Origin of the sequence: Lentzea sp. (assembly GCF_035525475.1) — a bacterium.
Classification (GTDB): domain Bacteria; phylum Actinomycetota; class Actinomycetes; order Mycobacteriales; family Pseudonocardiaceae; genus Lentzea.
In genome coordinates, this window is record NZ_DATLEC010000194.1 from 1 (window position 1) to 57,671 (window position 57,671).

General features: G+C 69.9%; 43 protein-coding genes and 1 pseudogene (1 of these 44 running past the window's edge). 21 read left to right on the forward strand and 23 right to left on the reverse strand.

All coding sequences use genetic code 11. The features are described from left to right. The coding region (locus tag VM306_RS30250; protein ID WP_325521157.1) for a LysR family transcriptional regulator at nt 1–709 on the forward strand (709 nt) is incomplete at its 5' end. Nucleotides 710–716: 7 nt separating this feature from the next. Here the strand turns inward: VM306_RS30250 and lexA are convergent. Continuing rightward, nucleotides 717–1,364, reverse strand: coding sequence for a transcriptional repressor LexA (lexA, locus tag VM306_RS30255; RefSeq protein WP_325521158.1), 648 nt, complete (start codon nt 1,362–1,364; stop codon nt 717–719). A gap of 82 nt (nt 1,365–1,446) precedes the next feature. After that, on the reverse strand, nt 1,447–1,911 hold the full coding sequence (locus VM306_RS30260) for a MarR family winged helix-turn-helix transcriptional regulator (protein WP_325521159.1): 465 nt from the start codon (nt 1,909–1,911) through the stop codon (nt 1,447–1,449). A gap of 94 nt (nt 1,912–2,005) precedes the next feature. On the opposite strand from VM306_RS30260, the gene VM306_RS30265 reads away from it, so the two are divergent. The 3 genes from VM306_RS30265 (at nt 2,006) to VM306_RS30275 (ending at nt 6,896) form a co-directional block, all read left to right on the forward strand. After that, complete coding sequence (locus VM306_RS30265; protein WP_325521160.1) at nt 2,006–2,773, forward strand: DUF4142 domain-containing protein; 768 nt, start codon at nt 2,006–2,008, stop codon at nt 2,771–2,773. Nucleotides 2,774–2,844: 71 nt separating this feature from the next. Beyond that, nucleotides 2,845–5,703 carry a DUF4062 domain-containing protein gene (locus VM306_RS30270; protein ID WP_325521161.1) on the forward strand — a complete coding sequence of 953 codons (2,859 nt, stop codon included), beginning with the start codon at nt 2,845–2,847 and terminating at the stop codon, nt 5,701–5,703. A 53-nt stretch (nt 5,704–5,756) separates the two neighbouring features. Continuing rightward, a complete protein-coding gene (locus VM306_RS30275) occupies nt 5,757–6,896 on the forward strand; it encodes an AI-2E family transporter (protein ID WP_325521162.1) in 1,140 nt (379 codons plus the stop codon). Here the strand turns inward: VM306_RS30275 and VM306_RS30280 are convergent. Further along, nucleotides 6,817–7,512: a transposase gene (locus VM306_RS30280; RefSeq protein ID WP_414672469.1), complete on the reverse strand. Its 696-nt coding sequence runs from the start codon at nt 7,510–7,512 to the stop codon at nt 6,817–6,819. The genes VM306_RS30275 and VM306_RS30280 overlap by 80 nt on opposite strands. Nucleotides 7,513–7,623: 111 nt before the next feature. On the opposite strand from VM306_RS30280, the gene VM306_RS30285 reads away from it, so the two are divergent. Next, on the forward strand, nt 7,624–7,797 hold the full coding sequence (locus VM306_RS30285) for a hypothetical protein (RefSeq protein WP_325521163.1): 174 nt from the start codon (nt 7,624–7,626) through the stop codon (nt 7,795–7,797). A gap of 438 nt (nt 7,798–8,235) precedes the next feature. Here VM306_RS30285 and VM306_RS30290 read toward each other — a convergent pair whose 3' ends face one another. After that, the gene (locus VM306_RS30290) at nt 8,236–9,174 is read right to left on the reverse strand and encodes an Lrp/AsnC family transcriptional regulator (RefSeq protein WP_325521164.1); all 939 of its coding nucleotides are present in this window, start codon (nt 9,172–9,174) and stop codon (nt 8,236–8,238) included. Nucleotides 9,175–9,271: 97 nt separating this feature from the next. On the opposite strand from VM306_RS30290, the gene VM306_RS30295 reads away from it, so the two are divergent. Further along, the gene (locus VM306_RS30295; RefSeq protein WP_325521165.1) at nt 9,272–10,150 is read left to right on the forward strand and encodes a VOC family protein; all 879 of its coding nucleotides are present in this window, start codon (nt 9,272–9,274) and stop codon (nt 10,148–10,150) included. 11 nt (nt 10,151–10,161) lie between these two features. Next, the gene (locus tag VM306_RS30300; RefSeq protein ID WP_325521166.1) at nt 10,162–10,734 is read left to right on the forward strand and encodes a hypothetical protein; all 573 of its coding nucleotides are present in this window, start codon (nt 10,162–10,164) and stop codon (nt 10,732–10,734) included. A gap of 484 nt (nt 10,735–11,218) precedes the next feature. Here VM306_RS30300 and VM306_RS30305 read toward each other — a convergent pair whose 3' ends face one another. Further along, on the reverse strand, nt 11,219–11,716 hold the full coding sequence (locus VM306_RS30305) for an MOSC domain-containing protein (protein WP_325521167.1): 498 nt from the start codon (nt 11,714–11,716) through the stop codon (nt 11,219–11,221). Beyond that, nucleotides 11,695–12,192, reverse strand: a complete 498-nt coding sequence (gene msrA / locus VM306_RS30310; protein WP_325521168.1) for a peptide-methionine (S)-S-oxide reductase MsrA — start codon at nt 12,190–12,192, stop codon at nt 11,695–11,697. The genes VM306_RS30305 and msrA overlap by 22 nt, the downstream gene beginning before the upstream one ends. A gap of 352 nt (nt 12,193–12,544) precedes the next feature. On the opposite strand from msrA, the pseudogene VM306_RS30315 reads away from it, so the two are divergent. Further along, nucleotides 12,545–12,793: pseudogene (locus tag VM306_RS30315) on the forward strand (IS982 family transposase); the annotation flags it as partial. Nucleotides 12,794–12,819: 26 nt separating this feature from the next. On the opposite strand, the gene VM306_RS30320 reads toward VM306_RS30315, so the two are convergent. Then, nucleotides 12,820–13,611 carry a GNAT family N-acetyltransferase gene (locus VM306_RS30320; RefSeq protein WP_325521170.1) on the reverse strand — a complete coding sequence of 264 codons (792 nt, stop codon included), beginning with the start codon at nt 13,609–13,611 and terminating at the stop codon, nt 12,820–12,822. A gap of 963 nt (nt 13,612–14,574) precedes the next feature. On the opposite strand from VM306_RS30320, the gene VM306_RS30325 reads away from it, so the two are divergent. Continuing rightward, on the forward strand, nt 14,575–14,763 hold the full coding sequence (locus tag VM306_RS30325) for a hypothetical protein (protein ID WP_325521171.1): 189 nt from the start codon (nt 14,575–14,577) through the stop codon (nt 14,761–14,763). 245 nt (nt 14,764–15,008) lie between these two features. Here VM306_RS30325 and VM306_RS30330 read toward each other — a convergent pair whose 3' ends face one another. From VM306_RS30330 to VM306_RS30345, 4 genes are all read right to left on the reverse strand, one after another. Further along, on the reverse strand, nt 15,009–15,902 hold the full coding sequence (locus tag VM306_RS30330; protein WP_325521172.1) for a hypothetical protein: 894 nt from the start codon (nt 15,900–15,902) through the stop codon (nt 15,009–15,011). A 473-nt stretch (nt 15,903–16,375) separates the two neighbouring features. After that, on the reverse strand, nt 16,376–19,477 hold the full coding sequence (locus VM306_RS30335; protein WP_325521173.1) for a LamG-like jellyroll fold domain-containing protein: 3,102 nt from the start codon (nt 19,475–19,477) through the stop codon (nt 16,376–16,378). Between the two features lie 162 nt (nt 19,478–19,639). Beyond that, nucleotides 19,640–21,862 (reverse strand): hypothetical protein, encoded by a 2,223-nt coding sequence (locus VM306_RS30340; protein WP_325521174.1) that lies wholly within the window; start codon nt 21,860–21,862, stop codon nt 19,640–19,642. 23 nt (nt 21,863–21,885) lie between these two features. After that, nucleotides 21,886–31,101, reverse strand: a complete 9,216-nt coding sequence (locus tag VM306_RS30345) for an RHS repeat-associated core domain-containing protein (RefSeq protein WP_325521175.1) — start codon at nt 31,099–31,101, stop codon at nt 21,886–21,888. Between the two features lie 1,067 nt (nt 31,102–32,168). On the opposite strand from VM306_RS30345, the gene VM306_RS30350 reads away from it, so the two are divergent. After that, the gene (locus tag VM306_RS30350; RefSeq protein ID WP_325521176.1) at nt 32,169–32,945 is read left to right on the forward strand and encodes an SAM-dependent methyltransferase; all 777 of its coding nucleotides are present in this window, start codon (nt 32,169–32,171) and stop codon (nt 32,943–32,945) included. Nucleotides 32,946–33,144: 199 nt separating this feature from the next. Here the strand turns inward: VM306_RS30350 and VM306_RS30355 are convergent, their stop codons facing one another. Continuing rightward, nucleotides 33,145–33,657, reverse strand: a complete 513-nt coding sequence (locus tag VM306_RS30355; protein WP_325521177.1) for a hypothetical protein — start codon at nt 33,655–33,657, stop codon at nt 33,145–33,147. A gap of 180 nt (nt 33,658–33,837) precedes the next feature. On the opposite strand from VM306_RS30355, the gene VM306_RS30360 reads away from it, so the two are divergent. From VM306_RS30360 to VM306_RS30370, 3 genes are read left to right on the forward strand one after another with little or no spacing between them, the layout of a single operon-like run. After that, nucleotides 33,838–34,353, forward strand: a complete 516-nt coding sequence (locus VM306_RS30360; RefSeq protein WP_325521178.1) for a hypothetical protein — start codon at nt 33,838–33,840, stop codon at nt 34,351–34,353. A gap of 41 nt (nt 34,354–34,394) precedes the next feature. Next, nucleotides 34,395–34,691 carry a hypothetical protein gene (locus tag VM306_RS30365; RefSeq protein ID WP_325521179.1) on the forward strand — a complete coding sequence of 99 codons (297 nt, stop codon included), beginning with the start codon at nt 34,395–34,397 and terminating at the stop codon, nt 34,689–34,691. Beyond that, nucleotides 34,688–35,407 (forward strand): polysaccharide deacetylase family protein, encoded by a 720-nt coding sequence (locus VM306_RS30370; RefSeq protein WP_325521180.1) that lies wholly within the window; start codon nt 34,688–34,690, stop codon nt 35,405–35,407. The genes VM306_RS30365 and VM306_RS30370 overlap by 4 nt, the downstream gene beginning before the upstream one ends. Here the strand turns inward: VM306_RS30370 and VM306_RS30375 are convergent. Further along, nucleotides 35,404–36,276: an SDR family oxidoreductase gene (locus VM306_RS30375; RefSeq protein ID WP_325521181.1), complete on the reverse strand. Its 873-nt coding sequence runs from the start codon at nt 36,274–36,276 to the stop codon at nt 35,404–35,406. The genes VM306_RS30370 and VM306_RS30375 overlap by 4 nt on opposite strands. Then, nucleotides 36,276–37,001 carry an SDR family oxidoreductase gene (locus tag VM306_RS30380; RefSeq protein ID WP_325521182.1) on the reverse strand — a complete coding sequence of 242 codons (726 nt, stop codon included), beginning with the start codon at nt 36,999–37,001 and terminating at the stop codon, nt 36,276–36,278. The genes VM306_RS30375 and VM306_RS30380 overlap by 1 nt, the downstream gene beginning before the upstream one ends. Before the next feature lie 93 nt (nt 37,002–37,094). Between VM306_RS30380 and VM306_RS30385 the strand changes: the two genes are divergently transcribed. After that, the gene (locus VM306_RS30385; RefSeq protein WP_325521183.1) at nt 37,095–37,766 is read left to right on the forward strand and encodes a TetR/AcrR family transcriptional regulator; all 672 of its coding nucleotides are present in this window, start codon (nt 37,095–37,097) and stop codon (nt 37,764–37,766) included. On the opposite strand, the gene VM306_RS30390 is transcribed toward VM306_RS30385, so the two are convergent. Beyond that, nucleotides 37,767–38,516, reverse strand: coding sequence for an NPP1 family protein (locus tag VM306_RS30390; protein WP_325521184.1), 750 nt, complete (start codon nt 38,514–38,516; stop codon nt 37,767–37,769). Between the two features lie 708 nt (nt 38,517–39,224). On the opposite strand from VM306_RS30390, the gene argG reads away from it, so the two are divergent. Next, nucleotides 39,225–40,670 carry an argininosuccinate synthase gene (gene argG, locus VM306_RS30395; RefSeq protein WP_325521185.1) on the forward strand — a complete coding sequence of 482 codons (1,446 nt, stop codon included), beginning with the start codon at nt 39,225–39,227 and terminating at the stop codon, nt 40,668–40,670. Between the two features lie 49 nt (nt 40,671–40,719). On the opposite strand, the gene VM306_RS30400 is transcribed toward argG, so the two are convergent. Continuing rightward, nucleotides 40,720–41,181 carry a hypothetical protein gene (locus tag VM306_RS30400; RefSeq protein WP_325521186.1) on the reverse strand — a complete coding sequence of 154 codons (462 nt, stop codon included), beginning with the start codon at nt 41,179–41,181 and terminating at the stop codon, nt 40,720–40,722. A 69-nt stretch (nt 41,182–41,250) separates the two neighbouring features. Between VM306_RS30400 and VM306_RS30405 the strand changes: the two genes are divergently transcribed. Then, nucleotides 41,251–41,907, forward strand: coding sequence for a hypothetical protein (locus VM306_RS30405; RefSeq protein ID WP_325521187.1), 657 nt, complete (start codon nt 41,251–41,253; stop codon nt 41,905–41,907). Here the strand turns inward: VM306_RS30405 and VM306_RS30410 are convergent. Continuing rightward, the gene (locus tag VM306_RS30410) at nt 41,888–43,102 is read right to left on the reverse strand and encodes an MFS transporter (RefSeq protein ID WP_325521188.1); all 1,215 of its coding nucleotides are present in this window, start codon (nt 43,100–43,102) and stop codon (nt 41,888–41,890) included. The genes VM306_RS30405 and VM306_RS30410 overlap by 20 nt on opposite strands. Before the next feature lie 82 nt (nt 43,103–43,184). Here VM306_RS30410 and VM306_RS30415 point away from each other — a divergent pair, with 82 nt between their 5' ends. Further along, the gene (locus tag VM306_RS30415) at nt 43,185–44,075 is read left to right on the forward strand and encodes a LysR family transcriptional regulator (RefSeq protein ID WP_325521189.1); all 891 of its coding nucleotides are present in this window, start codon (nt 43,185–43,187) and stop codon (nt 44,073–44,075) included. A gap of 2 nt (nt 44,076–44,077) precedes the next feature. Here the strand turns inward: VM306_RS30415 and VM306_RS30420 are convergent, their stop codons facing one another. Both VM306_RS30420 and VM306_RS30425 read right to left on the reverse strand, forming a co-directional pair. Then, on the reverse strand, nt 44,078–45,703 hold the full coding sequence (locus VM306_RS30420; protein ID WP_325521190.1) for a tannase/feruloyl esterase family alpha/beta hydrolase: 1,626 nt from the start codon (nt 45,701–45,703) through the stop codon (nt 44,078–44,080). A gap of 12 nt (nt 45,704–45,715) precedes the next feature. Continuing rightward, nucleotides 45,716–47,098 (reverse strand): MFS transporter, encoded by a 1,383-nt coding sequence (locus tag VM306_RS30425; protein WP_325521191.1) that lies wholly within the window; start codon nt 47,096–47,098, stop codon nt 45,716–45,718. Nucleotides 47,099–47,243: 145 nt separating this feature from the next. On the opposite strand from VM306_RS30425, the gene VM306_RS30430 reads away from it, so the two are divergent. Together VM306_RS30430 and VM306_RS30435 are read left to right on the forward strand one after the other, a co-directional pair. Then, entirely contained in the window at nt 47,244–48,920 is a 1,677-nt protein-coding gene (locus VM306_RS30430) for a helix-turn-helix domain-containing protein (protein ID WP_325521192.1), read from the forward strand. Between the two features lie 61 nt (nt 48,921–48,981). Continuing rightward, on the forward strand, nt 48,982–49,656 hold the full coding sequence (locus tag VM306_RS30435) for a response regulator transcription factor (protein WP_325521193.1): 675 nt from the start codon (nt 48,982–48,984) through the stop codon (nt 49,654–49,656). A 7-nt stretch (nt 49,657–49,663) separates the two neighbouring features. Here VM306_RS30435 and VM306_RS30440 read toward each other — a convergent pair whose 3' ends face one another. The 4 genes from VM306_RS30440 to VM306_RS30455 form a co-directional block, all read right to left on the reverse strand. Beyond that, nucleotides 49,664–50,587 carry a type II CAAX endopeptidase family protein gene (locus VM306_RS30440; protein ID WP_325521194.1) on the reverse strand — a complete coding sequence of 308 codons (924 nt, stop codon included), beginning with the start codon at nt 50,585–50,587 and terminating at the stop codon, nt 49,664–49,666. 134 nt (nt 50,588–50,721) lie between these two features. Then, entirely contained in the window at nt 50,722–51,978 is a 1,257-nt protein-coding gene (locus VM306_RS30445; RefSeq protein WP_325521195.1) for a sensor histidine kinase, read from the reverse strand. 201 nt (nt 51,979–52,179) lie between these two features. After that, nucleotides 52,180–53,793, reverse strand: coding sequence for a long-chain fatty acid--CoA ligase (locus VM306_RS30450; protein ID WP_325521196.1), 1,614 nt, complete (start codon nt 53,791–53,793; stop codon nt 52,180–52,182). Nucleotides 53,794–53,882: 89 nt separating this feature from the next. Then, complete coding sequence (locus VM306_RS30455; RefSeq protein ID WP_325521197.1) at nt 53,883–54,731, reverse strand: LysR family transcriptional regulator; 849 nt, start codon at nt 54,729–54,731, stop codon at nt 53,883–53,885. Between the two features lie 69 nt (nt 54,732–54,800). Here VM306_RS30455 and VM306_RS30460 point away from each other — a divergent pair, with 69 nt between their 5' ends. Beyond that, on the forward strand, nt 54,801–55,661 hold the full coding sequence (locus VM306_RS30460) for an EamA family transporter (RefSeq protein ID WP_325521198.1): 861 nt from the start codon (nt 54,801–54,803) through the stop codon (nt 55,659–55,661). A 25-nt stretch (nt 55,662–55,686) separates the two neighbouring features. Beyond that, nucleotides 55,687–57,671, forward strand: the 5' portion of a protein-coding gene (locus VM306_RS30465) for a neutral/alkaline ceramidase (RefSeq protein WP_325521199.1). The gene runs 16 nt beyond the window's last position; only the first 1,985 of its 2,001 coding nucleotides appear in the window; the start codon lies at nt 55,687–55,689; the stop codon falls past the right edge of the window.

Genomic DNA, 57,671 nt, shown 5'->3' on the forward strand with positions numbered 1-57,671 from the left:
GCCCACGCCCCGCGCCGACGAGCTCGCGCGCCGCGTCGGGTCCCACCTCGACCAGCTGAGGTCGGCGCTCGACGCCGACTCGGTCGGCGGCACGGTGAGGATCGGAGGGCCGGCCGAGTTCATGACCACGCGCGGACTGGCCGCGCTCATGCCGTTGACCCGGCGCGGCCTGCGGTTCGAGATCACCCTCGGCCTGGCGAACGACCTCCTGGCCGCGCTCAGGTCCGGCCGGCTCGACGTCGTGCTGTCGTCGGTCCGTCCCGGCCAGGGGTTCACCGCGACGCCGGTCACGGACGAGGAGTTCCTGCTGGTGGGACCGCCGCTGCTCGCCAGGACCGTGGACAGGGCGCTGCTCGCCGAGAACCCCGCGCGGGCCCTGGAACATCTGCCGCTGGTCGCCTACTCCGACGACCTGCCGATCATCCGCCGCTACTGGCGCAGCGAGTTCGGCGCCCGGCCAAGGAACGCGACGTCCGTCGTCGTCCCGGACCTCCGCGCGGTGCTGGCCGCCGTGGTGGCCGGGGCGGGCGTGTCCGCGTTGCCGCGCTACCTGGCCGAACCCGCGCTCAACGCCGGATCCGTCGAACTGCTGCACCACCCGGAGATCCCGCCGCTCAACACCCTGTACGTGGTGACGCGCGGCGCGAAGCCCCCGGCCGTCGACGCCGTCGTCGAGCACTTGAGGTCACGCGACTGGGGAGTCCTCTAGGCCTGGCCTAAACGCTGCGCAGGACCGACACGACGATCCCGAGGATCACGGCCCTGTCGCCGTCGATCACGGGGTACTCGGCGTTGCGCGGCTCCAGGAACACGTGACCGTTGCGGCGCTGGTAGACCTTCACCGTCGCCTCCTCCTCGATCATCGCGGCGACGATCTGCCCGCTGTACGCCTCGTGCGTCTGCCGCACCACGACCGTGTCGCCGTCGCAGATCGCGGCGTCGATCATCGAGTCACCGCGCACGCGCAGCGCGAAGACGTTGCTGCCGCGCCCCACGATCGAGCGCGGCAGGCTCAGCACGTCGTCCACGTGCTCCACGGCCGAGATCGGCGTGCCGGCGGCGATGTCACCGACGACCGGCACGGAGATCGAGTCCTGTGTGGACCGCGCTGTCTCGCTCAGGAACACCCGCACGTCCATCGGCCGCGTCACAGAGGGGCCGCGCTTGAGGAAACCCTTGTCCTCCAACGCCGACAGGTGCTTCGACACCGACGACGAGGACCTCAGCCCGACCGCCTCGCCGATCTCGCGGGTGCTGGGGGAGTAGCCGTGCTCGACGACCCAGTCGCGGATGGCGACGAGGATCCTCTGCTGGCGTTCCGGCAGCGCCGTGGTGTCGAGTTCAAGATCGTCGTAGGCGGTCACCGGCCCGATAGTAGTTCGGGGGTGGCCCGCCACGAACGGGTGGTGGTGCGACCAGGACCTCTGGATCGGCCGCGTGCCCGAGTCAGTCGACCTCCGCGTGGTCGCGCGCTGACCAGCGGGGCTCACCGCCGGCCTCCGCGAACGCGGTCAGCGCCTCGACCAGGCCGTGCCGCAGGTGCTCCGGCATGCGCGCCACGATCGTGCTGATCTCCGCGCGGCGGCGCGCCATCACCTCGCTCACGACGCGGCGGCCCTGCGCGCTGGCCACCACGACGACCTCGCGCCTGCTCGTGGGGCTCGGCTCGCGGTCGGCCATGCCGGACGTGATCAGGCGGTCGATCATGCGCTTCGCCGTGGACGGGTTGACCTCCAGCAGGTCGGCGAGCGCGGTGAGGCTCATCGGGCCGCGGCTGTCGAGCAGCACGACCATGCGCAGCTGCGGCAGCGTGAGCGTCTCCTCGACGGCGGCGAGCGAGCGCGCCGACACCGCGATCAGCAGGCGGGACGCGGTGAGGACCGCGTCGGTCAGGTCGTCGACGTCGCTCACCCGTCCAGTCTCGCAGGACCGGACTCGATAACGAACAGGTAACCATTGCACTGTGCAACGGTCGCGGCGCCGCGGTCTGTCCGTACCTCCCGGCATGCGGATACTCCTCGTTTCGTTGCTGGCGTTGGCGTTGGGTGCGCCGCCGGCGTTCGCGCAGCAGGACCTGGGACCCGGCTACGTGCAGACCCAGTTCGGGCCGATGGGCCCGGCGGGGCGCGACCTGCTGCAGAAGGTGGCGCTCGCCGGCCTGTGGGAGGGCCCCGCCGGGCGGATGGGCCTCGAGAAGTCGTCCAACCCGCTCGTGCAGGAGGCCGGTCGGCACCTGATCGAGGGCCACACCGATCTCGACCGGCGGACCGTCGAACTGGCCAGGACGCTCAACGTGCCGCTGCCCACCCAGCCCACCGAGTCGCAGCAGGGCTGGCTCGACGAGATGCGGGCGGCGCCCGCGCGCAGCCAGGAGTTCGACCGCGTGTTCGCGAACCGGCTCCGCGCGGCGCACGGCGTGGTCTACAAGTTCCTCGCCACCGTGCGCACCGGCACCCGCAACACGGCGATCCGCGACTACGCCAAGGTCTGCATGGACACCGTGCTCGACCACATGACGGTGCTCGAAGCCACCGGGATGGTCGACTTCGACGACACCGAGGCGATCCCGCTGGCCCTGGTCGCCCAGCCCTCCTCGGCCGCTCCCAGCCCCACGATTCCTCCTCGCGCGCCGCAGCAGGTCGTCACGTCGACGCGGCAGCAGGAGGACGACGGCGTCCCGGACGGACTGCTCGGGCTGGGTGCGGTCGTGGTCGTCGGAGGAGGCATTTGGCTGTGGAGCCGCGGCCGGAGCAGCCGCAGGATGCACCCGTAGTGCACGGGCGGCTGACCGCAGATGACCCGTTCGGGTCGTAACGGCTTCGGTTCGGGGCGCGAGATGCCTACATGGCCGCGCCACGACAGTATCCCGGTGTGATGGTCTCGTCGACCTTCGCCGATCTCCGCGACCACCGGGCGGCCCTGATGAGCGCCATCCAGGGGCAGCAGCTGTTCCCGGTCGCGATGGAGTTCGACTCCGCCCTGCCCGACGGCACCGTGCTGGACTCGTCGCTGCGCAAGGTGCGGGAGGCCGCCGGCTACGTCGGGATCGTCAGCCACCGCTACGGCCAGGTACCGGTGTGCCCGCGGAACCCGGACGGCCTTTCCCTGACCCACCTGGAGTACCGCGAGGCCGTGCGCCTGGGCCGTCCGATCCTGATCTTCATCATGGGCGCGGACCACCCGATCACCCTGGCCGACGTCGAGCGCGACCCCGCCAAGCAGGCGAAGCTGGACGCGTTCCGCGAGGAGGTCAAGCTCGCGGACGGTGAACTGCAGCGCGTCTACCGCGTGTTCACGAGCCTCGCCGACTTCACCGCCGGCGCCACGCAGTCCGTCGCCGACCTGCGCAGGCTGCTGGAGTCGGAACCGGCTCGCGCGGCTCCCGGGCCGACGTTGTACGCCCGCCCGCGGTACCTCGGCTCACATCCTTTCGTGGGGCGTCAGGAGCAGCTGACGACGTTGAGCGACTGGGCGAGCGAGGCGGAGTCGCGGACGGTGCTGCTGTTCGAGGCGATCGGCGGCACCGGCAAGAGCATCCTGACCTGGGAGTGGATCAACCACTACGCGCCCGGTGTCCGCGACTGGGCGGGCCGCTTCTGGTACTCGTTCTACGAGGCCGGCGCGGTGATGGCGGACTTCTGCCACCACGCCCTCGCTTACATGACGGGTCAGCCGATCGCGACCTTCGCCGGCCGCAGCCAGGCCGAACTGGGCGAGTTGTTGTTGCGGCAGCTGGAATCCCGCCCGTGGCTGCTGGTGCTGGACGGCCTGGAACGCGTGCTGGTCGCCTACCACCGCTACGACGCGGCCCAACTGCTCGACGAGGACGCGGGCTCCTCCGACGAGATCGGCGACCGGCACCCGTGCGCCGCCATCCGGTCCGAGGACGAGGACCTCCTGCGCCGTCTCGCCGCCGCGTCGCCGTCGAAGATCCTCATCAGCTCACGACTGGTGCCGCGGGTGCTGCTGAACCAGTCGTCGCAAGCGATTCCGGGTGTCCTGCACCAGCGCCTTCCCGGCCTGCGACCGGCGGACGCGGAGGCGTTGATGCGCGGCTGCGGCGTCATGGGGGACGGGCCGACGATGCGGGCCTACCTCCAGCGCCACTGCGACTGCCACCCGTTGCTGACGGGCATCGTCGCGGGCCTGGTCAACGACTACCTCCCGGCCCGCGGCGACTTCGACGCCTGGTCGGAAGACGCCGATGCCGGTGGCAGCCTGGACATCGGCGAGCTGAACCTCGTCCAGAAGCGCAACCACATCCTGCGCGAGGCACTGGGCGCGTTGCCGGGCAGGAGTCGTCAGCTGCTGTCCACGCTGGCCATGCTGTCCGAGGCGGTGCGGTACGACACGTTGAGCGCGATCTGCCCGCAGCTGTCAGCCGACGATCTCCGCCAGGCGGTGTCGGACCTGGAGCGGCGCGGGCTGCTGCAGTACGACTGGCAGGCGAAGGACTACGACCTGCACCCCGTCGTGCGCGGCGTCGCGGCCGGCGACCTGCCCGCGGAGGAACGGCGGGTTCTCGGCCAGCACGTGGTCGACCACTTCTCCGAGGACGCGCACGGGAGTTATGGCCACCTCAGCGGCATCGACGAGCTGCGCGGTCACATCACCGTGGTCCGGACCCTGTTGCAGATGGGACGGCTCCACGCGGCGTTCAGGTCGTACGACAGGGGTTTGGGCGCTGCACTGTGCAAGCTCGAGGCGGCGCCCGAGGTCCTGTCGTTGCTCCGCCCGTTCTTCGGGCGCGACTGGACCAGCCCCCAGCTCCAGGTGCAGGAGCTCGCCTACCTGTGGACCGATCTGGGCAGCGCGTTCGACAAGTTGCAGCAGCACGACAAGGCGCTGGAGCTGTCCACAGCCGCGGTGAGGACGCATCTGGAGGCAGACGACTTCGTGCACGTGGTGGGCAGCCTGACGGACGTCGCCGTCTCCCTGCGCAACCAGAACCGCTTGGCACGCGGGTACTTCGTCGCAGAACTCGGCTGGCGGCTCTCCGGGCTCACCAAGGACGCGAGGACGCGCTTCACGAGTGGCCTGCAGGTGTACCGGTCGTTGACCGGGATGGGCAGGACCGACGAAGCAGACGTCATGTGGTCGCGCCTTGATCTGACGCGCAAGTGGGACCGGCACGGCATCAGAGCGGGTGCGGCCGAGCTCGCCCGTGCGGAACACCGGTTCGACCTGGGGCTGCTCGACGACCGTGAGCTGGACGAGATCAACCCCGAGGGCCGGCGGTTCGTCATCAGAGGGGTGCGCAGGCTGCGGGGCCGCTTGCACCTCGAGCGGGAGGAGTGGGCTGCCGCCGCCGACGAGTTCGACGCGGTCATCGGCATGGCGCGCCAGACCGGGGTGCCGAGCCCGTGGGACGAGGGAGCGCTCGTGCTGGCACGCCTCCGGCAGGGGCGGCTGCCGGATCCGCGCGCCGAGATCGAACGCCTCCCGTCCGGACACGTCCTGCTGCCCGAGCTGTGGCTCGCCGCCGGTGAACGGGAGCGAGCCGTGCGGCCGGCGATTGAGGCCTACCGGTTCGCGTGGGCCGACGGTGAGCCGTACGTCAACAGGTATCTCCTGTCCAGAGCTGTGCGGATCCTGGACGAACTCGGCGTGCCCGTGCCCGTCCTCCCGCCCTGCGACCCGGCCAAGGACCCCGAACTCCCGTGCGAAGCCGCGGTTCGGGCATACCTGGACAAGGTGCGCTAACGAAACGGCATGTCCTGCCACCCGATAGGGCTAAATCACGACAGACTGGGCGCGTGGATCGGGAACGCAGGTGGGCGGACAAGGGTGAGGCCATCGGGCACGGCGTGAGCTGGCTGTCGCGGTGGAGTCTGCGGGTGGCGCTGGCGGCGCTGGGCTTCTGGATGGTGTTCTGGCTGGTCGGGAAGCTCTGGGTGGTCGTGATGCCCGTGCTGCTCGGCCTGCTGATCACCACGGTGCTGTGGCCGCCGGCCCGCTGGATGATGTCGAAGGGCCTGAACTCGGCCCTGGCGGCGACGATCGTGCTGCTCGCCGGGCTCGGTGTGCTGGGCGGGGTGATCGCGGCCATCTCGAGCTCGATCGCGTCGGGCGTGCCGGAGATCAGGGACAGCGCGCAGAAGGCCATCACGCAGCTGCAGGACTGGGCGGGCGGGCCGCCGCTCAACCTCAAGGGCAGCGACCTCGACCGGTTGATCGACCAGGGGGTCGAACAGGTCAAGTCCAGCATCGGGTCGATCGCGAACGGGCTGCTGACGGGTGCGGGCGCGGTGACGTCCGGTGTGGTGACCGGGCTGGTGGCGTTGTTGCTCGCGTTCTTCTTCGTCAAGGACGGCATGCGGTTCACGCCGTGGCTGCGCGGGGTCGTCGGCGAGCGTGCGGGCGGTCACCTCACGACGGTGCTGGAGCGGGTCTGGGCCACGCTCGGCAGCTTCATCCGCAGCCAGGCCATCGTGTCGCTGATCGACGCGGTGTTCATCGGGCTGGGCCTGCTGATCCTCGGCGTGCCGCTGGCGATCCCGCTGGCCGCGCTCACGTTCCTGGGCGGGTTCATCCCGATCATCGGCGCGTTCATCGCCGGGGCCCTGGCCGTGCTGGTCGCGCTCGTCAGCAACGGGCTCACCACGGCGATCATCATGCTGATCATCGTCATCGTCGTGCAGCAGGTCGAGGGCAACGTGTTGCAGCCCATCCTGCAGTCGCGCGGCCTGCGCCTGCACGCCGCGGTCGTCCTGCTGGTCGTCACCGCGGGCACTAGCCTCTACGGCATCGCGGGCGCGTTCTTCTCCGTGCCGGTCGCCGCCGCCGTGGCCGTCGTCATGCGCTACCTGGGCGAGGTCATCGACGCGAGGTCCGTAAGGGACACGTCACAACTCGGCGGGGATGATCCGGTGGAGACCGAACGTCCTCCTGAGTGATGACCGGGCAGAGGAGAACCACTGCGGCGGAGAAGGCTGTTCTCGCGGGCGGCTGTTTCCGGGGCACGCAGGACCTGTTCCGCCTTCGACACCCATGTCCGGGACCGATCCCGTGACAGCGGCTTTTCGACCTCCCGTGCGACCTCTGCGGGGTCGCACGGATACACCCAACTTCCCCCAGACAGACAGAACCGCGTAGAGCAGCCGCTGGAGTGCCTGCCTTCTCCCAGGCGGTGAAGCGCTTGAAGACGGTAGGCCGGGGCGGGGAGTCCGCGGGTAGAGCACGCCACTTGATGCTGTTGTCGACCACGTACAGGATCGCGTCGACGATCAGTCGGCGGCAGTGCTTCTCCCACTGCCCGCCATTACCGCCCAGGCACGCCGGATCGGGCAGCAGCACATCGAGCTCGGCCCACTGGGCGTCGGTGAGGTCGGTGGGATACCGGCTCGTCCGCAGGCCGGGCTGATGGGTGACGGCCAGGCGGCAACACGCGGAGCCCGCGGTGGAACCGCCTGCGGGGATCGGGCACGATGACAACGGAACTCCTGGCAGAGCGGCGCTTCGACAACGTCCGATCCACCAGGAGTTCCCCTGTCCGCGCACCAACAGGCTCACACCTACTCAAGCTCGGAAACGGCCACCAAGCAGAGCGGCAAGTCGATTGTCATCGGGTCGGCTACGACCGAGACGTCCGAGTTGAAGGCCAATCCGGACGGGACCCGGACGTTGGTCAACTACGTGCATCCGGTGCGGGTCAATGAGAACGGTGCCTGGACCGATGTCGACCTGGACCTCGCGCCGCAGTCCGATGGCACGCTGGCGCCGAAAGCGGCACCGGTGACCATGTCGTTCACCGCGGGCGGCCTGGGCTCTGCGGTGGGCCGGTCGCGCGGCTGGTGAAGGGCGACGCCGAGGCCGGCTTCGGGTGGTCGGCCGACCTGCCTCCGGCGCGCGTCTCCGGCAAGACCGCCACCTATCCGGACGTGCTGCCGGGGTGGCGAGTGCGGCGACGGCGACGTGTTCGGCGGTTTCGGCGGTTTCGGCGCAGCCGGTGCCGGCCGCGACGAACGCGACCGCGAGTAGCACGATGGCGGGTCCGGTGATGCAGAACAGCAGGTGGAGACAAGGAAGGGGCGACTCCGGCGGCGAAGACCAGGAGTGGTCCGCGAGCGCCGAGCCGGTCGGATGCGCGGCCGGCGGGGCAGGGGACGGGTCTGCACCAGGGGATCCCCCTGTGTCTCGAGCCGGGTTTTGCTGGATCGAGGGGATTCACCTGGAGCTTCATGTGGGTCGGGATGTCGATTCGAACTGTGCCTGGGCGGTCCGAGGCGGTTGGGGTCACAGCGTGGGTGCGACGCGTTTGGTGTAGGAGGTGATCAGCGCTGTTTCCAGTCGTTCGATGCCGGTGAGGGTGCTGATCCGGTCGGTGAGGTGGGTGTAGAGGGTGTCGGCGTCTCGGCAGATCACGATGGCGATCAGGTTGTGTTCGCCGGTGGTCGCGCCGACGAACGCGGTTTCGGGGTCGGCGGCCAGGGTGTGGGTGACGGCGGTGAGCTGGCACGGGGTGACGGTCAGCCAGAGCAGGCACTGGACGGAGAAGCCGAACAGCGTCGGGTCGACCTCGACGTCGAGTTGGAGCACGCGAGATCGGCGCAGTTCGTCTAGGCGACGGCGGACGGCGGACTCCGACCAGCCGGCCTGTCGGGCGAGGCTGGGGTAGGCGATCCGGCCGTCGGCCGCGAGCGCGGGGAGCAGACGACGATCCAGGTCGGTGAGACCGACGGTGGCGGTGTCGCTGGTGTCGGGTGGGTGAAGTGCGGCGATCTGTTCGGTGGTGAGTGCTGAGGTGCGGCCGAGCCAGCGGCGATCCATCAGGTGGCGCAACAGCCGTTGCGCGGTGACCTGGAGGATCTGCGGATGGCGGGCCAGCGTCTCCAGCGGAGCGGGGCCGCCCTCGGCCACCCGGACGATGCAGACGATTTCGGCGCCGCTGGACAGCACGCTCACCCAGGCGGTGTCCGGGCGCTGAGCGAGCGCACGGGCCACAGCACCGGTGTGTCGGGGATGGACGCGTAGCCGCACCAGCCACTCCGCGTGGCCAGCGCGGCGGCTGTTGAGCGCCCCGGTCACGCGGGCCGCGCCGGTGCCGCGGAGCCGGGCGAAGCGGCGGGCCACAGTGCGGTCGGCGACGTCGAGGACATCGGCGATCTTGCTGAACGGGGCGCGCCCGTCGAGCTGGAGTGCGTGCAGCAGTTGGAGGTCGAGGGTGTCGAGCATGACCGAATCCACCTGATCAGGGTAGGTCGGTGTCGGATCGCGGCGTGGTGCCGGTCGTTTCGGGCCGGCTGCGTGCTGTGGACGCAGTATCGGTCGCATGACATCTGACATCCACGGCATTCACCACGTCGGGATCCTGACCCGTGATCTCGACGGGCTGGAGCGCCGGTACGCCTCGTTCGGCTTCACACTGAGTCCTCGCTCGCGGCACCTGCTCAGCGCACAGCCTGGTGAGCCGCCGGTGCCGGGGTGCACGGCAAACCGGTGTGCGCTGTTCGGCGGGTCGTACATCGAGCTGCTCGGCATCGTGGACGAGTCGGCACCCGATCCCTGGCACACCAAGGCGATGGCTGACGAGTACGAGGGGTTTCGGCTGCTCAACTTCGACACCGACGACGTCGAGACCGTCAAACGGCGACTTGACGGTGCCGGGCTGCGCACGTCGGGGGTGCTCGATCTGGAACGCGACGTCGACACCGAGGACGGCATCCGCACCGTCCGGGCCCGTGCCGTGCACATCGACCCCCGCGCCACGCCGGAGAGCTACCTGGGGGTCGCCCAGCACCTCACCCGTCAGCACGTGCACCAGCCGCGCTACCTCGACCACAGGAACGGCGCCCACGGCCTCAGCAGCGTGCTCGTGGTGGCCGACGACGCCGAGTTCGACGCGATCACCGACCGGTACACCCACCTGCTGCAGGCAGCCCCCAGGCAGGACGGTCCTCGTACCGTGCTGGATCTGGCGGGCGGGCGGCTGGAGATCGTACGCGCCTCCGACGTCGGACAGGTGCTGCTCGACGAGCCCGCACCGGCCCCGTCCTATCTCGCCGCCATGACCGTCCTGGTCGACGACGTCAACTACGCCCGCACGATCGTCGAGAGCAGCGACGTGCCAACCCAGCCAACCGAACACGGGTTCTTCGTCTCCGCACGCGACGCCTACGGAGCCGGCTTGTTCTTCACCAACACCCCCTGAAAGGGACCGTCATGTTCACGACCCTGATGCTCCTCCTCGGCCCCTGGCTGGGATTCCGCCTGCTCGGCGCACTGGGTGTCGGCCGGTTCGCCACCTGGCGATTCAGCGCGGCGCACGGACTGGCGACGATGCTCATCGCCACCGGAACCGCGCACTTCGCCCCAGCGACCGTCACGATGATCCCCAACCACGCGGACCTGGTGGCCATGGTCCCGCCGTTCGTGCCCTTCCCGCACCTGATGGTCTACGCGACCGGCGTGCTGGAACTCCTCGGCGCCCTCGGCCTCGTCCTGACCAAGACCCGCTCGGCCGCGGGCGTCAGCCTCGCCGCGCTCTTCGTGCTGATGTTCCCGGCCAACGTCTACGCGGCCATCGCGGACGTGCCGCTGGGCGACGACCCGCCCACGCCCCTGTGGTTCAGAATCCCGGAGCAAGTCCTCTTCATCACGGTCGCGCTCTGGATAGCCGGAGCTGCTCACAGCCCGTGGGTGCGCCGCATACTCAGCGCACCACCACCCGGCTCCAACCCAGTTGCCGTCCAGCAGCGGCCTGGACAGCGACTGGGGTCACGAAGGCCGAACTAGGCCAGAGGCCCTGGTGGTCCGCACGTCGTTCGGTCACCCGTCGAATCCTGGCAAACCGAGCATCGGCGCCAGCAGCAGCGCGTGTCGACGGCGCGTTCGTCATCCACGATCCGCCTCCTGCAGGTCATCATGACGCGCTCGGCAGTGCCCGAACGTTGGGCTGGCTGGTTGTCGCGGCGCGAAGGCGCAGGATCTCCTCGTGTTGCGCAGCCAGGCGGGACACGGCCTGGGCACGGAATGCCTTCACGCCTACCGGAACACGATCGTCACGTGCTGGAGCACGCGCAGGCTGGACGAGCCGACTCCGCGCGATGTGGATGAACTGTACGAGCACGTCCGCTGTATCGCGCAACGACGCCGTAACCACGCCGACGGTGCAGGCGCGGTGCATCACATGTACTACGCGCGGTGCGAAGTATGACAGCGGCCGTGATCTCGACGACGATGTTGATCGTGGTGCTGATCGTCTGCGCGGACAACCACTTCATGTGGCGACTAGGTCGAGCATCGCTTTTCCGATGCGCAGCACCCCGTCGTCGAGCGGCACGCACCGGACGCCGCCCTTGCCGCGTAACGCCTTGAAGGCGCCGGGTGCGATGACGGTGTTCATCCAGGCGCAGGGGCTGGCGGGCCGGTGCACCTCGAACCGCACCGGTCCGTCGCCGCTGTCGAGGCTGAAGACGGTGCCACGGGCCAACGCGTCCACGTCGAACCCGCGCACCACGACGTTGCGTCGGGCCACCAGCGGGTCCACCGGCCACGGGGCGAGGGACTCGGCGGCGATGAACGTGACGGCCGCGTTGCGGTGCGCGGGGTGGTTGAAGTAGCGGTCGCCGACGATGCCGAGCCCGGCGCGGAGGACCACGTGGCCGTGTGAGACGGGCGCTGGATCGGGACGAGGGCCGTCCGACGGACGGCCCTCGAAGGCGTGCACGGGTGAGACGTGCAACCCCGCGATCTCTACCTCTCGCCGAGCTGCCACTCGGGCCTGACGTAGTGGCACGTGTAGCCGTTGGGGTAGCGCTCCAGGTAGTCCTGGTGCTCCGGCTCGGCCTCCCAGAAGTCCGAGGACTGGGTGACCTCGGTGACGACCTTGCCCGGCCACTTGCCGGAGGCGTCGACGTCCGCGATCGTCTCCTCCGCGACCTTCTTCTGCGCGTCGTCGGTGTAGAAGATCGCCGAGCGGTAGCTGGCACCGATGTCGTTGCCCTGGCGGTCGCGGGTCGACGGGTCGTGAATCTGGAAGAAGAACTCGAGGATCTGCCGGTAGCTCAGCTTCTCGGGGTCGAACACGATCTCGATGGCCTCGGCGTGGTTGCCGTGGCGGCGGTAGGTCGCGTTGGGCGTGCTCGGGTCGCCGGTGTAGCCGACTCGAGTGGAGACGACGCCGGGGTGGCGGCGGAACAGGTCCTGCATGCCCCAGAAACAGCCGCCCGCGAGAACAGCCTTCTCCGTCACAGTGGTACTCCTCTGCTCATCGGTGTTCACTCATGAGAACGCTCTGGCTCGCCGGGTTCATCCCCGTCAGGTTGTGACGTATCCATAACCGGTTCTACACCGGAGCACGTGGCAGCAGTCACGCGTACTACGCGTCAACGACGCGGGAGAAGATGGCGGCGCCGCGAATCACTGTCATCAGGCTGGCTCCGCTGTCCCCAGGGCACGCCGAAGCATCCCGAGCGACATTGAACCGAGGCGATCACCACGGCTCTGTCACAGCAAGCATCCCATCTAGATGACTGGTGCGGTGAAGATCGCGTGAGGCACGGGCCGTCTCCAGACGTGGGAAAAGGGCGTTCAAGATCAATGTGTGACGACAGACCTGAACACCCTTCTGACCGCACTCCACGTCGAGATCGACGACCGCCTCGCCGGTAGGCCTCGGACGGGCAGACCGCCGAAGCTCACCGATGCCGAACTGGTCACCCTGGCCGTGGCCCAAGCCCTGCTCGGGTTCACCTCCGAGGCCCGGTGGCTGCGGTTCCTGCCCGTCCGAATGCCCGGCGCGTTCCGGTACCTGCCCGGCCAATCCGGCTACAACGTGCGCCGGCGATGTGCGGGGCACGATCCAGCCGGCCCGGACGGTCAGCTCTTCAGCGCGTAGAACCGCATCGGTGAGTTCGCCCGGAAACCGATCCGGGGGTAGACCGGCGCTCCGGCGGCCGTGGCGTGCAGCGTGGCACGGGTGATCCCCGTCGCGCGCCATCCCTCGTACAACGCCTTGCGGGTCACCGCCTCGCCATAGCCTCGGCGCTCCCACTCCGGATCAGTCGCCACCAGCACCACGAACAGCCGCCCGGCCGTCTCCACGGCCGCCGCACACGTCACCGGCACACCGTCCCGCAGACCCAGGTAGGCGTGCACGTCGCTCTTCCACAGCGCGGAACCGGCAATGCCGTCACGGCCGTCCCCGATGTCGAACCCGTACGCGCGTGAGTTGATGTCCGCGTACACCGACAACTGTTCGTCGGTGGTCACCCGCTCGAACGTCAGCTCCGGATGTGATGGCTCCGGGATCGGCAGCAGGTCTCCCGCCATCCCGGTACCGGGAAACGCGTACTCGAACCCGGCGTGGCCGGCCAGCAGGTCGAGGTCGGCGCCCTCCACCAGATCCTCGAACACCCACAGGAAACCGGCGTTCTCCTTCGTGCGCATGACGTCCGCGGCTTCCGCGAAGCGCCGCGCGAGCAGGTCGGTGCCGATTCCGGGCTCGGTCAGCGTGACGCAGTTCCAGAACGGGAACCGGCAGTCCGCCCACCGCACCGCGACGCCGGGCAAGTCGCGCACATCGGCGTTCGCATCCCGATCCAGCACCATGGCGCGCCACCCCACGACGAGCTGCTCCACCGACTCCAACGCTTCCGCCAAATCCGCCACGCCCGACTCCCGGTGAGAGATGAGACCAAGATCTACAGCCCGGAGCCTAGGGCCCACATGCTTGGCGAGCCTCGGCCGCTGTGGCACGCGCACGATCCGATCGGCCGCTGTGCCGGCCACAGCGCGCGTCGAGACCCTGCCTTACGAGACGGGGGAGGTAGCGCTGCGGTGGGGATCGACTTCTGCCCTGCAGACCGCACGCGCCGCCGATCGCCTCGCGTCCCCGGCGCCGGCCTGGTCTCGGTGAAGCGGTCCTAGCAATTGGGGCGAGTCCCGCTCGTGCTCGCCACGTTACCGCTCCAAATCCAGCCGAGCGTGCCGGAGGACCGGTCCCGCGCGTAGTACCAGAGATTTCCGAGTTCATTGAACTTCTTGCAGAAGATGTCGGCTGTTCCTGAGCGGTTGCTGTAAACGGGACAATCTTGTCCAGGTCCGTTGTGGTAGGGCTCGGAACCGATGGTCTGGAGCGTGCCACCGTTTCCGTTGCGACCGTACTGAGGACAGACAACCGCTGCTTGTGCCTGCGAGGCGCCAACGCCGACGATCGACGAGATCGTCACCATTCCGGCTGCGGCGATTCTCCCGAAAAGCGCTCCTTTTGACATGTGAAATCTCCTTCGCGACTGCGCATTCGCTCATAGCGGTGGATGAATCGCTTCCTGCGCTGTGGCGGGAGGCGGTGTCTTGTCCAAGGCAAACATGATCGCGATTGAGCCCGGTACCGCTGGTCGGGTGACGGCGCTCACGTCGTAAAAATATTTTGATACTCTGAGTGGTAGTGCTGTGATTCATCGATAAATACAATTCCGCTTCCTCGGGGAATCGTTCGGGTAGTTCTGCGAAGAGATGTTCTTCGCCTCGCCTTGGGCAGCGGCACATGCGCCGCCGGCGTTCGCCGCCGATGCCGGTACAACGTTGGCGCACCGCAGCCGATCGCCACGAGCGTCGAGATCAACTGCGAATGTGACCAAGTCGGTGAAAGCCAGGATTCCGATCGAGTTCTCGCAGTTTGTGCTGTTCGACTATTCCGGCGATGCGAGTGTGTCCGATGTCGAGCGGCCGACCAACGCTGACTGGGCCGGATGCGCAGACCGCGGGGGAGCGGTGTTCCACGCCTCCGACCCTGGCGAGCCTTACCGGGTCACCTGGTGATGTCACGATCGACTTGCCCCCGGCATCGCTCTACGCGGTTAGCGCGATTCGGCTGGGCACATCAGTCGACGAAGAAGACCGTCAGAACGAAGCATGGCGACTGCTGGTGTGGCCAGAGTGTGACTAGAAGGCTTAGGGGGAGCCACGCTCTGCGTCCCTCCCCGGCACCGCGTGTGCCGGGTAACAGCCGAACCTGATCAGTCCGGCGTCAGCGGCATCCACGCCCGTGGCCGCACGGGTCGCGGTCAGAAGACTTCGTCGTCCGGGTAGCGCAGGACTTCTGTTTCCGTACGGGCCCACCAGAATCCGTCGACGTGGTCGAAGAGGTGAGTGGTGTCGGGAAGCCCGACGGTCCGCACCGTGCCGTCGGCCGGGTTCAGCACGCGCTGGCGGCCACCGGACTCGAAGACCGGGGTGAGGATCACGTGCTCGCCGCCGTGGGTGAAGCGCCCGTCCACACCGTGCTTGCCGGGCTGGTCGTGCAACCCCGTTTCTTGCCAGATCCGGTCGATGACCCGGCCGTCCGGACCCAGCCGGTAGCAGCCATGGAAGTCCACACCGTGCTTGCGGCGGGCCCACAACCCGCGCCCCACGACGAACACCAAGCGCTCGTCGCCGTCGGTCCACACATCGCCGAGGTCGGGCAGTTGGTCCGGGTCCTCCTGGCCGGCGGCCGGGAAGTCCGCTGCCACCAGGCTGAGCAAGTCGCCGTAGGCCGCGGTCCCCCCGTCGACGACCAAATCCCGCAGATAGCGCGGCTCGTCGTGGTTGAACTGCTGGCGCACCGGCCACGCCCGGCCGTCGGCGCTGTGCGCGGTCCACCCGGCCACCACCGGCGGCGCCGCGGCGGGCACTTGCGGACCCGGATCGACCGGCAGCTCTTCGAAGTCCGCTCCCACCCGCAGCACCCGGTCGTGGTTCATGGCGACGACCAGTTCGCCGCCACCCACCAGCAACGCCGCCCGGTCGAACAAGCCCGGATCGGGCAAGAGGAGTTCACGCACGCCCGTCTCGACATCGGCGATCAGCAGGACGGTCTGCCCGCCACCGTCGCGGTGCCCGACCAGCGCGGCTCGCCGCGCGTCGATCGCCGCCGCCGTGTCGGGGAAGACGACGTCCACGCCGTCCGGGATGATCACGCCCGCGATCGTACTGCCGGAAATGCGCGTATCGAATCACGCCTGGCTCGTTCGATGCGCCCTGGCGGACGAACTGCCACCCGAGGTCAAGGGTGAGAACGCTTGACGACAGTCCTTCGCGCTCGTGTGGCGGAGCAGATGTTGAGGGGAAGGCGAGCCGCCGGGGCCGGTGCTTGCCGTGCGCGAGGACCCGGCCCAAGGCCCTGCCGACGGCGCGGGTGAGGCCGTCGATGCCGAAGCTGGCGAAGATCGGGTGGAACCGGGCGGCGAGGATGTCGGACCAGGCGACTGGTAACCGGGCAGTGGTGAAACCTGTGCGATTCTCCAGCGCGCCCGCTGCATTCATCGGCTGGAGGTCGCCGGTCTCGTGTGCCGCGGCAGCTGCCTTTGGTGTGGGCCGCTGCTCACCGCGAGTCTCACGGGCTGACTCTCCGTGCGGGGGTGAGGGCCGCGAAGCCCTCACCCCCGCACGGTCACGAGGCGTTGCTGAAGGGCAGGTGCACGGCGGTCACCGGACCGAGGTCGGCATCGCCGGTCAGCTCGGCGTCGGTGAGCGCCCGGCGGTGGACCCGGAACTCGTCCATCGTCCCCCTGAACCGGTTGGTGCCGTCGGGTTTGGCCCCGAGCCGGATGCCGTCCACGGCGAACGTGTCACCGTAGGTCAGCGATCCGGCGACCGGGCCGCTCGACCGGTTACCGTCCACGATCAGCTCCACCGTGCCGCCGGACCGCCGGACGGTGACCAGGTGCCAGGCGTTGTCACCGAACGCCACCGAGGCCGACGGGTCGGGCACGGACACCTCGTAGGAGCCCGTGTCGGTCTGGAGATAGCCGCAGAAGCGGTCCTGGCCGGGCTGGGCGCGCAACCAGATGGACCGTTCGGTGGCTCCCGTGCCGTAACCCCAGAAGATGACCTGGTCGGCCGAGGTGGCGGTGGCGGAGTACTTCACCCACGTCGAGGCGGTGAAGTCGCCGTCGCCCAGCGCGATGCTCGGGCGGTAGGGCAGGTGGACCTCGTCGTCCGTGCCGTCGAACTGCAGCCCGGTGCCGTACCGGCCGCCGACGACCGCGGGTGTGCCGGAAACCCTGGCGTGCACGCAGTGCGCAGAGGCGTCCGGGGTCTGCGGTCCGGTCACCGGGTCCGCGACGTCGTGCGCCTGGGTGTTCTGGCCGTCGAACGTCCACCACAGCGCGGGATCGGCAGGGAAGCGCCCGGTGGCCGCGGTGCCGAGCTCGGCGGCGGTCAGTGCCCGGTGGTACAGCCGGAAGTCGTCCAGCGAGCCCTGCAGCACGTCCGTGCCGTCCAGTTTGGACCCGAGCCGCAGGCCCCTGATGCCGTCGGCCTGGTCGGCGCTCACCGAGCCGGTCAGACCGGTGGCCGTGGCCGGGGTTCCGCCGTCCACGCTCAGCTGGACCTGACCGCCGGTGCGGGTGAGGGCGAGCAGGTGCCAGGCGTTGTCACCGAACGCCGTCCGGCCGACGGTGTCCGGGAGTGCGACGCTCACCGACGCGGTCGGGGTCTCCAGCCAGGCGAGCAGCCGGTCCTGGCCCGGTTGGGCCCGCACCCACATCGAGCGCTTGCCCGACGTGCTGCCGTACGCCCAGAGCAGCGCCTGGTTGGGAGTGCCCGACGTGGCGCTGTACTTGAACCACGCGGCGACGGTGAAGTCGCCGGAGCCGAGGTCCAACGTCGGCGAGAAAGGCGCTTCCACGCCGGGGTGCGCCGAGTCGATCTTCAACGCCCTGCTGGTCTGGACGCGCCCTGGGTCCGGTTGGATCCCGCCGAGCACGGTCGCGGTCGCGCAGTTGCCGGACACGTCCTCGGTGATCGGCGTCGCCGTCCTGGCGGGCACGGCCGCGCCGTCGACCTTGGTCATCGCGAGGCTCAGGACCCGCTCGTCCCGGGTCAGCGCGACGTTCCTGATCCTACCGGCGAAGGCGTCGCTGACGCCCGCGTCCTGCTTGCCACCGAGCCGGATGCCGGTCACACCGCCGCTGACGGCGCCCTCGATGCCCTGGGCGGTCGCCGACGCCGTGCCCGTGGTGAGCCGCAGCTGACCGCCGGTGCGCACCACGGTCAGCTGGTGCCAGGCGTTGTCGCCGAACGCGACCGCGGTGCTGCCGTCCTTCACCGACGCGGTCGCGCCACCGTCGGCGCCCTCGACCCAGGCGGTGACCTGGTCCTCGCCGGGTTGCAGGCGCACCCAGACCTGCGGGGCGCCGGAACCTGACCCATATCCCCAGAACAGCACCTGGTTGCGGGTCGAAGCCGTTGCCTGGTAACGGAACTGCAGGGACAGCGTGAAGTCGCCACCACCGGGGTCGATCGTGCGCGAGTACGGCACGTCCGCGTAGTCGCCGGTTCCGTCGAGCAGCAGGCCGTCGTTGATGGTCGCGTTTCCCTTGAGGTAGGCATCGTTCGCCTCGGGGGAACTGTCCGGAGTGGTCGGTCCGGCGGCCTGGGCGGGCTGGCTCGACGGCGTGCCGACGGTCGTGCCCGGCAGGCCGAGCTGGGCCGGGGTGAACCTGGTGAAGCGGATCTCGTCGGAGGAGAACGTGGTCCCGCCCTCGTACAGCAGGCCGATCTCGCCACCGGTCAGCTCGGCGACGTCGGAGTAGCCCGCGCGGTCGTTGGTGACCAGCCCGTTCGGCGCGCTCGCCCAGGTGGTGCCGCGGTCGGTGGAGTACCGGACCCGCATCTGCTCGCGGTCCTGGGGATCCGCGGGACCCGAGAAGATCAGCACGTCACCGGGGGTGCTCCGGTAGGTCTGCTCCAGCGCCAGGACCGAGCCCTGCACGTTCGGCGTGACCAGCGACGGCACCAGGGAGAACTTCGGCATCGTGGTGCCGCCGTCGGTGCTGACCGCCCTCGCCCGGTGGTCGCTGTCGTCGACCTCGTTGCGCGCCCCGGCGTACACGGAGCCGTCCGGCAGCTCGGTCACCACGATCTCACCGGGGCTCAGCACACCGTCCACATAGGAGTTCTCGGTCTTGCTGGCCTGCCAGGTCTCGCCGTGGTCGTCGCTGTAGAGCACACCGGCGTACACGGTGCCGTTCGACGGTTTCTGATGCGCGCCCACGACCAGACGGCCCGCGTGCGCGCCGTGTTCGAGCTGGATGCCGTGCGCGGGGCCGGTGGCGAACCAGCCGTCGTTGGTGCCGTCCATGCTGGCGCCCAGCGGTTTCGGTGCCGTCCAGGTCAGGCCGTCGTCGGCGCTCTGCTGGATCCACGGCAGCCGCTTGCCGGTGTGCGTCGCCTCGTTGGACGTGGTGACCAGCAGGACCTTCCCGGTCGTCCGGTCGACCACCGGGACCGGGTTGCCGCGGGTGAACGGCGCGAACGGGTCGGTCGGCGACCCCTGGGCGACCACGCGGATCGGGCCCCAGGTCCGGCCTTCGTTGGTCGAGCGGCGCACGACCAGGTCGATGGCACCGCGATCCGCGCACGTGGCCGACCGACGGGCCTCCGCGAACGCCAGCAGCGTGCCGGAGGCGGTCCGGGAGAGGACCGGGATCCGGAAGCAGCCGTACCCGTTGGTGCCGCCGCGGTACAGCACCTGGTGCGCGCCGGACACGCTGACACCGCTGGCGGTCGCCGGCGGAGGTGCGAAGGGGATCAGGAGTAGGAGTGGCAGAAGAACTCGCAGGAGGGGCATGTTCGCCTCGTCGTCGATCGGGTCAGGTCCGCGAAGAAGCGGGGCCAGGCCAGGCCTGACCCCGCTTCCGCCGTCAGCTGGTCACTTGCGGGCGTAGAAGTGCGGAACGCCGTTGATGGTGATGAAGCCGAACATGACGGTCTGGCCGTTGGAGTTGAGGAAGAGCATCGTGGACGGATCGCTCGACGCGGGGTCGGAGTTGCCGACGCCGCCGATGAGCTGTTGCTCGCCCCAGGTGTTGCTGCCGGTCGCGGTCTCGTAGAACCGGTAGATCTCGTTGTCGGTTCCCCGGTACGCCACGGCGATCCGGCTCGAGCCGGGGTCCTTCTCCGCCGCGGGCGGGCCCGCGGTGAGACCGGCGCCGACCACCTGCCACTCGGTCGGCCAGGCACCGCCCTGGTCCTGCAGCTTGGTGTGGATCAGGCCGTCGGCACCGCGCACGAACAGCTGCGGGACGAAACCGGGGCGCAGCACCACGGCGGGCTTGCCGTTCAGGCCCTGACCACCGAGGTCGGTCCAGCCCGACACGCCACCGTCGTCGTAGTACTGCATGGTCCGCACCGAACCGGCACCGTTGACACCGAAGATCCGCACGCCGCCCTGGACCGCGACAGCGCGGACGGTGCCCGGCACGAGGTCCTGGTCACCCAGGCCGCGCCAGAACGGCACGGAACCGGCGTGGGCGTAGGACCACAGCTTGCCGTCGCTGTCCGACGCGAACAGCACGACCGTGCCGTCGCCGAGCTTGGCGACCTCCGGCGGTGCGGCCATCGACCCGCCCAGGTCCACCCACGGTTCCCAGGTCGTGGTGTCCAGCCCGGTCTGGGTGCGGGACCACACGGCACCGCCGGGCCGCAGGGCGAAGATGCGCATCTGGGCGGTGGACAGCTGGGTGATGGCGGGCTGGCCTGTGAAGGACTGCCCGTCGGACAGCACCGTCCAGTCGACGGCACCTTCGACGTCCACCTGTTCCTGCCTGCCCCAGCGGATGTCACCGCCGTCGTCCACGTAGGTGTGGTGCAGCAGACCCGCGTGTGCGTCGCCCACCGGAGCGGCCATCGTCATGGAGATCTTGGAGTCCTGCTCGACCGGCACGGTCGGCACCGGGTCGGCGAACCACCCCTGCAGGTCCACGATCACGTGCGCGGGTTTGGAGCTGCCGTTGCGGATGCGGATCTTGCCGTCGGTGCCCGGCTTCAGCACGGTCATGTTGCCGCGCCAGAGGTCGGCCTTGAAGTCCATCACGGACACCGAGGGCTCGGTCTGCCCCAGCGGCCACGCCTTGAGGTAGCCGGCGGCCTCCGGGGTGACGATGATGTTGACGGCCGCGCCCGCGACGCCCTGGGTGGCCATCCCGGTGATCCCGCCGACCTGGACGTCGAGCGTGGCGTTCGCCGCGAGCGGGGAGCCGTTGCCCGCCGTCCTGGTGTTGAACAGGCGCTTGGTCAGGTCGCGCAGACCGGCGCCCTGGTTGGACACCTTGCCGAAGTAGCCCTCGGCGGTGATGACCAGGTTGACCGCGTCAGGACCGTTGTTGCGGAAGGTCACCTTGCCGTCGGCCGACAGGGCGAGCACCGCAGCGGACTGGGTCGCCCCCGCTTCGAAGTTGACCACCGTGCGGTTGACCGCGGTCCCCGGCCCGGCGGCCAGCGAACCGGCCGCCGGTGCGCCCGGCACCAGCAGGTTCACCTTGGCCGCGGCGGCACCGGCGGGCACCACGCCACCGGTCAGCGTCACCGTGCGGCTGCCGCCGGCCGGGATGGTGCCGGTCGTGGTGCCCGTGCCGGAGCGGGTGTCGACCACCCTGGTGTGGGCGACCGGGACGAAGCCGCCGCCGGTCACGCCCTGGGCACTGGTGAAGTAGCCCTGCACCTCGGCCACCATGTGGGTCTTGCCGGACGCGTTGTAGATCGACACCTTGCCCTGCGCACCGACCTCCACCACGGCGACGTTCGAGATCTGCTCGCCCACGCCCGCCGAGACCATGGTGGTGCCCGGCCGGTTCTGGCCGGCCGGCCACGCCACGGCCCACGTCGCCTCGGTCGGCTTGAGCAGCCCGATGCGCAGCACCACCGAGCCGACGCCGGTCGTGGGCACCGCTCCGCCGGTGACCGTGAACGTGGTCGTGCTGGCCTCGCCGCGCTCCCCGGTGGCACCGATGCCGGTCAGGGTGTTCAGCACCACCGGTGACGACGGAACCGGAACGTAGTCGCCACCCTTGCCGGCCGCGTCGGCGTGCGCTGCCTGCGCCCCGGCGAGGGGCACCACCGTCGCGACCAGGACGGCCGCCAGTGTCGCTCTCATCGTTCTCAACACGGTGTCTCTCTTCATCTCGTGGAACCTGTTGGCGCGGGTTGTCCGTTGCCGTCCTGAAGCAGGCCGAGGTTGACCAGGCCGGGCCCGGATCCTTGTGGGTTGTAGAGGAAGTTGGGCACGACCTCGTGCTTGTTGATGCCCCCCGGCCTGCCGTCCCTGTAGACGCCCTCGGCCGTCATCTCGAAGGAGACCGGAATCGTGCGATTACCCGAGTACTTCGGAATCACCTTGTAGTAGACGACCTGACCACCCCGAACCGCGGAGGCGACCTGACTCTCGAACGCGCGCATGTTGTCCTCGACCCGGCCCGCACCTCTGACCCAGTAGTTCGCGGCTCGGCTGCAGGTCGCCACGTTCTCGTGCTTCTTGCCGCTGCCGCCGAGCACGGCCGCGAGCAGGTGGCAGGAGTTGATCGTCGAGCTCGCGGGCAAGCCGTAGTTGTTCGCGACGTGGTCCCGCGCCCATTGATAACCCGGTCCACGCACGGCCCTGTTCTCGGGATGCGTACTGGTGACGCACGCTTCGACGCCGGTGGCGCGGTTGCCGTGCGCGGAGTCCACCGGCATGTAGTTCGGCGTCGGCAACGACTGGCGGCAGTCGCGCCTCTGCCGTTGCCGCTGGTCGGAGAGCATCCGGTGCGGTTCCTCGGAACCGTGGACCGTCACCACGACCGCCCGCGACGCGGCCGACACGTTGTGCATGATCTGGCCCGCCGCCCGCACCGCCCCCTGGTAGATGTTGTCCGCGTCGGCCCGTGCGTCGTCGACGACGTCCCGTTGCGTCCCAACCCGTCCGGCCGGGGCCTTCGGTGTCGAGGACACCTGGTCGGGCTCCAGCAGGATCGGCTTGGTCGCCGCCGCGCTCACCGGGATCGGCGTGTTCTTCGCCGCGGCGGCGTTGTCCGCACGCGCCTTGTCCGAGATCGCCTTCGCCCGGAGGTAGGCGGCGATGCGGGCGGCCTCGGCACGGGCAGCGGCGTCGTCCTGCGTGTCGATGTCGCCGTCACCGTCGGTGTCGTCGCGCTTGCCGGGGTCGTTCGCGATCTCCCACGGCGATCTGCCACCACCGCCACATTGCGGCGTCCACGCGTGTGTGTCGCAGAACTGGTCGCGCACCGACGGCTGCTGGCGCGCGTTCATGAAGTAGTCACCGCAGGTCATCCCGCCGGACCACCGCTCGCACCCGTCGTAGGGCATCTTGGTCGGCTCGAGCACCATCCACGCGACCCGCAGCGGGGTCGAGATCCGGCCCATTCCCCACCTGGCGCCCTTGCCGATCCTGGACCACCACGACGTCTTGGGCGGCGTGATGTGCACGGGCACGCGGGGAACGCACACCGTGTACCCCTTGCCCACCTGGCAGGAGTGGCCGGTCGGGTCGGTGTTGGTCGCCGGGTTCCCGGCCCCGTAGCCGTAGCGGTTGGCGTTGACCGCCGAGCCGCCGCTGGTGTCGACGTCGTCGCGGGAGGCGAACCCGCCGGTAGCCGGGTCGTACCAGCGTGCGCCCATGTCGACCTGACCGGACGCCGGGTCGGTCCAGTCGCCCTGGAAGCCCAGTGCGCCGGTGTTGCCCGTCTTCGCGGTCACCTTGCCGAACGGGTCGTACGTGGTCGAGTCCGGCAGCGCGCCCAACGTGGTGTCCGCGGGGTCGAAGCCGCCGACGACATCGCCATGAGCATCCGAAAGGGACAGTCGCTTGGTGCCGCCCCGGCTGGTGGCCACCAGTTCATCGCTCGGGCCGCGGGCGTACGTCTCGTTCCCGTCGGACACGATCTCGTCGTTCTGGCCCGCGTAGGTGAACGTCGTGCCGTCGCGGGTCGCGACCCGGTCGAAGCCGTCGTAGGCGTAGGTCCGCGCCCCGGCGGTGATCATCCGGTCGAGCGCGTCGAAGCCGAACTGCTGGGTCTGCGAGCCGGTCGTCTTCGACCGCAGCGTTCCCCGCGGTGAGTAGGTGTAGGTGCTGTCTCCGTCGGACAGCAGCCTGTTCCGCTCGTCGAAGGTGGACGCCTTCGCACCGATCTTCGCCCGGTTGCCGGCGTCGTCCCACTCGTAGCCGGTGGTCACGCCGCCAGTCGTGCTGCTCTTGAGCCGGTAACCCTTGTCGTAGTCGTAGGTCGTCGTTCCGGCGCCCGCCACACCCGTCGTGGTCCGGCTGGCGAGGGTGTCGGTCGGGTTGTACCCGTACGTGGTCGACGTGACCGTGGTGCCGGCGGAGTTGGTCAGCACGTCCGACCTCAGCCGGGCGAGGTCGTCGTAGCCGAGGGTCCGCTTGCGGCCGGCACCGAGGTCGATCGTCTTGACCGCACCGGTGTTGTCGTAGCCGAACTTCTGGCTCGTGCCGGTCAGTCCGTCGGCCACGGTGTCGAGGCGGCCCCTGTCGTAGCCGTACGCCGCGGTTCCGGCGGCGTCCTTGCGGCTGAGGACGCTGCCTTCCTCGTCGTAGCGGTACTCGGCGGCGCCACCGGGACCCGTTGTGGTCAACAGGTTCCCGCGGTCGTCGTAGGTGTAGGTGTTGTTGCCGCCCACCGCGCTGACCGTGCGCAACCTGTTGGACAGGTCGTAGCCGTAGGTGGTCGTCGCGGTCGGCGCCTCGGCACCGGTGCCCGTCTCCGACTTGGGCCGGTTCGCCGCGTCGTACTCCCGTTTGGTGACGACGCCGCCGGGCGCGGTCATCTGCACCGCGTTGCCGTTCTCGTCGTAACCGGTCGTCCACGTCCGGTCGGCGGCGTTGGGATGTGCCGTCGTCGCCGGGTCGATCGTGGACTCGGGCAGGCCGAGGCTGTTGTACGTGGTGATCGTGGAGTTGCCGCGGCCGTCGGTGTAGCGGGTCCGGTTGCCGGCCGCGTCCACGCCGTACGAGCTGGTGATGGACCTGGTGTCCGCCACCGGCTCGACCTGGCTGATCAGCTGGTTGGCCGAGTTGTACGCGTAAGTGCGCACGGTCCGGTCCGGATCGGTGACCGTGGTCAGGTTTCCGGCCAGGTCGTAGCCGTACGTCGTGCTCCGCAGCACGGAACTGTCGGCCTTCAGCGCGTTGTCGGCGATCTTCTGGCCGAACGGGTCATAGATCACCTGGGAGGTGCGGCCCTGCGCGTCGGCGGCGCGGACGGTGTGCCCGGCGAAGTCGTAGCCGTACTGGACCTGCACGCCGGTCGGGTCGACGGTTGCGGTCAGCTGGTCGAGCGAGTCGTAGGTGTTGGTCGTCGTGGCCTGCTTCGGCGAGATCGCGGTGACCACGTTGCTCGCGTCGTCGTAGACCACCTTGCCGGTGAACGCTCCCGCGACCGGGATGCGTTCGACCGAGGTGGTCGTCACCTGGCGGTCGAGGTCGTCGAAGGTGGCCTCGGTCCTGACCCCCGTCGGGTCCACAGTGGACAGTACTCGGCCCGTGCGGGTGTAGCCGAACGTCGTGACGGCGCGTTCGTCGTTGGTCGTCCTCGGCGCGTCGACCGTCGCAATTCGGTTGAGCTGGTCGTAGGTGTTGCGCGTGATGTTGCCGCGCGGGTCCTTGACCTCCACGACGTTGCTGTTGCCGTCGTACTTGGTGAAGGTCGTCGGTGTGACGGCCTGCGCGGCACCGGGCGCCCGGTAGGACGGCTTGGCCGAACTCGTCACCCGGCCGTTGCGGTCGTAGGTCGTGCGGGAGATGTTGCCGAGCTCGTCCTTGTGGTCGACGAGCTCGCCGAACGTGTTGTACCCGGTCGTCGCGGCCGGGGTGACCGTGGTCGCGGTACCGCCGCCGCTCTCCGCCGCCAGCGGTGCCGCGGTCGAGGTGACCAACTGTCCGATCTCGTCGTAGGCCAGCCGCGCGGTGAACGCGTCCGGGTCGGCTCCGGCGGCGTTGCCGCGGGGGTCGGTCGTCGACGTCGCCAGGCCGCGCTGGTCGTAGCGCGTCTTGGTGACCCGGGAGACGGTGCCGGAGGAGATGGTCTCCTGGATGACGTTGTCGGCGTCGTCGTAGTCGTAGGTCACCTGTTCCTGGTTGTTGCCGGTGACCCAGGGGACGTTCGACGGCTTCCCGGTGGTGGTGACGGACTTGACGTTCCCGTTGCCGTCGTAGGTGAACGCCGTGCCGCGCATCAGCCCGGCCGGGTCGGCGGTCGAGGTCACGACCCTGCCCAGCTTGTCGTACGCACTGGTCTTGACCGTCTTGCCGTTGGCGCTCACCTGACGCGTCGGGTTTCCGGCACCGTCGTAGGTGTTGTCCTCCAGCACGAAGTCGCGGGTCGTGCCGTCGGGGTTGCGGAACTTCTTGAGCACGGCCTTGGCCAGCAGGCCGTCGTCGAAGTACGTGTACTCGGTCCGCCGCCCCATCGCGTCGGTCTGGCTGGCGAGCCGTCCGGCGAAGTCGTAGCTGTACGCCGTGAGAACCAGGTGGTCACCAGTCGTGGCCGGCGCGCCTTCCGGATCGCTGCGCCAGTCGCGCAACCGGACCTCGGCGAGCGTGTTGCGTCCGGTGTAGGCGTAGTCGTAGCGGTTGCCGTTCGGATCCGTCGTGGACGTGATGTTGCCGAAGGCGTCGTGCTCGTACCAGATCTGGCCGCCCTCGGGATCGGTCGTCGTGATCGTGCGGCCGTGGTCGTCGAGGGTCGACGTGGTGGTGCGGGCGGGGTCGTTGCCCAGCGCGTCGGCGACCTCGACCGCCGTGACGTTGCCGTCCTGGTCGTAGGTGTTGGTGATCCGCTTCTGGTGCTTGGTGTTCGTGACCGCGTTGGTCGTCACCGGCAGGGTGGCGGTGCGCACCCGCGACATGCCGTCGTAGGTGTACGTGGTCACCACACCGGCGGCGAAGCTGTCCGAGACGTCCTTCTTGCTGATCATCCGGCCGAGCGGGTCGTAGGAGTACTCGGTCGACCGGCCCGACGGCTCGGTCACCTTCCCCAGGTCACCGTTGGCGTAGTAGGCGTACCTGGTGGTCTTGCCCCGCGCGTTCGTCATCGACTCGACGAGACCCGCGGGCTGGGTGCCGCCGCCGACCGCCCCTTCGCTGCCGGTCGTGTACTTGTACGACGTCTGCGTGCCGTCAGGGGATGTCTGCGTCGCCAGCTGGCCGCTCGGGTGGTAGGCGTACTGGACGCGGTAGGTGCTGTCGGTCGCGTTCGCCGAACGCGCGTCCCTGCTCTCGGTCGGCAGGTTGTTGCGCGGGTCGTAGAGGTTCGTGACCGTTGCGGCATAGGACTTGTACGACGTGTAGCACTCGTTCGTGCTGGTGTCCCGGCAGGTCTTCGTCGAGGTGACGTTGCCGCGGGCGTCGTAGGTCATCGTGGTCGGGTTGCCGTTCTCGTCCCGGACCGTGGTCAGCGCGCCGTCGTCGTTGTACTCGAACGTGCGGATGCTCAACCCGTCCACGCCGTATCGGACGAACACAGGACCGCCGGAGTCGTCGGGGATGACGGTGCAGAACGCGGGGTCGTTCGGATCGGGCTGGGTGCACTGGCGCACGGGGTCCGGTGGCGTCTCGGCGGGCTCGCCCGGTTTGTCCTCCGGCCGGGTCTCCATGCCGAGCGGCTGGCCGAGGCGCAGCAGCCTGCCGCTGAGCGCGTCGAACTCGTACAGGCTCGTGCGGTTGCCGGGGTCGAGCACCTCGACGCTGCGGCGGAGGTCCGCGTCACCGCCGTACACCGTCGGTGCGCCGATCTTCCACACACCACCGTTGTTGTCGGTGTACTGCTTGACGCGGTCACGGCCCACGTCGTAGGTGGCGAGGGCATCGACCCGGCCGCTGGGCAGGGTGACCTTGCTCATCAGGTCGGCCTGTGCGGTCGCGGCCTTGTAGTGGGCCGCGACGGACGCCGCACCGAGCGGGCCGGAGTAGAGGGCGACCTCGTCGATCGTGCCGCTGTAGGACCGCTGGGCGGTCGTGCCCCACGACGGCCACGAGCCGGGGGTGCTCGCGTACGCGGCGCCGATCTGGTTGAACGTCAGCAGGGTGTGGTCGATCGTCTTGCCGGTCAGCTCACCGACCTTCACGCCGTCCAGGTAGAGCGTCTGGGTCGAGCCCATCGACGACAGCACGACGTGGTGCCACCCGCCCTCGTTCACCCGCGTCGGCGAGGTGATCGGGTTGATCGACCCGGTGCCGAACTGCCCGCGCAGCTTGCCGTCGGTACCGACGTACAGCACCGGGACCCCGGTGGTGCTCGCCGAGCCCAGGGCCTTGTCCTGGTAGCCGAGCAACGGGCCGCCCGAGCCGGTGAGGGTGTTGCGGAACCACAGCTCGACCGCGCCGTCGCGGCTCTTCTTCACCGTCCCCTTGGGCAGGTCCACAGTGGACGTGCGGCCGTCGAAGAACGCGGCGGTGTCGGTCGTACCGGCGAGCGAGCCCGCCTCGTCGAGCGCGACGCTCTTGTAGGTGCCGCCGTCCTTGCCCAGGTTCACCGCGACCTCGCTCGCCGCCGCGGTCCCCTCGTCCTCTCCCAGCCGCCAGTACGACTCCGGCCGCGAGTCGAGCACGGCGCTGCGGTAGTGCGAACCGGCGCTGTACTCGTAGTTCGTGCAACCGGGTGTCGGCCCGCACACCTTGGTCAGCAGGTCACCTGTGTAGGTGTAGTTCCAGCTCAGCGCGGCACCCGCGACCGGGTCGGTGTCGAGCTTGGTGACGCGGTCGCCGGTCCAGGTGAAGGTCAGCGACCGCCCGGCGGTGTTGGTCTGGCTGTTGGCCACCTGCGCCTTGCGGAGCTTGCCGTCCTGGTAGGTCAGCACGATCGACCGGTTGGACACGTCGGTGATGCGAGCCAGCTTGCCGGTCGCCGCGAACTGGTAGGTCGTGCCGGACTGGTCCAGCAGCTTCAAGCCGGTGCCGTCGGGCGTGAGCGAGGCCGTCCGGCCGGCCGGGGGGACGTAGGTCCCGTTGGCGTTCCGCCCGAACCGGACCGTCTGCCCATCCGGATAGGTGACGACGACGCTGCCGGAGCCGTCGTCGTCGGACACGACCTTCATGTCGAACACGCTGGTCCAGCCGGCGCCGAACATGCCGTCACGGCGTGAGTCGATGCTGTTGTAGGTCCTGGTCACCGACAACGCGGGCCCGGCCGTGCTGACCGCCGCGTCGACCGCGGACGTGGAGTAGTTGCCGGTCTGCGGGTCGAAGTCCCGTTCCTGCAGGCCACCCGGCGACGACGACACCCGCGCGGTGATCTCCGGCTGCGGCACGTTCGCCAGCAGAACCGAGTACTGCGAGGGCACTTCGGTCGTGGCGTCCTTCACGAAGGCGCGCCACATGTAGGTCTTGCTCCAGCTCAGCGTGCCGGCCGGGACCGTCCACGCCGTCTTGGTCCCGTACCCGGAGTTCGTGCAGCTGACCGGCTTGCCGGCCGTGTCACGTTCACAGATCTCGAACTTGAACTGCAGGTTCGAGCTCGGCGGCGCGTCGATGTCCAGCGCCCGTGCCCACAGCTGCGGGGTCAGCGTCGGCGCCTGGTACCCGTTGGGCGGGAACAACTCCTGCAACACCGGCGGGATGTCGAAGACCTGCAGGATGATCCGTCCGGGCGGCACCTGGTGATCGGTGAACACCGTGCCACCGCTCCTGACCATGGTGAAGTCGAGGAAGTACTTGCCGGGCGGCATCGCCTTGATGGTCGCGTCGAGCGTGACCTTCCCGTTGCGCTGCACGGTCGAGGTCAGGTTCGCCGCACGCTGCTGCCCGAAGGCGGAGCCGTCGGCCTTGTACGCGCGGTAGGCCAGGTAGTAGTCGCCGGGAGCCCACGCGGCGGCGCTCTTGTTGGTGACCTGGATCTTGACCTTGCCGTTCTGGTTCTGCAGCACGGGCGGGTTCGGCCGCGGGTCGGTCAGCTTGTAGGTCGCGTTGTACGGGCTGTGCGTGACGTAGAGCTTCGGCGGGTTCGCGGTACCGCGGTCGGTGAACTTCTTGGCACCCGAACCGCGGATCGACAGCCCGTAGTTGGGCTGCTCGCCGTTCACCCAGCGCTGCACCAGGTCCCGGCCCGCACCACCGAGGTTGAACAGCTCACCCGCGCGGGGGCAGCGAGAGGACGACTCCCCGAACGCGATGTAGCCGTGCGCGAACGACTTGCCGGCCAGCGCACCACCGACCGCAGGCCCCGGATAGCTCCCGGAACCCGACGACCAGTTCTCGGTGACCGGGTGGACGTTCACCTGCCGCGGGCTGCAGGACTCGGCCTCGAAGTTCACCATCCACAGCTGCGCACCGAAGATCGTGTGGTGCTGCAGCCGGTTCACCAGGTCGCCGAACTTGATGTAGGCGTTGGCGTTCGGCCCGATCGCGAGCTCACCGGTCCCAGCCGCGCCCGCCGTCATGCTGGCATCCGCCGAACCGCTGTCGACGGGCAGCTGCACCGTCGGGTCGACCGCGACCGGAAAGGCCCGGCTCGGGTCCTTCAGCCAGGCGGTGTCCACCGTCAGCTCGAGCGCGCCACCGTTCAGCCGGTAGCCCACGCCCTTCGACACGACACCCTTGGCGTCCACCATGTCGCCGGGCGGGATGACGGCACGCCGCGCGCCCTTCTCGTCGGTGAACACGACCTGACCATCACTGAGCTGTGGGGAAAGCCCCTTGAGCCGCAACGGGAACGTGAAGCTGGCCGGTGCGTCCGGCCCGGCCAGCACGAGGGTCTCCTTGACCCCGCCCGGCCGTGACTCGAGCTTGAGGTCCACCCCGGTCCGCACCGCGGGATAGACGATGGTGGCGCCGTCGACCTTCGGCGTGGAAGCCGCGGCACCCGCCAGGGTGTAGGACACCGAGTGGTTCGCGTCGACCGCCAGCGTGACCAGGTCGGCGGCGTCGGCCTGCTTGGCGAAACGCAGCCCCACCTCGTCAGCGGCGTTGCGCCACCCCTTGCCCTGATCATCCACCAGCGTCGGGTCGATCGGCGTCCAGGTGCCGTCCTTGCCGCGGTAGTGGAGCTTCGCGGTCGAGAACTCGGTGGTCTCGGTGCCGTCGGCGTTGGCGTAGACCCGCTCGTGCTCCGTACGCCTGGCAGCCTGCTCGGTGCTGGTCTTCTCGTCGAACCCGGTGGCCTCGGCCGGTGGCGCCTCCGCCTCCGTGACCACCTGGTCGGCCTTCTGGTCCCAGACCTGCCTGGGGTAGCGACTCTTCTGGCTCGCAGGCAACGTCCGGTTCTCCGGTCTGCCCTCGAAGTGCCGACCGGCGCCTTCGGCGGCCGACCCCCACACCTGCTCAGGCCCGCGCATCCCCGCGTAGGCGCCCCCGTCCCTCAGCCAATCGCTCGCCGAGTCACCGGTCACCGACAACACCATGAGAGCCGCAAGCCCACCCGCGGCAACTTTCATTACACCGCTGGGCAACAAGAAGAGGCCGACAAGGCCGGCCCTACGTCCGCGCACGTGATCCCCCAAGCTCAACTGCCACATGGCCGACCGCCGGCGCCTCACAGCGCGCGACGGCAACGCCGATCTTTCTGACAACGTTGACAAACACGAAGAACCGCCCTCTCGCCGAGCGGAGTAGAGACGGAATCAGGCGTCGATCAGACGGACGACGGACCGGTTCGCCGCATTGAACGGCGGCGTGACCACGGCGGCGACCACCGTGGCATCGAGGAGGATCGTGCGAGCAAGACGAATCATCGACTGTCCCCAGTTCCATGATCACTACGGGTCGCACGACCCGTCGTCGACAAGTTAGGAACTGGCGCTGACAAATCGCTGACACGTGACCGCAGTCACAGCGGACCGGGTGTCAGGAATCCGAATCGGACGCTCGCAGGTGTTCGCCGCCTGCACGTTTCGCCGAGTGCGCGTTGCTCGACGTTCTGCTGGACTACTTTACGCCAGAACGGCAAGCAGATCCAGATTGCGATTTCGCGGCCGGTGAGCAAACACCAGGTGACGCGACAGCGAATTCTGGCCGCACCGACGCCCGATGTCCATTCAGGACAGACCTCGTCATCGTCTCCGCGCTGCCCGCGGCTGTGGCACGGGTCCACGCCGGCAACGGCCGAGGAAGCAGGCACGTGCGCGGCCCCCATCCGCGTCGACGTCTCGGCATGGCCGGCGCGGCAGCCCGAAGACTGGTGACGCTGGCGGGAACACGGTGCTCCCTACGTTGCGCACCTGCGGCTGTTGCCGTGCCTGGGGCAGCACCGTCGTTCGCATTCCGGCGCACTGCCCAACACTGGCTCGATCGGGTGGCATCATCGACATCAGGTTGACTCGCCAACGTCGAAAGGTCAGGCCCGTCGAGTGCAGACCCCATCCGAATCCGATCACCTGACCAGAGCCGGTGCCCTCACTCCCGGACTGCGCCGGTGACCGCCCGGTACGAGGCCCCGGGAGAGCAGGTGCCATCCGGGGTGGATCCGGAAATCCCCAGCGCGGCCAGGGCGTATGACTACCTGCTCGGCGGAGGCCACAACTTCGCCGCGGATCGTGAGCTGGCGGAGAAGATCAAGGTCGTGCAGCCGGGCGTGGTGCGCATCGCTCAGCAGAATCGGGCGTTCCTGCGCCGGGCGGTGCTGTTCATGCTCGACGCGGGGGTGCGCCAGTTCCTCGACCTGGGCTCGGGCATCCCGACCGTGGGCAACGTCCACGAGATCGCCCAGACCGCCGCGCCGGACGTGCGGGTGGTCTACGTCGACTATGACCCGGTCGCCGTCGCGCACAGCGAGTTGCTGCTGGCCGGCAACGACAACGCCGACATCGTGGACGCCGACATCACCCGCCCGGACGACGTGCTCGAAGCCGAATCGACCCGCCGGTTGCTCGACCTCGACCAGCCGGTCGGACTGCTGGCCGTCACCATCGGCCACTACATCCCTGCCGAAGCCGACCCCGCGGGCCTGTTCGCCCGCTACCGCGACGTGCTGGCGCCCGGCAGCTACCTCGCCCTTACCCACCTCACCGACGACTTCACCGCCATCCGCGGCGAGCAGATCGTCCACACGATGAAGTCCTCCCGCAACAACGTGTTCCCGCGTACACGGAAGGAGGTGCTGGAGCTGTTCACCGGCTACGAGCTCGTCGAGCCGGGCCTGGTCACCACCTCGAGCTGGCGGCCCGGCAGCGGCCCATCCGACGTGCAGGACACCGGGCAGGACGGCCTGTACGCCGGCGTCGGACGACGCCTGTGACACCCGTGGCGTCGTGCGGTCGATGTCGACGCGATTGCGGTGGCAGCCGTCCAGGTCAGGAGTCCGGCGAGTGTCGTTCTCCGCGGCCCGTCGCCACGTCCACCGCTGGGTGTCTCCTGTCGTTGTCGCTCGGGTGAGGAGCGGTCGGCGGGGGAGTGAGTGGTGGAAGCAGACTGGTCGGCGCTGCGGCCGTGTGAGCTCAGTGCGTCTTCGGGGTGTAGCAGCCACCTTCACCGTTCGTGCCGTCGACGAAGATCCTCACCAAGCCGGGCTTGAGGTCCCCGAGCACGCAGGTCCCGCCTTCGAGGGTGATCGTGAACCCGAGGAAGCGCTGGTCCGGGTACGGCTGCTCCACCTGCGGCTGCAGCTCGGCGAGCGCTTTCCCGGTGGTGTCGGCCGAGAAGTCGCCCGATTCGCACACCCGCTTCAGGACGGGGCTGACGCGGGCGACCACGTCGCGGCCCTTCGCGGTGGCCTCGACGCCCAGCGGTGCGCGCTGCTTCCAGCGGTTGTTCTCGACGTGGTGCGGCGCGACGTCCGGGCCGCCGCCCTCGGTCGGCTGGCCGGCGAACCGCTGCACGGGCTCCGGCACGTTCTCCTCGACCTGGCACGGTGCGGCCTGGTGCGTGGGCTCCGGGACCGGCTCATCGGACGAACCGCAGGCCCCACACGACAACAACGCGACGGCCAGGGCCCCCAGAACTCTTCCCATGCCACGCACTCTGTCACATCCGGGCGGCCTGGCAGAGGCCAGCGCGGCGATGACGGTGGCGATGACCGGCAACTTGAAGTGCCGAGCGTCGACCGCGTCGTATAGGCAAACGTAGCGGGGCTGATCGGAGTATCGGGTAACAGCCGCACACAGTTCACGGACGGCATGATCGTGACAACTTTGAGTGCACGACTCATGACGGTTCTGGCGTCGGTGGCGATCTGTGGCGGTCTGGCATCGGCTACGGCCCACGCGGCGGCACCAGCTGCTTCCCCGGTGTCCGTGCTGGCGACTTGCGCGAACCAGGGCACGCCGGTCTACGGCGATTCGGCCACCTCCTACACCCCCGACTGCGGCACCGGCTACCGAGTGAAGGCCTACACCAAGCGACTGCGCTGGGACGGCTTCTCCGGCGGCAGCCCGGTCAAGTCCGCCCGCATGCAGAGCTACGTGCGGTTCGAGAGCAACAACGGCAACGGCCGCGACGCCCGCAACACCCGCGTCACGTGCACCGACAACTACGGAGGCGGCGAGTCCGACTCCGAGGGCAAGGCCACCAAGACCACGGTCACTTACAGCACCCCTGGCATCCCGCCGGGCGCGGCGGTCACCGTGACCTGCACCCACGAGGCGACCTACAACGGCATCACCTACTCCACCTCCACGATCCAGACGATGTACGCCCCCATTCCCTGACCCAGGATCGGCACAGGATGCTGACGGCGGGAGGAAGGTCAATGCCTCCCGCCGCCGGCGTCACCGGGCAGGGCCGGATGCCGACCGTGGCGGCAACCAGACGCACTCGATGTGCTGTCGAGTGCGACGCCGACGACCCGGACGACCAGCCCGACAGCGGTGACGGACCGGTGCGGTTCGAGGTGCACCGGCCCGCCGGCCCCTGCGCCTGGATGGACGCCGTCATCGCTCCCGGCGCCTTCAAGGCGTTGCGCGGCAAGGGCGGCGTCCGGTGCGTGCCGCTCGACGACGGGGTGCTGTACGCCGGGAAAGCGGTTTCGGCCATAGTGGGCGCATGAAGTGGTTGCGCCGCAAGCCGACGATCATCACCGCGATCGTCCTCGTCGTGTTCCTCGCCGCCGCCGCAACCCTGTGGAACGTCGCCGGCGCCCGCACGTTCCAGTTCTTCGGTGAGCTGGTCGACCGCGTCGACACCGACGAGAAGGTCGTGGCGCTGACGTTCGACGACGGCCCCGACCCGGCAGGCGCGCGGCAGGTCCTCGACGTCCTCGACGAGCAGCAGGTCAAGGCCACGTTCTTCCTCATGGGCCGCGACCTGGAGAAGCACCCCGGTCTCGGCAGGGACATCGCGGGAGCCGGCCACGAGATCGGCAACCACACCTACCACCACCAGCGCATGATCGGTGTCCTGCCGAGCACGGTGGCGAAGGAGGTCGAGGACACCGACGCCCAGATCAGGAAGACGGGCTACCAGGGCGACATCCACTTCCGCCCGCCCAACGGCAAGAAGCTCTTCGCACTGCCGCACTACCTCGCACAGCACAACCGCAAGACGATCATGTGGGACGTCGAGCCGGACTCCGCGGGCACTCCCGGCACGGAGCAGATCGTCCAGGAGACGCTCAGCAACACGAGGCCGGGCTCGATCATCCTGCTCCACCCCATGTACGGGAGCCGCGACCAGACGCGGCAGGCGCTCAGGCCGATCATCACGGGGCTGAAGGAGCGCGGCTACCGGTTCGTCACCGTCTCCGCGCTCCTGCGAACGGCCTAGACGAGGTCCGCCAGCTCCGCCCGCCGCAGGAACTCGGCCCGCACCCGGTCCGCCACCGCGTTCACGACCTCGGCGCCGTCCGACGACGGGTCGACGTGCACGCGGAACGGCGGCTTCTCCGCGTCCACCGCGGACACGATCGCGTCGGCCACCGCGCCGACGTCCGCCCATTCGGGCTCCAGCTCGGCGAGACGGGCGCCCACCTGGTCCATGAGACCGGGGTAGAGCTCCTCGTAGGCCGACGCGACCTCGGTGTCGTCGGGCGTGCCGCTGTGCGCGAAGTGGTTGGTGCCGTGGGTGAACGCGCCCGGCACGACGATCGTGGTCTCGATGCCGAACCGCAGCAGCTCCGCGCGGTACGACACCGCTACCGCGTCCATCGCCGCCTTGGCCGCGAAGTACGGGGCGAGATACGGGGGAGTGCCGCCGCGCGTGGAGCTCGAACCCACCCACACGACGTGTCCCGAGCGCCGGCCGCGCAGGTGGGGCAGTGCGGCGCGGTTGACCCGTTGCGTGCCCAGGACGTTGATGTCGTAGAGCGACGCGTACTGCTCTGGTGTGAACGCCTCCGCGGGGCCGGTGACCATGTGGCCGGCGTTGTGCACCACCACGTCCAGGCGGCCCTGCTCCGCCACGATGGACGCGATGGCGGCGTCGGCCGACGGCTGCGACTGCACGTCGAGCTCGACGGCGTGCACGTCGACATGCTCGGAGGAACCGAAGTCCGCGAGCTCGGCGACGGCAGGGGCGTTGCGGCCGGTGGTCTGCCGCATGCCCGCGTAGACGGTGTGGCCCGCGAGGGCCAGCTTCCTGACCGCCAGGGCACCGAAACCGCTCGACGCGCCCGTGACGACGATGACCTTGCCCATCAGATGATGCCTCCGTTCGCGCGGATGGTCTGGCCGTTGATCCACCGGGCGGGACCCGCGAGGAACGAGACGACCTCGGCGATGTCACCGGGCTCGCCGATGCGCTCCAGCGGCGCCTGCTTCGCGAGGTTGTCGATCGTGTCCTGGTCCTTGCCGTCGAGGAACAACGCCGTGGCCGTGGGGCCGGGGGCGACGGTGTTCACGGTGATGTCGCGGCCGCGCAGCTCGCGGGCCAGGACCAGGGTCAGTGCCTCGACGCCGCCCTTCGACATCGCGTAGGCGCCGTACTGCGGGAAGCGCAGACCCACGACCGACGACGAGACGTTGATGATGGCGCCGCCGTTGCGCAGACGGCGCGCGGCTTGCTGCGACACGACGAACGTGCCGCGGGCGTTGGTGCGCATGATGCGGTCGAAGACTTCGAGGTCCATGTCCGCGACCGTGCCGAGCGGCATGATGCCCGCCGAGTTCACGACGACGTCGACGCCGCCGAAGGTCTCCTCTGCCAGGTCGAACGCGGCGGCCACGGCCGTCTCGTCGCCCACGTCGGCCTGCGCGGCGATGGCCTGGCCACCGGCCGACTTGATCTCCTCGACGGTCTTGTCCGCCTCGGTCTTGTTGCCGGCGTACACGATGACGACGGCGGTCCCGTCGGCGGCGAGACGTTCGGCGGCTGCCCGCCCGATGCCCCTCGATCCGCCGGTGACGATCGCAACGCGAGTCATGTCGGTGCTCCTAGCTGCTGTTTCCATCGTTAACACAATCAACGTAGCACCGATATCGAATCAGCGCTACCGCTGGCGTGTTATCGTCGTTACGTGGACACGAGGGAGCGTCTGGTGAAGGCCGCGGCCGACCTGCTGGTCGAGGGGGGCAAGGAAGCGGTCTCCACGCGCGCGGTCGCCACCGCCGCGGGCGTGCAGGCGCCGACGCTCTACCGGCTGTTCGGCGACAAGGACGGCCTGCTCGACGCCGTCGCGACGTACGGCTTCGGCGGCTACCTCTCCTCGAAGCACGCGATGGGCGCGACCGACGACCCGGTCGACGACCTGCGCCGCGGGTGGGACCTGCACATCGGCTTCGGGCTGGAACGGCCCGCGTTCTACCTGCTGATGTACGGCGAGCCGCGCAAGCGCGAGGCGCGGCTGGAGGCGGACGCGATGCTCCGCGAGATCATCGGCCGCATCGCGTCGGCCGGCCGGCTGGCGGTCCCGGTCGAGCAGGCGGCGCAGTTCGTGCACGCGGCGGGCCTGGGCGTCGTGCTGGCGTTGATCGCGACGCCGGAGGACGAACGCGACCTGGGGCTGATCACGTTCACGCGCGAGAACGTCATCAGCGCGATCACGACGGACGCCTCACCGGACGAGCGGTCGGACATCCCGAGCCGTGCGATCGCGTTGAGGACGGCGCTGGAGGAGGACCCGCCCCGGATGCTGTCTCCAGCGGAACGGGCCCTCCTGGCCGAGTGGCTCGACAGGGTCGCGAAGTGATCAGGCGTTGGGGTCGAACGCGATCCCGGCCGGCTTCGCGATGCCCAGGTTGTAGTTGAAGGCACTGTCCTTGATGGCGAGCGAGGCGCTGCCGAAGTTCGCGTTGACGAGGACGTCGCGCACCCCGGCGGGGAACCGGTTCCAGCTCACGAGGTCGGGGTACTGGTAGACGCCGTAGTGGTTCTCCGCCACCTCACCCGCGCCCGCGAGGCGGAAGCAGTGCGTGCTGGCGCCGTCCTTGTGGTAGATGACCTTCGGGTGGGTGCCTTCCCACTGCACGTTGGCGCGCGGGTGGGTCTTGAACTTGCCGTGCTCCGACGTCGAGACGTACTGGGCCACGTCGTTCTGCACCCAGACGATCACGTGCTCGATGTCGTGGCGGTGACCGCAGCAGTCCCACCCCGGCACGGCCTGGTCCTTCTCGAAGTACAGGTCGTACAGGTAGGCGCACCAGCCGTTGTTGCACTTGGAGCGGCTGTAGGAGTTGGTGTTGTCCAGGTCGGACCGGTCGTGGCAGTTGCCGTTCAACGCGCCGGAGTTGTTCAGTCCGGGCGCGACCTGACCGGCCGGCGAGATCGCCGGGGTCGGGTAGCAGCCGTCACCGTCGTAGTCGAAGGCCGGCTGCCACCTGCCGTCCGCCTCCTCGTGGTTGGCGGGGATGGCCGCGGGCGGGTCGGCGAGTGCGATGCCGGGGAACAGGGCCGTGATCAGCAGCGCGCCGGCCAGCGCGGACAGGAGCTTCTTCCTCAACTTCGGCCTCCGGGAGCAGCAGGGAGTGGAGAGCCTTGCGAGGCAGAAGGTGGTACATGAACTGCGTTCACGTCTAGGTGGTTCGCCAAATCTTTGCCGTACCGGGAATTTCACACCGTCGCGGCGGAATCGATCACGGCCGGCCGGGTGCTCCCATCGGCCCAGTTCGGCCGCGTGGAGCACGCGAGTCGCAACGCCCGCTCCACTCCGGCGTCACCGCGAGTTCAAGGGCCCTGATCAACGAATGTTCACCTGGCCTGGTCACATCCTGCGGAGCGACCTTCCGGTACCCGCTGAACATGATCGCCTTCCGGTCCACCCCGCGGTCCTTCACGAGGTGCCGCCGCACCCCGGGTCGCGAGCGCCGACTCTCGCACACCCACGCCTGGTCCACAGTGGACAATGCCCGGTCCTGGATCGCCTTCAGCACGGCGGTTCCCGCGGATCGTGCACCAGCGCAGGTCGGGCCGGACGTCCTCGGGCATCGCGCGCAACGGCGAGCGCACGTTGATGCGGTCGTCGGCCGGCATGACGAGTTCGAGCCCGGTCGCCATCGGCAGGCCGAAGTACTCGTCGGGGTCTGTCATCGCGAACGAGGCGAGCTCCGGCGCGTGGAAGACTTGCCCAAGTGCCGGAGGAACTGCGTTGAGGCGCAGCTAACAGGACCCCGATGTGCATGCTCATACATCGTCGTGCATAATTCTCACCGTGTCCAAGGTGCTCACTTCACTTCCGGCCGGCGAACGTGTCGGCATCGCCTTCTCCGGTGGTCTCGACACCTCCGTCGCCGTCGCATGGATGCGCGAGAAGGGCGCGGTGCCGTGCACGTACACCGCGGACATCGGCCAGTACGACGAGCCCGAGATCGAGACGGTCCCGGGGCGCGCCGGCACGTACGGTGCCGAGATCGCCCGCCTGGTGGACTGCCGGGCCGCGCTCGTCGAGGAGGGGCTCGCGGCACTGGCGTGCGGCGCGTTCCACATCCGCTCCGGTGGCCGCGCGTACTTCAACACCACCCCGCTCGGGCGCGCTGTCACGGGCACCATGCTCGTGCGCGCCATGCTCGACGACGACGTCCAGATCTGGGGCGACGGCTCCACCTACAAGGGCAACGACATCGAGCGGTTCTACCGCTACGGCCTGCTCGCGAACCCGTCGCTGCGGATCTACAAGCCGTGGCTCGACGCGGAGTTCGTGACCGAGCTCGGTGGCCGCAAGGAGATGTCCGAGTGGCTGCAGGAGCGTGACCTGCCCTACCGCGCCAGCACCGAGAAGGCCTACTCGACCGACGCGAACATCTGGGGCGCGACGCACGAGGCCAAGTCGCTCGAGCTGCTCAACGAGGGCATCGAGATCGTCGAGCCGATCATGGGCGTCAAGTTCTGGGACCCGTCGGTCGAGATCGCGGCCGAGGACGTCACCATCGGCTTCGACCAGGGCCGCCCGGTCACCATCAACGGCAAGGAGTTCGGCAGCGCCGTCGACCTCGTGCTGGAGGCGAACGCCATCGGCGGCCGCCACGGTCTGGGCATGTCCGACCAGATCGAGAACCGCATCATCGAGGCCAAGAGCCGCGGCATCTACGAGGCGCCCGGCATGGCGTTGCTCTACATCGCCTACGACCGCCTCGTGAACGCGATCCACAACGAGGACACCGTCGCCTCGTACCACAACGAGGGCCGCAAGCTCGGCCGTCTGCTGTACGAGGGCCGCTGGCTCGACCCGCAGTCGCTGATGCTGCGCGAGGCGCTGCAGCGCTGGGTCGGCTCCGCGGTCACCGGTGAGGTCACGCTGCGGCTGCGCAGGGGCGACGACTACTCGATCCTCGACACGTCCGGCCCGGCGTTCAGCTACCACCCGGACAAGCTGTCGATGGAGCGCACGGAGGACTCGGCGTTCGGCCCGGTCGACCGCATCGGCCAGCTGACCATGCGCAACCTCGACATCGCGGACTCGCGCGCCAAGCTGGAGCTCTTCGCGGGCCTCGGCATGGTCGGCACCCGCCAGTCGGCGCTCATCTCGGCCCAGGTCGAGCCGACGAGGCTGATCGGCGACGTGCCGGACGGCGGCGCCGAGGTCATCGCCTCGCGCGGTGAGGTCTCGGAGACCGACGCGCTGCTCGACGCCGCGGCGATCGAGTCGGGCACGGACTGACCCCTCACCGGACTGACCCTTCTGGCGTGGGCGGGGCGACCCGCCCACGTCAGGTCTGCGGCCACATCGAGTAGATGACGCTCTCCGTGTCGGCGCACACGACCTGCGGCATGGCGGCCTCGGTGGCCTGGTTGCACGACAGCGTGCCGATCTCGACCGGCGGCAGGCCCGTCTTCGGCTCCCGGCGCTCGGCGTAGTAGTCGAAGAGCACGGCCGCGGCCTGGTCGCAGTTCAGCCGCCCCTTCGGGGTCTCCATCACGACGGCCAGCATCGGCTTGCCCAGGGCGCCGACGAACGGCCGGTCGCAGTACTGCGCGGGCAGGCCCTCGTAGTGGTCCGGCGGCACCCCGTCCAGGGCGGTGGTCCCGCTCTTCTTCGTGGTGCTCGGCGTCTGCTCGGTCGTCGCGGCGGCGGACGACGCGGTCCGCGCTCCGGAACCGGACCCGGTGACCTCCGAGGTGCAGCCCGCCGCGAGGACGGCGAGCAACACGGCTGTGATCGAGAACCTCATGCCTGCGTGTCTACATCAGCCCCACCGCCGTTACCCCTGGGGCCCAGGCCTGTCCTAAGCTTTCCGCTCGTGTCGATCGAGGACGAGCAGGCGCGGCCGGCGGTGCTGCTGAACCCGCTGGAAGGTGACCCGACGGACGCCGACAGCCACATCGGCGGCCCGATGTCGTGGCCGATCGACGAGCCGTGGCCCTGGTGCGACGGCGCGGCGCACGACCCGAAGAGCGGCGGCGAGCCGTTCGTCGGCGCCGTGCAGCTCTACCGGCGTGACTTCCCGGAGCTGCCGTTCCCCGACGGCACCGACCTGCTCCAGGTCTTCCTGTGCACGCTCCACCACGACCTCCCGCACGCCCACGGCCCGGACGTGCGGCTGGTGTGGCGCGACTCCACGACGGTGGTCGAGCTGATCGAGGAGGAACCCGAGCCGTCGGCCCAGGAGGAGCTCTACGTGCCCACGGTCAACGTGCTCGAACCGATCCGCTACACCGAGCGCGCGACGAAGGTCTCCGGTGGCACGAAGATCGGCGGCTTCACCGCGTGGTGGCAGTCGGACCCGGTCGAGTTCACGTGCCCCGAGTGCGGTGCGGCGCAACGCCAGACGTTGTCGCTCGCGACGCACGAGCCGTCCGGTGACGACGTCGAGTGGGAGTTCGGCGACGAGGGCAACCTGAACGTCCTCACGTGCGAGAGGGACGTCCGGCACCCGGTCACCGTGCACGTCGGCTGAGCGCGGCCACTCCCGCGAGCAGCACCAGCATGGCCCCGGCGAACCACGTCATCACCGTCGTCGGGGCGAGGTACCGGGTCGCCAGCCCGATCGCCAGCGACGGCACGCTCAACCCGGCGTACGCGACGAAGAACAGGCTCGCCAGCGCCTCCCCGCGCTTCTCGGGTGCCGCCATCGCCGCGACCGCGCCGATCGACGCCTTGAACTGCACGCCGGCGCCGACACCGGCGATCGCGCCGCCGACGAGGAACAGCGGGAAGCTCGTCGCGTCCATCCCGGCGACCACCAGCAGCACGCCGATCGCCTGTCCGCCGAGGCCCACCACGCGCCGGACGGGCAGCGGCAACGAGCCCGTCACGGTCTGGGCGAGCGCGGCGCCGCCGAACACGGTGAAGACCACGAGCCCGGCCAGCGTGCGCGACGGGTGGTGCAGCTCGCCCGCCACGAAGCCGGGGGAGACCGACGTGAACACGCCGAAGACCGCGAACGAGGAGACCGCGCCGGTCGCCGCGGCCAGGTAGCCCCGGCGGTCGCCGTGGTCCGCGCTGATCCTCTGCGGACGGTACGGGGCAGGCCGGCGGTCGACGGTCTCCGGTGTGAGCGCGACGGCGATGACGGCGACGACGAGCAGCACGGCCAGCACGGCGTACGGGGTGCTCAACGGCGCGGGGGCATACTGCGCGAGCACGCCGGCCACCAGGGCGCCGACGCCGAGGCCGCCGATGTTCGCGGCCGTCGAGACGATCTCGAACCGGCGCGGTGAGGCTCCCGGGCGGTGCTGCGCGTGCAGGTCGTGGAGGTAGGCGGTGGCGGTCGCGGCGATCATGCCGACGCCCAGGCCGTTGACCACGCGCGCCACGACCAGCACGGGCAGCGCGGTGCCGGTCAGGAACAGCAGGGCGGAGACGATCTCCAGGCCCAGCGCGGGGAGGAGGACGGTCTTGCGCCCCACCCGGTCGGAGAGGTGGCCCGCGAGGACGAGGCTGACCACGACGCCGATCGCGAACGCGGCGAAGACGACGGTGATGTCGAACGTGGAGAAGCCCTCGCGGGCGACGTAGAGCGGGAAGAGGGGAGCGGGGACGGTCGAGTAGGCCATCGCCAGCAGGAACGTGGCGGCCACGGTCCAGAAGCCCCGGCCGTGGCGCGTGCTGGAGGCGGGCTGGGTGACCGGTGAGTCGACGAGCACTGACATGCCACCACCCTGCGGTCCCGCAGCCATCACGTCCAACGAATGTGGAAGCTGACGATCATCACTTTCTGAGATACTCGCTGGTGTGGACCTGCGTCAGCTGGAGTACTTCGTCGCGATCGCGGAAGAGGGCAGCTTCACCCGCGCCGCCGCACGCGTGCACGTCGTCCAGTCCGCCGTCTCGGCAGCGATCAAGGCCCTGGAACGCGAGCTGGGCGCCACCCTGCTCGACCGCAACCCGAAGCGGGTCCTGCTGACCGACGCGGGCGAGGCGCTCCTGCCGAAGGCGAGGGCCGCCCTGGACGCGGTCGCGGAGGCGAGGGACGCCGTGGCCCAGGTCGAGGGCGGGCTCACCGGCACCGTCCGGCTGGGCACGCTGACCGCGATGACCCTGATCGACCTGCCCGCGCTCCTGGGCGAGTTCCACCGCCGCCACCCCGGCGTGCTGGTGCGCACGAGCGCGGCGACCGCGGGGTCGGTCGGGCTCGTCGAGCAGTTGCTGGACCGCAGGCTCGACCTGTCCTTCGTGTCGCTGCCGGGCGAGGTGCCGGACGGGGTCGTGGTCGACGAGCTGGCCCACTCGGTCATGGACCTCGTCGTGCCGGACGACCACCCGCTGGCCGACCGGCACGAGGTGGCCATCGGCGACCTCGCGGGGATGGACTTCATCGACTCACCGCTGGGCTACGGCAACCGGGCCGTGGCCGACCGGGCGTTCGCCGCGAACGCCGTGCCCCGCCGCGTGACGCTGGAGATGGCCGACATCGTCACCGGCGTCGACTTCGTGCGGCACGGCCTCGGCATCGCGTTGCTGCCCGGCTACATCCTCGGGGACGCGCGCGGCGTCACCACGGTGAAGGTGACCGGGGCGGACCTGTGCTGGCCGCTGGGACTCGCGCGCCCGGCCGGCCGCGGACCTTCCGCGGCGGCCAGGGCGTTGATCGCGGTGGTGCGCGAGTTCTCCTCGGCGACCTGAGGTCAGCGCGCGCAGACGAAGCTCGACGCGCTGTCCTGGTCGCCGCCGCGGTACCGGGGCCAGCCGGGGTACTCGCACAACGGGCGGGTGCGGTTGTCGTGGGTGATGTCGGTGACCACCGGGCGTTCCGGTGACCGTCCACTTTCGACCCAGCGTTCGAGCGCCGTCAGCGAGTCCCAGCCGGCGGCGAACGCAGGGGCGCCGAAGTTCGCATGGTTGGCCCCCTGCACGAGGTAGTACCGCAGGAACTGGTGGGTCGACGGACCGACCACGTCACGCACGCGCTCGTAGTAGTCGTTCGTCGAACGGTGCGAGACCAGCTCGTCCGCGGAACCGTGCAGCAGGAGCAGCTTGCCGCCGGAGCGCGCGAACGGGCGGAGGTCGGCGTTGTTGCGGTCCTGGATCGTCGAGAGGTGGCTGATCCGGTCGAGCCACTTCCCGGGACGCCGGGGATCGAGGTCGAGGGAGTTGAACGAGGGGTCGCGGGTCAGGAAGTACTTCACCCACTGGTCCCAGTACTGCATCCCGTAGCCGGCCGTGACGGGCATGGGGTTGGCCGGCGCGGTCGTGCCGAACCCGAGGAACGGCGTCCGCATGTCCGCCCCCGACAGGAACGGGAAGCCGGGGTACCCGGTCTCGCCGCTGGCGATCCGGTACGGCCACCGGAACGGCGTGGACATGGCCTTCACGGCCTCGATCTGCGTGTCCGACAGGCAACCGGGTCCGGTGTCGGCGCCGCCGGGGCAGCGCAGCACGCGCGGGTCGACGCTGCACCGGGGGTTCGAGACGACCTTGTCGGCGACCCCGTCCGCCCCGTCGCACGCGGTGATCACGCTGTCGTACAACAACGTCTGCTTCTCGGGGCCGGGGAAGGCGCCGGGGCGGGACAGGACCTGCGTCAGGTAGCCCAGGTCGAGGGCCTCGGCGAGGTTGTTCCAGGCGGGATAGCCCGAGATCACGCCGTCGAACGCCCGCGGCCACCGCTGGGCGACGATGAGCGCCTCGCGGCCGCCCGTCGAGCCTCCGGCGAAGTAGACCTCGGCGGGACTGCTCCCGTAGGCGCGACGGATCAGGAACAGGCTGGCGTCGTGCGTCTTCTTCAGCGCGTCACCGGCGGAGAAGTTCCGCACCGCCTCGTCGTTCACGCCGAACGACCCGTCCAGCGACGGGACGGCGCCCGGACCCTGCTGGTGGCCGGAGTCGCTGGCGAACGTCGCGTACCGGCGGGCCAGCGGAGCGAGAGCGTCCGCGGCGGCGAACGGCACGTTCCCGGTCAGGGCGGGGATGGTGCCGTTGTAGCCACCGCCTCCGAACATCATCCCCTTGTGGTTCCAGCCGTGCGGCAGGGCGAGGCGCATCCTGATCGCGGGCGCGGACGGGTCGACGGGGTGGATGTCGGCGTCGACCTGGCAGTACTCGACAGTCTGTCCACTCACGACACCGGACGTCACGGCCGCCGCCGTGACGCGGCCGCCGGTGGTGGGCAGGCTGATGACCGACGCCGGGATCTTCAGCTGGTTCAGCGCCGTGCACGACGGCACGGTTCTGGGCGAGGTCGAGGCGAGGGCGGGCTGGGCGCCGAGCAGCAGAACCGCGGCGGCCAGCACGGCGAGACGACGTGTGCTCACGGCAGGGGCCTTTCAGCGGTAGAGGTGCGTGCCGGGGATGGCCTGCGGGTCCTCGCGGACCTCGGCGGGGTTGGTCTCGGGCAGGAACCACGCGCTGACGAACGTGATCAGCCCCATGAGCGTGATGTAGGCGGCGACCGGCATGGTGCTGCCGGTCTCGGCGATGAGCGCGGTCATGAGGAACGGCGTGCCGCCGCTGATGATGATCGCGGAGAGCTGGTACGACAGCGACGCGCCGGAGTAGCGGACGTTGGGCGCGAACAGTTCGCCGAGGAAGCTCGCGATCGGCCCGTAGGTGAGGCTCTGGAAGATGAACCCGACCACCACGGCGACGAAGATCAGCGGCAGCGACGCCGTGTTGACGAGCCCGAAGTACGGGAAGCCCCACAGCGCGACGCCCAGTCCGCCGATGAGGATGAGCGGGCGGCGTCCGATCCGGTCGGAGATGTGCCCGGACCACGGCATGACCGCGAGCATCGCGATGGAGCTGAGCAGCACGACGGTGAGCAACCCGTTGCGGTCGAGCTTCAACGAGTTGGTGCCGTAGTTCAGCAGTCCGGCGATGCTGACGTAGAAGAGGCTGTTGGTGGCGGAGAGGATTCCGCAGCCGAGCAGGATCGTCGCCCACCTGGTGCGCAGGACCTGGGCGAGCGGCGCCCTGACCACGGCGCGCTCGGGCCGCGCGACCTCCTTCTGCAACTGGCGGAACTCCGGCGTGTCCTCCACTTTGGACTGGATGTAGAGGACGACGCCGAACATCACGATGCTCACCAGGAACGGGATCCGCCAGCCCCAGCTGAGGAACGCGTCGTTCGGCATGAACGTGCTGGCGGCCACGAAGATCAGGTTCGAGATGATCACGGCGACGGGAACGCTGGTCTGCCCGAACGTCCCGGCGAACCCGCGTTGCTTGGGACCGGCGGACTCGGTGAGCAGCAACATGATCCCGCCCCACTGCCCACCCGCCGCGAGGCCTTGGAGGAACCGCAGCGTCACCAGCAGGACCGGTGCCAGCGCGCCCACGGCCGACGCGGTCGGCAGGCAGCCGATCAGGAACGTCGCGCCACCCATGAGCGCGAGGCACGTGACCACGACCGGCTTGCGCCCGTACTTGTCACCGAAGTGCCCGGCGAGCACCCCGCCGACCGGGCGCGCCACGAAGCCCGCCCAGAACGTGCTGAACGCGAGCAGCGTCCCGGTCAGCGCCGAGGACTGCGGGAAGAACACCTTGGGGAACACCAGCGCGGCCGCGGTGCCGTAGAGGAAGAAGTCGTACCACTCGATCGAGCTCCCGATCAGTCCCACGGTCAGGAGCTTGCGGAAGCCGCGGCGCCGGGTGGGGGACGAGGCGGCGTGCGCGGACTGCTCGTCGGGCTGGGCCAGGGGGGTTGCCATACATGCCGCCTTCGTCGATGAACCGGCAGGTGATGACGGCCAATGCTAGGGCGGAGCCCTGCAGTGGTTGAGGTCTGGATCACACACGCCTGGCCCTGGTTCGGTGGGGCTTTCCTCCACCGGCCGCTGAGGAAGAATGACGCGGGTGACCACCGATCCGAGCGACGCGCTCGTGCGCCGGCAGCGCGAGCTGGCGTCGTTGTACGCGACGGCCAAATCGCTCACCGCGCTCGGCGAGCTCGACGACGTGCTGCAGTCGATCGTCCGGCACGCCCACGACCTGATGGGCACGGACTTCACCTACCTGTCGCTGGTCGCGGACGGCAGGCTGTCGGCCAGGGCGGCGGAGGGCACGATCTCGGCGGCGTTCCTCAGCGCGACCATCCCGGCGGGCGTCGGGCTCGGCGGCAAGGTGCTGGCCACCCGCCGCCCGCAGTGGGTGCGCAACTACGCCGCCTCGACCCTCATCGACCACGACCCGAACTTCGACCGCCTGGTCGTCACCGAGGACCTCGTCGCGCTCCTCGGTGTGCCGCTGGTGATCCGGGACGAGGTGGTGGGCGCGCTGTTCGCCGCGGACCGGTCGGAGCGGTCGTTCCACCCCGGCGAGATCGCGTTGCTCAGCGCGTTCGCCGACCACGCCGCGGTGGCGCTCGACAACGCCCGTCTCTACGAGGAGAGCCGGACCGCGTTGCAGGAGCTGCAGGTCGCGTACCGCAAGATCGAGGAGCACGTCGCCGTCGTCGAACGGGCGCAGGCGATCCACGAGGCGCTGACCGGTGTGGTGCTGGAGGGCGGGACCCCGGACGACGTCGCCCAGTTGCTCGCCGACCAGCTGGGCGGGACCGTCACCGTGCTCGACAGGGCCGACGCCGCCGGCCGCGTCACCACGTCGGTCGACGGCGGCATCGCCCGCAGCGTCGCCCCGATCCAGGCGGGCGACAGCCACCTCGGCGCGCTCGCGTGGAGCCGGGAAGCGGTGGGGGAGCACGGTGTCTCGGACGACATGGATCTGCGCACCCTCGAACGGGCCACGCACATCCTGGGGTTGCTGATCCTCAAGGAACGGGCCGTGGCCGAGGCCAGCGAGCGGCTGAGCGGCGAGCTGCTGACCGAGCTCATGGTCGGCGGTCCCGGGATCAGCCAGGCGCAGCGCGCCCGCACCCGTGCCCGCAACATCGACCCGGACAGGCTGGACCTGGTCCTCGTCGCGGACTCACCCGCGTCGTCCTCGACCGAGCTCGTGCGCCACCTGCACGACATCGCCAGGGACTGCGCCGGACTGGCCGGTGAGCACCTGGGCCGCGCCACGATGATCGTGCCCAGCGATGACGACGACCGGACCGTCGTGGACGTCCACCGTCGCCTGCGCCGCGCGCTCGGTGGTCCCGTCGCCGTCGTGGGGGAGCGGGCGGTCGGCCACGACTGGTCCCGCGCGTTCTCGCTGGCAGGCCGCTGCGGCGCGGTCATGAAGGCGTTGGGGCACACCGACCTCGGCGCCACGACGGGCCGGTACGCCCTGTACGCGATGATCTTCGACGCCGACCGGGTCCGCGAGCTCGACCGCTTCCTCGCCGCCTCCGTGGGCCCGCTCGTCGACTACGACGAACGACGCGGCACCGACCTCGTCGGGACGCTCAGCGCCTACTACGGCCACCGCGCCAACGTCGCCGCGACCGCCAGGGCGTTGCACGTGCACGTCAACACGCTGCTCAAGCGGCTGGACCGGGTGAGCGAGGTCCTCGGTGTCGACTGGCGCACCGAGAACGACCTGGAGCTGCAGCTGGGACTGCAGCTCTACCGGCTGAGGTCGGCGGTCTGACCGCACCCGGTGGGGTGATCAGTAGGGTGGGCGCCCCCGTGCGACTCCCGGAGGAGATCACATGATCCGCGTGCTCATCGCCGACGACCAGCCGCTGGTGCGGGCCGGTCTGGCGGCGCTGCTCGCCGCCGAGCCCGGCATCGAGGTGGCCGGTGTGGCCGCGGACGGCGCCGAGGCGCTCGCGATGGCGCTCGACCTCGTGCCGGACGTGGCCTGCCTCGACATCCGGATGCCCGGCCGCAGCGGCATCGAGGTCGCGCGGGAGCTGTGCGCACCGGACGCCGACCCGCGGGTACCGGTGCTCGTGCTCACGACCTTCGACCTCGACGACTACGTGTTCGGGGCGCTGGAGGCGGGCGTGTCGGGGTTCCTGCTCAAGGACTCCGAACCGGACGACATCGTCCACGCGGTGCGGCAGGTGGCCGCCGGTCTGGGCACGATCGACCAGACGCTGACCCGCCGCATCCTGCGCGAGTTCGTGCACCGCCGCCGGCTGCAGCCGGTGACGGGCCGGCGGGCCGAGGACCTGCTCACGCCCCGCGAGCACGAGATCCTGCTGCTGCTCGCCCAGGGCATGTCCAACGACGACATCGCCCGCAGCCTGGTCGTGGAGGTGTCGACGGTGAAGTCGCACCTGGCCAGGATCCTGCCCAAGCTGGGCGTGACCTCCCGGCTGCAGGCCGTCGTCTGGGCCTATCAGAACCACGTGGTCGCCGTCCCCGGTCCGAGCTCCTGACCGGCGTTCAGCCGGCCGGTGGGCGGTAGCCGAGCCGTCCGCGGGTGCCGAGCAGGACCAGGACCGCGACGACGACGGAGCCGGCCGCCATGGCCTGCATCGCCCGGTCGCCGTCGATCGCCGGGAACATCTCCAACCACATGATCGAGGCGAAGTTGTTCACGCTGACGTGCAGCAGCATCGCCAGCGGGAGGCTCTCCCCGGTGCTGTTGAACATCCACGTCATGACCACGTTGAACGCGAGGCAGAACACCACGAACGCGGCCAGGCGGGTCCAGTCCGCGTCCGGCCAGCCGCCCCACTCGGTCAGGAACAGCGGCAGGTGCCACGAGGCCCAGATCGGACCGAGGATCATCGTTCCGGTCAGCGGCCCGAACCGGCGCTGCATCCGGGGCAGCGCGAAGTCCCGCCAGCCCGGTTCCTCCGCGAGTCCCGTGGTGACCATCTGGAGCAGGAGGGCCGGGACGTAGGCGGCCACCGCCATCATCGAGGGCGCCGCGATCCGCCCGCCCGAGATCACCAGCCCCGTGATCAGCATCGCGACCGGCACCCCCAGCAGCGCGACCGCGTACCAGTGCCACCGGACCCGCCAGCGCCACATCCGGCCCGCCCAGCGCCGCAGCCCGGCCCGCCCGTCCGCGATCGCGGTGACCACGAGGGCCGAGACGATCGGGCCGAGGTAGGCGCCGGGCAGCACCCCGGTGAACTGACTGGTGCCCAGCACCTCCGGGAACCGGTAATCCCACCAGCCGAGTCCGTTGCCGGACACGATGTAGGGAGTCCAGGCCAGCCAGCTCAACAGGTTGGCGAGCACGAAGAAGCTCAGCAGGGGATGCCGTCGCACCGGTCCGAGCAGTCCACCGGAACCGCGCGGGTCCGCTGTGCGGGTGCCGGGTTCGGCCGGCGACGGGGTGTGGTCCGAGATCGTCATGCCGCAATCCTTCTGGCGTGGCGGGCCGGTGCCGAGATGCGAAGGATCGAAGCCGTGCGATGCCATCGAAAGGTGCAACGAGCCCGCTCGCGCGGGTCGGTTCAGGTGCAACGAGCTCGCTTGCGCGGGTCGGTTCAGCGGCGGAGGGCACGGGCGTCGTGGGGCGTTGCACCGACCGTCTCTCCGAGCGGCAACCTCAGCCGCACCTCCCACCCGCCTTCCGGGGTGGGGCCGTAGTCCAGCTCGGCCCCGACCAGCTGGGCCCGTTCGGCCATGCCGACCAGGCCGAAACCGCTGCCGGGACCGGGATCCGGGCCGCGCGGCACGCCGTTGCGCACGCTGATCGCGAGCCATCCCCCGCCGGGCTCGCCGACCTCGACGGCGCAGGGCGCACCCGGTGCGTGCACCGCCGCGTTCGCCAGCGACTCCTGCACCATCCGGTAGGCGACGAGCTGGCCCAGCGGGCCGGCCTCGACCTGCTGTGCGGGCAGCACGAGGCTGATCTCGGCGCCCGCCGCGCGGCGTGCCTGCACGAGTGCGGACACCGCGTCGAGGGTCTCCACCGGGCGGTCCGCGTCGGCGTCCTCGCGCAGCAGTCCGACGAGCCGTCGCAGGTCGGTGAGCACGGCACGGCTCTGCTGGCGTATCTGACCCACGGAGTGCTTGGCCGTGGCGGGGTCGGTGTCGATCTGCCGGGCGACCGCCGCGGCCATCATCGCGATACCGGACAGGTGGTGGGCGGCGATGTCGTGCAGCTCCCGTGACATCGCCGTGCGCTGCCGCGAGATCGCCGCCTGCAGCAGCGCTTCCTGTTCCCGGCGCAGGGCTTCCAGCTCCAGCCGTCGTGCCTCGTGCGCGTCCCGCCGTGCCGCGACCACCGAGCCGGCCAGCAGCGGCAGCCCGATCACCAGCAGCGCCTGCGGCACAGCGCCGATGAGGGCCGCGCCCGTGCCGGTGGCGCCGCGGGTGCCCGCGGTGACGAACTGTCCCGTGGCCAACAGCACTCCTGCTGCGAGCAGCGGTCCCCGCAACGGTCTTACGGCGCGGGCGGCGACAGCGAGGAACACCGCGACCATGACGGCGACGGCGGTGAGCGTGAACGCGGGCCCCGGTGACATCGGGACCAGCACCAGCGCCATCCCCGCCACCCCCGGCACCACCACCTCCGGCGCACGACCGGTCCACGTGACCGCGGCGGCCTGCGCCAGCAGGACCACCGCGACCGTCCACCACGCGGCGTCCCCGAGGGCGGGCACCGGGCCCAGGCCGGAGCCGGGTCCGGCCGCGGCCGGGACCACCAGCAGCATGCAGATCGCCACCGCACCGCTGCCGAGCGCGGCCCACGGGTGGAGCGGCCGGGACCGGCCCGGTGACTGCGAGAGAGGGGACATGGCGGCCTCCGCGGATCCGACCGGCACGATCCGCGCTCCCAGGTCCGTGCTGAGGAGCCGTCGTCGGTGCCCGGTGCCCGGCTCATCATCGGCCACGGCGAGGCGCGGCCCGCGGCCGGCGGCCCGGTTTGCGTCGAAAGCACGAGCCGGCCGGTTCCCGTCTTTTCGCCGATGTGCCGGCGTCCGGGGGACGCGCACCCGCTAGGCGATGCGCAACGACTCCCGCAGGGCGCTCTTCGACAGCTTGCCGGTGCCCGTCTTGGGCAGCGCCGCCACGAAGACGACCTCGTCGGGCAGCCACCACTGGGCGACCAGCGGTGTGATGTGCCGCAGCAGCTCCTCACCCGTGGCGGTACCGCCGTCGCGCAGCACGACGTAGGCGACGGGGCGTTCGACCCACCGCGGGTCCGGGCGGGCGATCACGGCGACCTCGACGACGTCGGGGTGCGAGACGATCGCGGCCTCCAGCTCGACCGAGGAGATCCACTCGCCGCCCGACTTGATCAGGTCCTTCATCCTGTCGACGAGCCGCAGGTAGCCGTCGCCGTCGATCGTGGCGAGGTCGCCGGTGCGCAGCCAGCCGTCGTCGCTGAAGCTGTCAGGAGAGTCCACGAGGAAGTACCCGCCCGCCACCCAGGGGCCCGCGACCTGGAGCTCACCGACGGACCGGCCGTCGCGCGGCAGCTCGAGGCCCGTCTCGACGTCGACGACCCGCAGGTTCACCAGCGGCAGCGGCTGGCCCTGCGACGCCCGCACCGCCACCTGTTCCTCGTCGGTCGCGTCCTGGTGCCGGGAGCGGGTGCCGCCGATCGTCCCGACCGGGCTGATCTCCGTCATCCCCCAGGAGTGCGTGATGGGGACGCCGATCGCGGCGCGGTAGGTCTCGGACAGCGCCGGGGCGATCGCCGAGCCGCCGCCGAGCAGGAACCGGGTGGCGCTCAGGTCGTGGGACCGCAGGCCGGGCACCAGGCTCGTCCACACCGTCGGCACGGCGCCGGCGACGGTCACGCGTTCGGACTCCATCAGCTCCAGCAGGTGCTCCGGCTCCGAGGACGGGCCGGGCAGCACCAGCGACGCGCCCGTCATCATCGCGCCGTAGGGCAGGCCCCAGGCGTTGGCGTGGAACATGGGCACGATCGGCATCACGACGTCGCTCTCGCACAGGCCGATGAACCCGGCCGCGAGCGTGCCCAGGCAGTGCAGGATCGTCGACCGGTGGCTGTAGAGCACGCCCTTGGGCGGCCCGGTCGTGCCGGAGGTGTAGCAGAGCCCGGCGGCCAGGTTCTCGTCCGCGAGCGTGAAGGTGTCCTCGAACGAGCCGGTGACCGGGTCGGCGGCCGCGACCAGCTCGTCGTAGTCCAGGACGCGGGGGTCGGCCGGGATCTCCTCGCCGCTGTCGTCGGGCAGCACGACCCAGTGCCGCACCTTCGGCATCCGATCGGCGCTCGGCCAGATCCGGGGGAGCAGGGCGCGGTCGACGAACACCACGTCGTCCTCGGCGTGGTTGACGATGTACTCGAGGTGCTCCGCCGACAGCCGGATGTTGATCGAGTGCAGCACCCGCTGGGAGACCGGCACCGCGAGGTACAGCTCCAGGTGCCGGCGTGTGTTGCTCGCGAACGTGGCGACGCGCGCACCGGCCGGGACGCCGAGCGAGTCGAGCGCGCCGGCGAGGCGCCGCGTCTGCACGGCGACGTCGGCGTACGTGACCCGCTCGACGCCGGCCGTCACGACCTGCTTGTGCGCGTGGAGTCGCTCGGCCCGCTCCAGGATGTGCGCGATGGTGAGCGGCCGAGGTTGCATCAGCCCGTCCATGGGAAGTCACCCTAAGTGAGCTGCCGGCCGGGCGAGAGGGAAGAAACTTCCACTCATCCTCGTGCTGTGGCAGCGATTTCCCACACGGCTCACGGCCGGTAGGCGTCGCACGCCAGCGTGATCAGATCGGTGAGGTGCCGCGGTGGCTGGTCCTTCCACCACGCCAGCCAGACCGCGATCGGCGGCGCGTCCGCCACGGCCCGGTAGGCGACGCCGGGGCGCGGGTTGAGGTTCGCGGTGGCCTCCGACGTCATGCCGACGGCCTGCCCGGCCGCGATCAGGGTCAGCCACTCGTCGACGCTGTGGGTGTTGCGCACGACGGCGGGCGCCTTGCCCGGCTGCCACAGGTCCACCGTGGTCGTCCCGGTCCTGTCGTCCACCGCCAGCGAGTACCGGGCGAGGTCGGCGAGCTTGAGCGAACGCTTGCGCGCCAACGGGTTGTCCGTCGCGACCACGCCGTACCGCCGCTCGGTGCCGAGCAGCGCGGTCTCGAACCGCGGGTCGTCGAGCGCCCGCCTCACCACGGCGACGTCGGCGGTGCCCTCGGCGAGGCCCGCGGTCAGCGAGTTCGACTGCACGAACACCAGCGGCAGCCCGGGGTGCTCGGAGGCCCAGGCCTTCTGCACGCCGCGGGTGTGCCTGCCCAGCGCGGCCCACGCGTAGCCGATCCTCAGCTCCGTCAACGACCGCGCGGCGATCCGGTGCAGGTGCGCGACCTCGTCCAGCACGCGTCGCGCGCCTTCGAGGACGTTCGTGCCGACGGCGGTGAGCGTGACGTGCCGCGTCGACCGTTGCAGCAGGCGTACTCCCAGCGTCGCCTCCAGCGCGGCGACCGACCGGGACACCGACGCCTGGGTGAGGCCGAGTTCCCTTGCCGCGTCGGTGAACGTGCCCGCGTCCACCACGGCCACGAACGCCCGCACGTGCCGCAGATCCATGCGTCCAGCGTATAGGTCAGGCGGCTCGCGCATTTCCCGTGACGACGGCGGAACCGCAGGCTGAGCGGCATGAAGAGCATCAGCGGGTTCGCGACGATGACCGCGAGCGCGGCCAGCAACCAGCTCGGCGCCGCCGTGGGCGCCCACGCGTTCGCCTCCATCGGCCCGGCCGGTGTCGTGGCGGTGCGCCAGTTCGTGGCCGCCGCGGTGCTGCTCCCGATGGCGCGGCCGAACCTGCGGAGGTTCACCCGTGCGCAGTGGTGGCCGACGATCGCGCTCGGCCTGGTGTTCGCCACGATGAACCTCAGCCTGTACATGGCGATCGACCGCATCGGCCTCGGTCTCGCCGTCACGCTGGAGGTGCTCGGACCGCTCGGTGTCGCGCTGGCCGGGTCGCGCACGCGGCAGGACTTCCTGTTCGTGCTGGTCGCGGCCGTCGGCGTGTACGTGCTGGTGCTGCCGGGCCCGAGCAGCGACTACCTCGGCGTCGGGCTCGGCCTGCTCGCGGCGGGCTGCTGGGCCGCGTACATCCTGCTCAACCGCCTCGTCGGCGCGCGGTTGCCCGGCCTGCAGGCGCCCGCCGTCGCCACCGCGATGTCGGCGACGCTCTACGTCCCGGTCGCGGTGCTGCTGGTCCTGAACGGGAAGCTGACCGGGATGGCGGTCCTGTACGCGGTCGGCGCCGGTGTGTTCTGCAGCGTCGTGCCCTACGCCGTCGACGTGATCGCGTTGCGGAAGGTGCCCGCGCGGCTGTTCGGGCTGGCGATGAGCGTGCACCCGGTGCTGGCGGCGCTGGCAGGGCTCGTGGTGCTGGGGGAGTCGCTCGCGCTCCACCACTGGGCTGGAATCCTGCTCGTGGTCACCGCCAACGCACTGGCCGTCGCTTGCTCGAAGTGGTCTGGATCACCTACCGTGCTGACAGAAACGTGAATCCAATTCACTTAGCGGGGTGGTCATGCGGACCAAAGTCGTGACGGTGGTCGCCGCACTCGTCGGTGCGGCGCTGGTCAGCGGGCCGTTCGCGTGGGCGGAACCCGAGCCGTACCTGGTGGGCAGGGGCATCTCCGACGTCACCGGGCCCGCCGCCGAGAACGGCATGATGGGCTACTCCAAGTTCGACCAGAAGACGACGGGCATCCACCAGCGGCTGCGGTCGCGGGCCTACGTCGTGGTCGACCGGGCCACGAACAAGCGCGTCGCGTACGTCAACGCGGACCTCGCGATGATCTTCCGCGCGGTCCAGGAGGGCGTGCTCACCAAGCTCCAGGCCAAGTACGGCGCCACCTACACCCGCGAGAACCTGCTGCTGTCCGCCACGCACACGCACAGCGGCCCCGGCGGCCAGTCGCACAACCTCGCCTACAACCTCTCGATCCTCGGCATGCAGCCGCAGGCGCTCGCGGCCGTGGTCGACGGCATCACCGAGTCGGTCGTCGAGGCGCACGAGGACGTCGAGCCCGGTTCGATCAGCCTCGGCGTCGGCGAGCTCACGAACGCCTCGGTCAACCGGTCGCGCGTCGCGTTCGACCGCAACCCCGACAAGGGCTTCTTCCCCGGCGGGATCGACCCGCAGATGACCGTGCTGAGGTTCCGGCGGTCCGGCGAGGACGTCGGCGCGATCAGCTGGTTCGCCACGCACAACACGTCGGTCACGAACGCCAACACGCTGATCAGCCCCGACAACAAGGGCTACGCGGCCTACCAGTGGGAGCACGACGACGAGGGCGTGCGCTACCTGGACGACACCGCGGGCTTCGTGGCGGCGTTCCCGAACACCAACGCCGGCGACATGTCGCCGAACCTCAACCTCAAGCCCGGTTCCGGCCCCACCGAGAACGAGTGGGAGAACGCCCGGATCATCGGCGAGCGCCAGAACCGCAAGGCGCAGGAGATCTACCGCGGCCCGCAGTCCGCGGTCGCCGGTGGCGTCGACTACCGCATGCGGTTCGTGGACATGTCGGCCGTGCAGGTCGACGGCCGCTTCACCACCGACGGCAAGGCCGGCACCACCTGCTCGGGCGTCGTCGGCGCGTCGACGATCGCGGGCAGCGTCGAGGACGGCCCGGCGATCCCCGGCTTCTCCGAGGGCATGCAGTCGCCGTGGAAGAAGCTGTTCGAGCCGTTGCAGATGGAGGTCCCGCAGTGGCTGCGGGACTGCCAGTTCCCCAAGGCCTCACTGGTGCCCACGGGCCTGATCGGCGCCACGCCGAACGTCGTGCCGCTGCAGATCGTCCGAATCGGACAGTTGCACCTCGTCGCGGTGCCCGGTGAGGTCACGATCACCGCGGGCCTGCGCATCCGCAGGGCCGTCGCCGCCGAAGCCGGCGTGCCCGTGCGGAACGTGCTGATCCAGGGCTACGCCAACGACTACAGCCAGTACGTCACCACGCCGGAGGAGTACGACTCGCAGCAGTACGAGGGCGGGTCCACGCTGTTCGGCCGCAACACCACGCCCGCGTACCAGCAGGAGTTCGGCAAGCTCGCGGCGTCGATGAGGACCGGTTCCGCGCTGCCCGCCGGTCCGAACCCCGGTAATCCGCCGTTCACGGAGATCAACCTGCAGACCGGCGTCGTGCTCGACGACAAGCCCGCCGACAAGAGGTACGGCGATGTCCTCTCGTCGCCGAAGTCGTCGTACACGCGCGGTGACACCGTCACGGCCGTGTTCGTCACCGGCCACCCGAAGAACAACCTGCACCGCAATCACACCTTCCTGGAGGTGCAGCGGCAGGTGAACGGCCAGTGGGTGCGCGTCGCCGACGACGGTGACTGGTCCACGCGCTACAAGTGGGAACGCGTCGGCATCGCCTTCTCGAACGCCACGATCACCTGGCAGATCCCGGCGGACACGCCCGCGGGCACCTACCGGGTCGTGCACCACGGCGACGAGAAGTCCGGCTGGACCGGCAGGATCACCGGTTTCACCGGCGCCACGGCGGG

What these genes read in the sequence shown, in the direction of transcription:
- VM306_RS30265 (WP_325521160.1), top strand. Translation starts at nt 2,006, where the DNA reads ATGCGGATACTCCTCGTTTCGTTGCTGGCGTTGGCGTTGGGTGCGCCG.
- VM306_RS30270 (WP_325521161.1), top strand. Translation starts at nt 2,845, where the DNA reads ATGGCCGCGCCACGACAGTATCCCGGTGTGATGGTCTCGTCGACCTTC.
- VM306_RS30290 (WP_325521164.1), bottom strand. Translation starts at nt 9,174, where the DNA reads ATGCTCGACACCCTCGACCTCCAACTGCTGCACGCACTCCAGCTCGAC.
- VM306_RS30295 (WP_325521165.1), top strand. Translation starts at nt 9,272, where the DNA reads ATGACATCTGACATCCACGGCATTCACCACGTCGGGATCCTGACCCGT.
- VM306_RS30300 (WP_325521166.1), top strand. Translation starts at nt 10,162, where the DNA reads ATGTTCACGACCCTGATGCTCCTCCTCGGCCCCTGGCTGGGATTCCGC.
- VM306_RS30340 (WP_325521174.1), bottom strand. Translation starts at nt 21,862, where the DNA reads ATGAGAGCGACACTGGCGGCCGTCCTGGTCGCGACGGTGGTGCCCCTC.
- VM306_RS30355 (WP_325521177.1), bottom strand. Translation starts at nt 33,657, where the DNA reads ATGGGAAGAGTTCTGGGGGCCCTGGCCGTCGCGTTGTTGTCGTGTGGG.
- VM306_RS30365 (WP_325521179.1), top strand. Translation starts at nt 34,395, where the DNA reads ATGCCTCCCGCCGCCGGCGTCACCGGGCAGGGCCGGATGCCGACCGTG.
- VM306_RS30370 (WP_325521180.1), top strand. Translation starts at nt 34,688, where the DNA reads ATGAAGTGGTTGCGCCGCAAGCCGACGATCATCACCGCGATCGTCCTC.
- VM306_RS30375 (WP_325521181.1), bottom strand. Translation starts at nt 36,276, where the DNA reads ATGGGCAAGGTCATCGTCGTCACGGGCGCGTCGAGCGGTTTCGGTGCC.
- VM306_RS30380 (WP_325521182.1), bottom strand. Translation starts at nt 37,001, where the DNA reads ATGACTCGCGTTGCGATCGTCACCGGCGGATCGAGGGGCATCGGGCGG.
- VM306_RS30400 (WP_325521186.1), bottom strand. Translation starts at nt 41,181, where the DNA reads ATGAGGTTCTCGATCACAGCCGTGTTGCTCGCCGTCCTCGCGGCGGGC.
- VM306_RS30410 (WP_325521188.1), bottom strand. Translation starts at nt 43,102, where the DNA reads ATGTCAGTGCTCGTCGACTCACCGGTCACCCAGCCCGCCTCCAGCACG.
- VM306_RS30425 (WP_325521191.1), bottom strand. Translation starts at nt 47,098, where the DNA reads ATGGCAACCCCCCTGGCCCAGCCCGACGAGCAGTCCGCGCACGCCGCC.
- VM306_RS30435 (WP_325521193.1), top strand. Translation starts at nt 48,982, where the DNA reads ATGATCCGCGTGCTCATCGCCGACGACCAGCCGCTGGTGCGGGCCGGT.
- VM306_RS30440 (WP_325521194.1), bottom strand. Translation starts at nt 50,587, where the DNA reads ATGACGATCTCGGACCACACCCCGTCGCCGGCCGAACCCGGCACCCGC.
- VM306_RS30445 (WP_325521195.1), bottom strand. Translation starts at nt 51,978, where the DNA reads ATGTCCCCTCTCTCGCAGTCACCGGGCCGGTCCCGGCCGCTCCACCCG.
- VM306_RS30450 (WP_325521196.1), bottom strand. Translation starts at nt 53,793, where the DNA reads ATGGACGGGCTGATGCAACCTCGGCCGCTCACCATCGCGCACATCCTG.
- VM306_RS30455 (WP_325521197.1), bottom strand. Translation starts at nt 54,731, where the DNA reads ATGGATCTGCGGCACGTGCGGGCGTTCGTGGCCGTGGTGGACGCGGGC.
- VM306_RS30460 (WP_325521198.1), top strand. Translation starts at nt 54,801, where the DNA reads ATGAAGAGCATCAGCGGGTTCGCGACGATGACCGCGAGCGCGGCCAGC.